Source organism: Bremerella sp. JC817 (genome assembly GCF_040718835.1).
Classification (GTDB): Bacteria; Planctomycetota; Planctomycetia; order Pirellulales; family Pirellulaceae; genus Bremerella.
The window spans coordinates 919,929-962,341 of sequence record NZ_JBFEFG010000274.1 but is presented as its reverse complement, the minus strand read 5'-3'; the positions used below and the strand labels follow the sequence as shown (position 1 = coordinate 962,341).

28 protein-coding genes and 4 pseudogenes (1 of these 32 only partly in view) are annotated in these 42,413 nt (G+C 56.2%); 13 read left to right on the top strand and 19 right to left on the bottom strand.

Annotated features, from left to right (window positions below; translation table 11 throughout):
• From AB1L30_RS18110 to AB1L30_RS18085, 6 genes and pseudogenes are all read left to right on the top strand, one after another.
• Positions 1 to 297 (top strand): hypothetical protein (locus AB1L30_RS18110; protein WP_367014807.1); only part of this gene is annotated, 297 nt, incomplete at its 5' end.
• Between the two features lie 74 nt (positions 298 to 371).
• On the top strand, positions 372 to 6,677 hold the full coding sequence (locus tag AB1L30_RS18105; RefSeq protein WP_367014817.1) for an RHS repeat-associated core domain-containing protein: 6,306 nt from the start codon (positions 372 to 374) through the stop codon (positions 6,675 to 6,677).
• Between the two features lie 55 nt (positions 6,678 to 6,732).
• The gene (locus tag AB1L30_RS18100; RefSeq protein ID WP_367014806.1) at positions 6,733 to 7,959 is read left to right on the top strand and encodes an ISL3 family transposase; all 1,227 of its coding nucleotides are present in this window, start codon (positions 6,733 to 6,735) and stop codon (positions 7,957 to 7,959) included.
• 288 nt (positions 7,960 to 8,247) lie between these two features.
• Positions 8,248 to 8,787 carry a hypothetical protein gene (locus AB1L30_RS18095; RefSeq protein ID WP_367014805.1) on the top strand — a complete coding sequence of 180 codons (540 nt, stop codon included), beginning with the start codon at positions 8,248 to 8,250 and terminating at the stop codon, positions 8,785 to 8,787.
• Positions 8,788 to 9,047: 260 nt separating this feature from the next.
• Positions 9,048 to 9,305: pseudogene (locus tag AB1L30_RS18090) on the top strand (transposase family protein); the annotation flags it as partial.
• Positions 9,306 to 9,592: 287 nt separating this feature from the next.
• A complete protein-coding gene (locus AB1L30_RS18085) occupies positions 9,593 to 9,913 on the top strand; it encodes a transposase (RefSeq protein WP_367014804.1) in 321 nt (106 codons plus the stop codon).
• A 149-nt stretch (positions 9,914 to 10,062) separates the two neighbouring features.
• Here the strand turns inward: AB1L30_RS18085 and AB1L30_RS18080 are convergent, their stop codons facing one another.
• Positions 10,063 to 11,478, bottom strand: a complete 1,416-nt coding sequence (locus AB1L30_RS18080; protein WP_367014803.1) for a recombinase family protein — start codon at positions 11,476 to 11,478, stop codon at positions 10,063 to 10,065.
• Between the two features lie 166 nt (positions 11,479 to 11,644).
• A pseudogene (locus AB1L30_RS18075) lies at positions 11,645 to 12,109 on the bottom strand (transposase); the annotation flags it as partial.
• 64 nt (positions 12,110 to 12,173) lie between these two features.
• Here AB1L30_RS18075 and AB1L30_RS18070 point away from each other — a divergent pair.
• Positions 12,174 to 12,861 (top strand): annotated as a pseudogene (locus tag AB1L30_RS18070) (integrase core domain-containing protein); the annotation flags it as partial.
• A gap of 96 nt (positions 12,862 to 12,957) precedes the next feature.
• On the opposite strand, the gene AB1L30_RS18065 reads toward AB1L30_RS18070, so the two are convergent.
• From AB1L30_RS18065 to AB1L30_RS18050, 4 genes and pseudogenes are all read right to left on the bottom strand, one after another.
• Entirely contained in the window at positions 12,958 to 13,338 is a 381-nt protein-coding gene (locus AB1L30_RS18065; protein WP_367014802.1) for a hypothetical protein, read from the bottom strand.
• A 788-nt stretch (positions 13,339 to 14,126) separates the two neighbouring features.
• Positions 14,127 to 14,387 (bottom strand): SMI1/KNR4 family protein, encoded by a 261-nt coding sequence (locus AB1L30_RS18060; RefSeq protein ID WP_367014801.1) that lies wholly within the window; start codon positions 14,385 to 14,387, stop codon positions 14,127 to 14,129.
• A gap of 165 nt (positions 14,388 to 14,552) precedes the next feature.
• Positions 14,553 to 15,680: pseudogene (locus tag AB1L30_RS18055) on the bottom strand (ISAs1 family transposase).
• Between the two features lie 173 nt (positions 15,681 to 15,853).
• The gene (locus AB1L30_RS18050) at positions 15,854 to 16,906 is read right to left on the bottom strand and encodes a Hint domain-containing protein (protein WP_367014800.1); all 1,053 of its coding nucleotides are present in this window, start codon (positions 16,904 to 16,906) and stop codon (positions 15,854 to 15,856) included.
• A 774-nt stretch (positions 16,907 to 17,680) separates the two neighbouring features.
• On the opposite strand from AB1L30_RS18050, the gene hsdR reads away from it, so the two are divergent.
• The 6 genes from hsdR (at position 17,681) to AB1L30_RS18020 (ending at position 28,612) form a co-directional block, all read left to right on the top strand.
• Positions 17,681 to 21,106 carry a type I restriction-modification system endonuclease gene (gene hsdR / locus AB1L30_RS18045; protein ID WP_367014799.1) on the top strand — a complete coding sequence of 1,142 codons (3,426 nt, stop codon included), beginning with the start codon at positions 17,681 to 17,683 and terminating at the stop codon, positions 21,104 to 21,106.
• 21 nt (positions 21,107 to 21,127) lie between these two features.
• Positions 21,128 to 22,180 (top strand): tetratricopeptide repeat protein, encoded by a 1,053-nt coding sequence (locus AB1L30_RS18040; RefSeq protein ID WP_367014798.1) that lies wholly within the window; start codon positions 21,128 to 21,130, stop codon positions 22,178 to 22,180.
• A gap of 16 nt (positions 22,181 to 22,196) precedes the next feature.
• A complete protein-coding gene (locus AB1L30_RS18035) occupies positions 22,197 to 23,627 on the top strand; it encodes an N-6 DNA methylase (protein ID WP_367014797.1) in 1,431 nt (476 codons plus the stop codon).
• Positions 23,624 to 25,168: a restriction endonuclease subunit S gene (locus AB1L30_RS18030; RefSeq protein WP_367014796.1), complete on the top strand. Its 1,545-nt coding sequence runs from the start codon at positions 23,624 to 23,626 to the stop codon at positions 25,166 to 25,168. Before AB1L30_RS18035 ends, AB1L30_RS18030 begins: the two co-directional genes overlap by 4 nt.
• Before the next feature lie 76 nt (positions 25,169 to 25,244).
• Positions 25,245 to 27,356: an AAA family ATPase gene (locus tag AB1L30_RS18025; protein WP_367014795.1), complete on the top strand. Its 2,112-nt coding sequence runs from the start codon at positions 25,245 to 25,247 to the stop codon at positions 27,354 to 27,356.
• 8 nt (positions 27,357 to 27,364) lie between these two features.
• A complete protein-coding gene (locus AB1L30_RS18020) occupies positions 27,365 to 28,612 on the top strand; it encodes a hypothetical protein (protein ID WP_367014794.1) in 1,248 nt (415 codons plus the stop codon).
• A gap of 370 nt (positions 28,613 to 28,982) precedes the next feature.
• On the opposite strand, the gene AB1L30_RS18015 is transcribed toward AB1L30_RS18020, so the two are convergent.
• The 13 genes from AB1L30_RS18015 to AB1L30_RS17955 form a co-directional block, all read right to left on the bottom strand.
• On the bottom strand, positions 28,983 to 30,104 hold the full coding sequence (locus tag AB1L30_RS18015; protein WP_367014793.1) for a phage portal protein: 1,122 nt from the start codon (positions 30,102 to 30,104) through the stop codon (positions 28,983 to 28,985).
• A gap of 28 nt (positions 30,105 to 30,132) precedes the next feature.
• Positions 30,133 to 30,339, bottom strand: a complete 207-nt coding sequence (locus AB1L30_RS18010; RefSeq protein ID WP_367014792.1) for a hypothetical protein — start codon at positions 30,337 to 30,339, stop codon at positions 30,133 to 30,135.
• Between the two features lie 189 nt (positions 30,340 to 30,528).
• Positions 30,529 to 30,720, bottom strand: a complete 192-nt coding sequence (locus tag AB1L30_RS18005; RefSeq protein WP_367014791.1) for a hypothetical protein — start codon at positions 30,718 to 30,720, stop codon at positions 30,529 to 30,531.
• Positions 30,721 to 30,724: 4 nt separating this feature from the next.
• Positions 30,725 to 33,019 carry a terminase gpA endonuclease subunit gene (locus AB1L30_RS18000; RefSeq protein ID WP_367014790.1) on the bottom strand — a complete coding sequence of 765 codons (2,295 nt, stop codon included), beginning with the start codon at positions 33,017 to 33,019 and terminating at the stop codon, positions 30,725 to 30,727.
• On the bottom strand, positions 33,012 to 33,194 hold the full coding sequence (locus AB1L30_RS17995; protein WP_367014789.1) for a hypothetical protein: 183 nt from the start codon (positions 33,192 to 33,194) through the stop codon (positions 33,012 to 33,014). The genes AB1L30_RS18000 and AB1L30_RS17995 overlap by 8 nt, the downstream gene beginning before the upstream one ends.
• An 85-nt stretch (positions 33,195 to 33,279) precedes the next feature.
• Positions 33,280 to 33,753 carry a hypothetical protein gene (locus tag AB1L30_RS17990; protein ID WP_367014788.1) on the bottom strand — a complete coding sequence of 158 codons (474 nt, stop codon included), beginning with the start codon at positions 33,751 to 33,753 and terminating at the stop codon, positions 33,280 to 33,282.
• Positions 33,754 to 33,795: 42 nt separating this feature from the next.
• The gene (locus tag AB1L30_RS17985; RefSeq protein ID WP_367014787.1) at positions 33,796 to 34,563 is read right to left on the bottom strand and encodes a hypothetical protein; all 768 of its coding nucleotides are present in this window, start codon (positions 34,561 to 34,563) and stop codon (positions 33,796 to 33,798) included.
• 41 nt (positions 34,564 to 34,604) lie between these two features.
• Positions 34,605 to 34,889: a hypothetical protein gene (locus tag AB1L30_RS17980; protein ID WP_367014786.1), complete on the bottom strand. Its 285-nt coding sequence runs from the start codon at positions 34,887 to 34,889 to the stop codon at positions 34,605 to 34,607.
• Positions 34,886 to 35,518: a hypothetical protein gene (locus tag AB1L30_RS17975; RefSeq protein ID WP_367014785.1), complete on the bottom strand. Its 633-nt coding sequence runs from the start codon at positions 35,516 to 35,518 to the stop codon at positions 34,886 to 34,888. The genes AB1L30_RS17980 and AB1L30_RS17975 overlap by 4 nt, the downstream gene beginning before the upstream one ends.
• Positions 35,519 to 35,520: 2 nt before the next feature.
• Entirely contained in the window at positions 35,521 to 35,973 is a 453-nt protein-coding gene (locus AB1L30_RS17970) for a hypothetical protein (RefSeq protein ID WP_367014784.1), read from the bottom strand.
• 335 nt (positions 35,974 to 36,308) lie between these two features.
• Positions 36,309 to 36,497: a hypothetical protein gene (locus AB1L30_RS17965; protein WP_367014783.1), complete on the bottom strand. Its 189-nt coding sequence runs from the start codon at positions 36,495 to 36,497 to the stop codon at positions 36,309 to 36,311.
• A 346-nt stretch (positions 36,498 to 36,843) separates the two neighbouring features.
• Positions 36,844 to 37,884 carry a hypothetical protein gene (locus AB1L30_RS17960; protein ID WP_367014782.1) on the bottom strand — a complete coding sequence of 347 codons (1,041 nt, stop codon included), beginning with the start codon at positions 37,882 to 37,884 and terminating at the stop codon, positions 36,844 to 36,846.
• On the bottom strand, positions 37,878 to 42,413 hold the 3' portion of the coding sequence (locus tag AB1L30_RS17955; protein WP_367014781.1) for an RHS repeat-associated core domain-containing protein. Its footprint extends 846 nt past the window's final position; the window shows 4,536 of its 5,382 coding nt (coding positions 847-5,382); its start codon lies off the right edge, out of view; its stop codon occupies positions 37,878 to 37,880. Before AB1L30_RS17955 ends, AB1L30_RS17960 begins: the two co-directional genes overlap by 7 nt.

The following is a 42,413-nucleotide window of genomic DNA, read 5'->3' as shown; positions in this document are numbered from 1 at the left end:
AAGGTTCCGGTGAAGGTTCCGGTGAAGGTTCCGGTGAAGGTTCCGGTGAAGGTTCCGGTGAAGGTTCCGGTGAAGGTTCCGGTGAAGGTTCCGGTGAAGGTTCCGGTGAAGGTTCCGGTGAAGGTTCCGGTGAAGGGTCCGGTGAAGGGTCCGGTGAAGGTTCCGGTGAAGGTTCCGGTGAAGGTTCCGGTGAAGGTTCCGGTGAAGGGTCCGGTGAAGGTTCCGGTGAAGGTTCCGGTGAAGGTTCCGGTTCAGGAGAAGATGAAATTCCCGAGGTTGGCATCTCGGGACACTTAGACTGGCTATCTGGTAGCGGCCAGGCGTCAGGGTATTTTGCGAACTATGAGGGTGACGAGCGAGTTATTGTGGATATGGAGGAATGGGAGCCAGGTGCTCCCCTTGGTTCCCCCATCATCATCACCCTTTCAGGTATGGATGAAAGCGACATTCAAAGCATTACCTGGGTTTCAGGGGGCTCGGGGCAAATCTCATTCTCCGGCAATCAAATATCCCTATACACCACCGGAGAATTCGACATCAACTTTGCACAAGATGCCAAAGTTGAGGGTACGGAGACGTTGTCTCTGATGGTCGTCGACACGGGCTACTACGATGTGGGTGACTATGGATCCATGGATATCGTTGTTGCTGACGGTAGTTTCTATGCCACTTCCAATCGCGCGACGACGAACGCGAACAATGGCAATACGATCAACGAAGGGTGTGGTTGCGGTCACGATGTGGAGATCAACCAATCTGGAGATATCGTCATTGCCTACGACGTTCAAATCGATACGTTGTGGGTTAATTACGACTGGATTTTGTCCGAAGCCGAATTGACGATGAAAATCGAATTCACAGGCTCGAACGAATCCATCTCGCCTCAATCAAAGCAGAATTGGTTCACCGTCGATGTCATCAATGACGAGCAGTCCGCGGTAAGCCGGTTTCGATTTGTATTTTCGAGGAGTCTCTTTCCGGCCAACGCGGAAAGTGCGGAATTTCGAGTCACGCTTTCTAACAATGAGAATCGCCTGGATGGCGATGGCGACTCAAGCCAGATGGTGTTTACCGATATCGTGAACTTCGCGAAGTCGGATTCGACCGTAAGCAACATTCCCAAGGCACAGGTTCACGAAGAAGGGGTTGTTGTTAACGGAAACTACTATAAAAACGATGGTTCCGGCGGGTATCTTGCTAGCGGAGAAAGTCACGGCACGCTGACGGCAACTGCCTCTGGTTTCACATTCGTCGACGACAGCAATACCGAATTTCTCTTCAACGCTACGGGCGAGATCATCAGTAAGACAGACTCCCGCGGTAGAGAAACTCACTACTACTTCACAACAATCAATAGCCTGCGGAAGATCACTTCCGTGGTGGCTCCGACAATCACGTATAACTTTAGTTACGATACCTTTGGCAAAATTTTGCAGGCCTCCAATACCTCGGGGGAGTTCGTCTCCTTCGGTTATAGTGGCGGCCTGCTGACGACCGCGACTCGCAACGACCCTGATGGAAGTGGCCCCCTGTCGGCACTCGTGACTACCTACGCTTACAACTCTAATAGCCAATTAACCTCTCGCACTTTGCCCGATGGTAGCGTCACTACGTGGACTTACGATTCCCTTGGATATCTTGCTTCGGAAACGGCCAGTAATGGTGGGGCAACCACTTACACTTCTTCCCAGATTGCTTCCACCGCATCAGATTATAGTGGGGATGCCTTAGAGTCGGTTAGCTCAGACGGAGAGACGACACAATATGCGTACGACCGCTTTGGAAATGTCACGCGCGAAATCGATGCCGAGGGCAATGAAACACTCTATATCCGAGATTCCCATGGTCTCCTTCTCAAGAAAATCCTCCCAGACCCCGATGGCGAAGGTCCGTTGCAGTCGCCGGTTTACGAGTACACCTACGACTCGCGCGGCAATAAGCTGACCGAGACGCTGCCTGACGAGTCGGTACGGACTTGGGTTTATCATGCCACCTGGAATCAGCCGATCCAGTACACCGATGCGGAGGGGAACATCACGACTTGGACGTACGACTCGACGTACGAGTTGATGCTTACCGAGACAAAGGTGATCGGGCTGATTGATGATGGGATCAATCTGGAGACAGATGACCTTACCAACACGTACACCTACACCGATGCTCCGTTCTGGGTCACCGATCCGCCGCAGGGGATGGTCGAATCGGTGACAGCGGCGGATGGGATGGTGACCGAGTACGTTTACGACGTGAATGGTCGCCGCACTTCGACTACTTACGCGGTGGGCACGGCGGATGAAGCTTCGACTTCGACGACGTACGACTCAGACGGAAATATGCTTACCCAGACCGACGAACTGGGCAATACGACAACGTATACCTACGACGATCTCGGTCGGCAGTTGACGATCACTTCGGCTGATCCCGACGGAGCCGGCCCACTGTCTGCGACGGTGACCACGTACACCTACAACGCCCAGGGCAAGAAGGCGACCGAGTCGATCAACGGCCGCACGACCACCTATGCCTACGACGCGTACGGGCGACTCAGCTCTGTCACCGAGGAAGATCCGGATGACACCGGCCCGCTCAGCGCCCCGGTCACCTCGTACACCTACGATTCCGATGGGAATCAACTGACGGTGACCGATCCCCTAGGCAACGTCACTACCAATGCCTACACCGATGGCAAGTTGACTTCCGTCATCCAGGCCGATCCTGACGGGGCTGGCCCGCTGTCGGCTCCCGTTACTTCGTACACCTACGACGACGCCGGGCGTGTACTGACCGTCACTGATCCGCTCGGTCGTGTCACGACCTATGCGTACGATAGCCTGGGTCGGCAAATCTCGGTCACTATGCCAGACCCCGATGGTGTCGGAGCACTGGAGTCGCTGACCAGCACCACCACGTACGACCTGTTCGGACGCGTAGCCAGCAAGACGAACTTCGACGGCACGACGGTCAGTTACACCTACGATTCCGAAGGGAATAAGCTGACTGAAACGACCGAACTCGGCACCACCACCTATACCTACGACGAGCTCAATCGCCTCGAAACAATCACCACGGCCGATCCCGATGGCGTGGGTTCGCTGATCGCGTTGGTGACGACCTACTCCTACACTGCCTCCGGCCAGGTCGGTTCGATCACCACTCCGAAGGGAACCACCTCGTACACCTACGACAACCGTCGCCGCCGCACGAGTACCACCCTGCCTGATCCGGATGGAGTGGGCGGAGCAAGTGCCCCGGTAAGCAGCGTCACCTACGACGACGCTGGCAACGTCCTGACTGAGACCGATGCCCTCGGCAACGTGACCGCCTATGAATACGATGCATTGAATCGTGTCGTGAAAATCACTTCGCCTGATCCGGACGGAGCCGGTGCGCTCACTTCGCCGGAAACGTTGTACGCTTACGACGAATTCGGTCAGCAGGTCAGCATGACTGATCCTAACGGCGGCGTGACGACCTACGAATACGACGACCTGGGCCGTCAAACGAAGGTCCGTTATGCCGATCCGGACGGTGCCGGGGCGTTGACTTCGCCCGAGGTTTCGTACGAGTACGACGCCGCGGGTCAGCTAATCAGTATGACCGACGAACTGGGGAACGAGACGACGTACGAGTACGACAACCTCGGTCGGCAGATAAAGGTGACTCTGCCTGATCCCGACGGCGCGGGAGCGTTGACCGCCCCTGAGACCACCTACAGCTACGACGCCGCAGGCCAACTGCTCAGCACGACCGATCCGCTTGGCCGCACGACCAGTTACACCTACGACAACATGGGGCGTCAACTGACGGTGACCCTGCCCGATCCGGATGGGGCTGGGGCACTCACCGCGCCGATGACCAGTTACACCTACAATGCCGACGGGCAACTGGCCAGCGTGACCGATGCTGCTTCGCAGACGGTCAGCTACACATACAACGCCGCTGGCCAGGTCGCCACGATGACCGATCCAAACGGCACCACGACTTACACGTATGATGCCCTGGGACGTCAGATATCGATCACCGAACCAGATCCCGATGGGGCCGGACCTCTTTCGGCACCGACCACTACCTACGCCTACGACAACGAGGGAGACATGGTCAGCATGACCACCCTCGATGGTACTACTTCGTATGAGTACGACGATCTGGGCCGCCTCACCAAGATGACGATGCCAGATCCCGATGGCGTGGGCAGTGGGTTGGCAGCCTGGACCGTTTATACGTACGATGCCGTCGGTCGCATGTTGACGGAAACGAATCGTCTCGGCAATTCGACCAGCTACGCATACGACAACCTCGGCCGGTTGATCAAGAAGACTGATGCCGAAGGTGGCGAGACCGAGTACACCTACGACGCCAACGGCAATCGTCTGACACTGACCGATCCGGAAGAGAACACGACGACCTGGACGTACGACAAGCTCAACCGGATGCTCACCAACACGAACGAGTTGAACGACACGCGAAGCTACAAGTACGATGCTGCTGGGAATGTGGTCGAATACACCGACCGTAACGGCCGAGTCACTGCCTACGAGTACGACAACCTGCAGCGCCGGACCACCGAAAAGTGGATGGACGGAGCGACCGTTGTCGAAACGCTCAGCTACGCGTACGACGCCGCGTCGCAGTTGACCGAAGCCAGCGATTCGCAGGCAACCTACACGTTCACCTACGATAACCTTGGCCGCAATACGAGCACCGAGCACGACCTGGCCGCCCTGGGCTTCGACGTCGTGATCGACGAAGCGTACGACGCCCTCGGCCGCCGCACGAGCCTTACCGCCGAGATCGACGGCACCGACGATCTGGTGAACAACTACGCCTACGATTACTACAACCGCATGACCCAGGTCACTCAAAGTGGTCAGGTCGGCGGCAATGCGGTCGCCGAGAAGCGTGTCGACTTCGCCTACGATGCCGAAGATAAGGGGCAGTTTACCTCGATCACTCGCTACGCCAACCTGGCTGGGAGTGACCTGGTCGCCACGACCACCTACGGCTACGACTATGCCGATCAAATCACCAGCATCACCCACACCGACGGCAGTTCCAGCACGCTGGCCGGGTACACCTACGCCTACGACGAAGGCAACCGCTTGACCGCGTTCTCGGTCTACGGTTACTCCGCTGAAGATGCGGACTACAGCTACGACGACACCGACCAACTGACCGGAGCCGATCGCACCGGCACGACCGGCGACGAGTCGTACACCTACGACGAAAACGGCAACCGAACCGGCGGCGGGTATTCGACTGGTGACAACAATCAGCTTCTGTCGGACGGAACGTTCAACTATACGTACGATGACGAAGGAAACCGCCTCACCAAGACGAACATCAGCACCGGTGAAGTGATCGAATACACGTGGGACTACCGTAACCGCCTGGTGAACATCACCACGAAAACCAGCGGCGGCACGGTCACCCACGAGGTCGACTACACCTACGACATCTTCAATCGCCGCATCGTGAAAACAGTCGACGCCGACGGAGCCGGCAGCGGCACCGCCACCGAAGAAATCTACATCTACGATGGTCTACGAGAAGAACGAGGCGCCGCCGGAGATCACATGCTCCTCCGCTTCGACGAAGCTGAAGACCTGACCGACCGCTACCTCTACGGAGCCAACGTCGACCAGATCCTGGCCAGCGAAGAAGTCACCAGCACGGCTTCTGCGGGAGATGCCCTCTGGGCACTAACCGACCACCTGGGCACGGTACGCGATGTGGTCGACTACGACAGCGGCACGAATACCACCACGGCCCAGAACCACCTGGCCTACGATGCCTATGGCAACATCACGTCGGAAACGAACTCGTCGGTGGACTTCCTGTTTGCGTTTACTGGGCGGGAACGGGATGAAGAGAGTGGTCTGCAGTACAACCGAGCGAGGTACTATGATGCTTTGACTGGCCGATGGACTGGCGAAGATCCGCTTGGGTTTGAGGCGGGGGATGCGAATCTTCTTCGGTATGTTCATAACTCATCGCTGAGGCACCTAGATCCATCTGGAAATCAAATTGTAGAGGGATATACAGCATGGCAAGCGATTTCAGATGCGGGAACTGTGTTGACGTTTTTGGATTTAGGAATATCTGCCGTAACTTCGACCATCAGCTATCAGAATGCCTCGGGATACGTTGACACCATCAGGGTAGGCCTGAAGGGGTCGATTACTAAAGACCAATTCCCGGAAACAAAATACAGACCATGGCTGTACAAGACGCGGTATGATCTGGAGCGGTTTAGGATAGAGGCAAAGTTGGATATATACGAGTCGGACATGCTGTGGAGTCATCCATTGACCTCAAAGACGGAAACTAAGGAAATCGACGCCCCAAGACCATCACAATGGCCAACGAACTTTAATTTCCAGCAAATTATTGTGGGAGCGGCTATGGATGTAAGCATTCAGGTTAAGGAGGGATGGTTTGGATATGGATTGGTCACTGCAAGTATAGATGGCAATCCGCAAGGTGATTGGGGCGGGGAATGGGGCCCAATTGGCAGGCGGAACATTGAAGTAGGAGCATCCATGAGTATTACGGTAACTCCGATTTATGTGGAATGTGGTAGACACTGGAATACTTGGGAGCCGTATTCAGAAGTTGTATCAGAGCGATGGCACCAGACAATTGCTTTGGTTCAGGTGGGTGCGATAAAGAAATATTAGGTCCATCCGGCTTTTTCATGGGTCTGCTAGAATTCTCCGAGAAGGAGAAGCATTCATGCAAGACAAAGAACTTTACCAGCACCTTTTGGGCCTGAAGTCGCCGTGGTTTGTGTCGCAGGTGGCGCTTGATGTGGATCGGCAGCAGATTGATGTGCATGTCGAACACCCGCCCGGCACCAAGTTTTGTTGCCCTGAGTGCGATGCCAAGCTGGCCTGTTACGATCACGCTCCGCAGCGGAGTTGGCGGCATTTGGACAGTTGCCAGTTTAAGACCATTTTGCATGCTGCCGTGCCGCGGGTGAATTGTCCGCAGCATGGCGTCAAGCAGGCAGACGTGTCGTGGGCCGAGAAGGGTAGCCGCTTCACAATTCTCTTCGAGCGGCTGGCGATCGACGTGCTGCTGGCCACGCAAACGGTGACCGGAGCGATGCAGATTCTGCGAACCAACTGGGACCAAACTTGGAACGTCATTCAACGTGCCGTCGCACGCGGCAAGCTGCGCAAGCAGGCCCAGCCGAAGCCGCGAATCGGCATCGACGAAAAGGCGTTCGCCAAGGGGCACAACTACATCACGTTGCTGTACGATCTCGATGCCAGCACGGTCGAAGCGATCGCCGACGGGCACGACACCGAGAGCGGAATTGCCTGTCTTTCGCAGCTTTCTGATGAACAAATTGCCTCGGTTGAAGCGATTGCGATGGACATGTGCCAGGCCTATGTCCACGCGGCTCAGCAAACCATTCCCCTGGCCGAAGCGAAGATCGTGCACGACCGTTTTCATGTGATGCAGTTAGCGACTAAGGCGGTCGATCAGGTTCGCAAAGGCGAACATCGCCAGCTGCAGCAAGCAGACGATCATCGTTTGGCAAAAACAAAATACGTGTGGCTAAAGAGCCAAGAGAACCTCACCGAAAAGCAGCAGTCGCAACTCGATCAGGCGTTCACCTTGCAGCTAGAAACCGGCAAGGCGTGGGCCTACAAAGAAATGCTTCGTGATCTGTGGGAGCATGCCGATGCATCGTCGGCGCCCACTTATTTCAAAGACTGGTATCGCCGCGTAATCCACACCAAGCTGGCGCCGATGAAGAAGGTCGCTCGAACGATCAAAGAACGCCTGGCGAATGTCGTCAGCTACTGCACGCATGGAATTACCAACGCAGTAGCGGAAGGCATCAACAGCAAAATCATGGCCATCAAACGCCGAGTCGGAGGCTACCGCAACCGAGAAAACTTCAAAACGGCCATCTTCTTCCACTGCGGAGGATTGAATTTGTACCCATGAAAAAGCCGGATGGACCAACACTTTGAGAAAGTAAGATGGAGGGCGTAGCATAAGACACTTTCCTAAAACCGAATGGCCTCAACTTGCAGTACCCTTCCGTTTCGGTTCGCTGCGCTCACCTACACTCCGTTGCACGCAAAGATGTTTCCTCATAAGGTAACAGTGGTGTCAGGTGAAGTCTCGACTACTGCAAATTAACGGGACAGGACACTGGCAACAACAACCTCCGTCTACTACAGTATTTTTATCTATCCTCCAGTCTTCTCATTCCCCTTGGAGCGCCCGATAATGATCTCGTTACCGCGACGCTTTTCGCTCCGGGCACTTGTCGTCGCGGTCACGCTCGTATCTGTCTTCGCCGCTTATTGTGTATGGCAGGAGCCCAAGTCGTATACTCGTTACGCAGCTCCTGGTTACGTTATTGAGATGATGGACGAGGTCAAGGTCGAATGGGACCTCGACGCCCCCGGGCTCTGCGCGGGAAAAATGGTTATCGATTACCCGCGAGATCCGGACCATAACTATTTCATGGTGATGACCTTCAAGTCTCCCCGTCACGCAATCTTAGGATCAGCAGGCCCGGTGAGTCCGTTCCGATATCCACCAAAAGCGATCGGGCACGCCACCATAGGAATTTCGCAAGCTCAGTTCGATCAACTCGACTTCAACAAAGACCACACGACAATCTGGGGTGAGATCATTATCGAAGACCAATTCGGCAAAGTTATCTTCCACGGTGTAAAAGAATCAATCCCGTACGAAGAAGCACTCGCAGAACTGATGCGAAACGGCGGGCCGAAGAAACAACGTTTTCAATGGGCACAATAGCGGAGAAAAGAAAAAACGGAGAAGATAAGGAGCGTGGATGATTTAGCGATTCGGCAGTTTCTGCCCGCGATATAGTGGGGCAACTTAGGCTCACCATTTGTCTTTCATTGAAACCATTGACATGATTGTGAATCGAGTTGCTTCAGTCTGTAAGCGATCACGCTATGATGGGTCATCTGCGATACTGAGGCAATGGCAGTCAGGCGTTTTTGTGACGGAGGTCGTTGCGGCCTGATCGGGTGTTCTCAGACGCCTTTCTCATGTCGTCACTTTCGCCCATTTCTCTGCAAGAGTACTTTGCCGATTTGACCGATCCGCGGACTCGCAACGTGATTTATCCGTTAACCAACATCGTGACTATCGCGCTGTGTGCGGTGATGAGTGGTGCGGATGATTTCGTGGCCATTGCTGACTGGGCCGAGATGAAGAAGGAGTGGCGGGGAAAGTCTCTCGATTTGAGTTCCGGCATCCCTTCGCACGATCGTTTCAACGCCATTTTTGCTTCGCTGAATCCGGCTTAGCGTGAGAAGTGGGTACCGTCCGTCAAGTTGCGCACATTCGATTTCCAGCCTGGCTCTGGAATCTTTTTTGCCGCGCGCGGCAAAAAAGATTTTCACTTTAAATCTTCTCCTGCCTCCTCTGGTTCGTCGAGCCGGTCCATATCCATGTAACGCCGCGTGCCTCACATTGTGCCGGCGATGTGTCGTAACCGGGCCGCGACCAGCATCAGGGCGTGGCGTGCTCCCCAAAAACTGGTCCATGTGTTATGAGAGTCTAGAGGCCAATTCAGGCCAAGGAGACTCTGATGAACAAGATGCGTAAACGACGTAGTCCTGAGCAGATCGTGAAGGCCCTGCAAGAGGGCGAAGCCATGCTGGCGGCCGGTAAGTCTTCGGCCGAAGTGTATCAGGCCCTCGCGATCAGCGAGGCGACCTGGATGCGGTGGAAGAAGCAGTTCGGCGGGATGAAGTCGGACGAAGCGAAGCGGCTGCGTGAGCTGCAAGTAGAGAACCAGCGACTGAAGGAGTTGCTGGCTGAAGCGGCAGCCTTTCCGCGACGACGGCGGGGCACTCGTAACTCGGTATGGATTCCTCCGACCCAGTGGATCGTCAGCACGACTTCGTGAGAGTCCGTATCGATGTCGACGATTATGTCCTCGATTAACGTACGTAGGATACGTTTTTTCACGCGGATATCAGCCTCGGGATTGTTCCAAACGGTGTCGATATCGGCAGTCAGCTGAGCGAATTCGTCGGCGTTTACCTCTTCGCTTGCTTAGTGTTGTTGATGATGCTGGCGGATGCGAATTGCGATATCGCCTATCCGAGTAAGCGCCGCGTTCCAACGCCGTTCTAATTCTTCGGCAACCAAGCGATTGTCAGGATCAACCGCATCAAATTGACGTTGAGCCCGTGTGGCTTCGTAGCGTGCTGACTCCAGGTCACGTTCTAGGGCACGCAGCACTTCGTCACGTTGTTCGGACTGTTGTTGATGGGCGAGCACGGAAGCCTCAATTGCGGCAGGTGCCAGGACATGGCAAATCTGTTGTAATACGGCGCGATCCACGGGCACGCCGCCAAGTGAAATGCATTTCTTCTCCCCATTATCCAAGTGGCCACGGTAACAGCAATAACGCGGCGCGTCGTGATAGGTTCCCGTGTAGGTGACCACGAGTTTACGGGCACAGCAACGACGATGCAGCAAGCCAGCCAGGAGTGCCGATCCGCCACGGGCAGCCCCTTTCCCTTGGTGCAGGTTGTTCGATTTGATGATCTCTTGCAGGCGTTGAAAGTCATCCCAGGCAAGATAACCTTCGTGATGATCGGGAATCAAAGCGATCCACTCATCTAGCGGTTTTCGCCGCGACTTGCGCGACAAGCTACCGTCTCGATAGTGAGGCTTGTGATTCGTGCGACCGTAGGCATACGCCCCGCCGTATGCCGGATGAGTCACCAGGTGATAAAACATCGAATAAGTCGGACGTTTCCAGGCCAACTCTCCCTGATCATTGCGTACTGGGAACTGTAAGCCTTGCTCGATCCACCACATCAAAGCCTGCCGCACACTGCCTAGCTCGAAACATTTGGAAAATACCAGTTCGATCGCTTCACGGACTCGGGCGTTGGGATCTTTTTCCAATCGCACGCCACCGGCCCGTACCGTTCCCGTCTTTAAGTAACCCACTGGAGCCGATACGATCAACTCACCACGTTTTGCCTTTTCATAGCGAGCTTCAACCGACCGCTGACGCAACAGATCGAGTTCGTATTCGTTCAAGCTCCCTTTGAAGCCGAAGAGCAGGCAGTCGTTGCTTTGTCTCGGCGCGTAAACGGTCTCTTGATCAATTAATAGCGTATCGACGACGCGACAGAACTCAACCAACTTCTGCCATTTGCGACTGTTCCGGGCAAATCGCGACACTTCTCGCGCTGCCACGGCTCCGACATTGCCCAAGCACACGTCTGCGACCATTCGTTCAAAACCACTGCGGACCACGCCACCAGCGGCGCTGCGTCCCAGGTCTTCGTCGATGACCTCGACCTGCTCCCAGCCCAATTCATATAATCGCTGCTGCATGGCATACTGAAGCTTGCGGCTCTCTTCATTGTGCTGTACCTGAAAGCTGGACGATTGCCGCACGTAGAGAATCGCCTTGCGTTGACGATGTCGGGATTCGATTTTATCGCTCATCGTGGGCTTACTTTCCATTTTTGATGCGAGTTGCATGCTGGCGCAGCAAGGCAGCAAGATGATTCTTGATCGTCTGGCGCGATGGCCGAGGAAGATGGCTCCACAAGGTACCCGTCCGGCCAACCGCACGTTGTGGCGGGTTTGACTTGGCTCATCGGGCCGGGGCTTAGGGGTTTTGCTGACGCAGTTGTTGAATGTGCCAGGCGTGGTTCGGGTTGGCTTTTAGCCAACGGTGGGGCAGAAACTGGTCGAGGTTTTCGCTGGTCGGGGCGTCGCCCAGTTTGGGCAGACGCGCGAAGGCGTCGCGCAGGTAGGCCCACGGTTCGACATGATTCCGTTTGCAACTTTGCACGACGCTCATCAAGACCGCGGCCCGCTCGCCGCCGGTTCGGCTGGCGACGAACAGCCAGTTCTTTCTGCCGATCGCCACCGGACGCATGATCCGCTCGGCGGCGTTGTTGTCGATTTTTAGTTCGCCTGAATCGCAGTAACGCTGCAAGGCGTTCCATTGATTGAACGTGTAGGCGGCCGCTTGGCCGATCGGGCTTTTCGGCAACACCTTCTCGCGCTGCTCGGCGAGCCACGTTTTGAATTCTTGCAGAACCGGCAGCGATTGTTCCTGTTGGAGTGCTCCCCAAATCCTGATCCATTCGTTATGAAAGATCCAGAGCCAAAATTCTGGCGAAGGATTTTTCATGAGCAAGAAGCGACGTCGGCATTCGGCCGAGCAGATCATCAAGAAGTTGCGGGACGCGGACGCCATGTTGGCGGCGGGCAAGAGCGTCGGCGAAGTGTTGCAGGCGTTGGAGGTGAGCGAGGCGACGCTCAGCCGCTGGCGAACGCAGTACGGCGGCATGAAGAGCGAAGAGGCGAAACGCCTCAAGTCGCTCGAAGAAGAGAACAACCGGCTGAAGCGGATTATCGCCGACCAGGCGCTCGACATCTCGATGCTGAAGGAGATCGCCAAGGGAAACTGACCACCCCTCAGTCACGCCGCGATGCGGTCAAGCAGCTTCAGGAGAACTATTCGGTCTCCGAGCGGCGGGCCTGTCGCGTGCTTGATCAGCCCCGATCGAGCCAGCGGTTTGAGGGGAAGCCGAAGGACGAAGACGCTCGTCTCACCAAACGAATTTTGAAGTTGGTGCGCGATCAAGACCTGGCTGCTCCTGATCGGTGTGGAAGTGCTCTACATCGAACCCGGCTCGCCCTGGCAAAACGGCTTGTGCGAAAGTTTCAACAGCCGCCTTCGCGACGAGTACCTGCACCAGACCGATCTGCTGAACGAGGAGGACGCCAGGATCAAGGCTCGGGCGTGGGCGAGAAGATTTCAACGAGCGACGCCCGCACAGCAGTCTGGGCTACCTGACCCCGGCCGAGTTCGCGCGTCGCTGTGCCGCTTCCACTTCAGTCGCTGCGCTCCCTGCGTTCCAGCGGCACAGCGATCCCATTGAATCGTTACCTGTTTCCCAGTCCGATCTTTCATAACGCCTGGTACAGAAAATTGGGGCAGGCCACCCGGCCATGCACTACGAACCGATTCGGCTCATCGATCTCCGTATCGAGGTATTCGACAAAAGACTTCGGACCGGTCTGCCGTTCCTTCACCTCCGCCAAATCGAAATGCCCGTTGGCGATGATGAGTTGGAATTGCTGGCCGCTGACAATTTCCAGGTCGGCTTGACCAGGCACGCGAAACTCAGAATTCTTGGGTAAATCCATCAGTAATGGCAAGCCATGCGAACTTAAATCCGTCGTTTCCTCCGGCTTCGTCATTTTGGCAACTCCCTGTGGTTCCATGTTCGCTTGGTAGTGACAGCCGACCGAGATGATAACGGCAAGATAAAAAGCCAGCTGTCGCATTATTTCACTCCTTCGCCGATTAATGTTTCGACCTACTATCTGTAATGCGGCCATCCATCCCGCCACCAAAGACAAAGCATAGCGAGCTGCATCTTGCTTAATGGATCTTTCGCAAGATCTGGTAGCGACAGTCTTGCGAGTCGGGCCGTCGTTGGCCTTTTAGCCCAATTCCTTCTTTTGCCGTGATACAAGCCAGCTATCGCATCCAAGCGACGAGAGCAACTAATCTGCAGTTGCCCTCGGCGACTTGGCGGTTGTCATACGTTTTGATTCTGGGGTTCCGTCGGGCCGCGGTCATCGTTGGCAATAGATTGCGTCGTCCGCGATACGTGTCGGCAATGCGCCGCGACTTCTTCACCTGCAGTGAGCGCTTTATTAATTGATACGCTGAAGTGCCCCAGCAACTTTAACGAACTTCGTTCCTAGCCAAGGCGATAAGCGACCCGATTTTAGAAAGCCTAGGAATAATACTCATGACATAGCCTAAGTCAAGCAAGTATTAGCGTAATCACTCACCCGACCATGGCTTGAAAATGCAGGGAGGATCGAAGTTCTCAATATTGCAAAATCGATCGCCAAATGGATTATCCTTTTGCACCAGCTTTGGCAGGCATTTTACCATCCCGACTTGTTTCGCGTACAGAATTGATCCGGATGTAAAGTCATATGCGGCCACTCCCCAGTTGTCGGCATAGCCATCCATTTTCCAAAACAGGTAATTGCCATCATCGGTGCTCGCAAACGGAAATAGCCCTCCCTTGTCAGGATAGGCATTGAAGTCATCGCACTTATCCGCCTCTTGGTACCGATTTAAGTTGCGAAAAGATCGTGTCCGTGATTTGTTGGGCCGGTATCCGTGGATCCGAATAGTTCAGAATATGCAGAAACGACTGCAACGTACCTGAGCCATAGACAGAAATGAATTGCTTGTAGTCCTTCGGCAGTTCAATTCCCAAGCTGCGCTCCACCTGCTGCCAGTCTTCGTTTGTATACATTGGCTCGCTAGGAGGAACCACGAGCTTCGAAAAAGATTTTAGCTCAGCAGTCATATTACGGATTCTTCGTTAAGGGGCACTTTGATAGATCAAAGATCTGATTAATCAGAACGGGCGAAGAAGGCAAATCCCAGCAATTATTGATCCCACACTTCCAACCCTTGGCCGAAATGGTAATTTGCTGCGGAATGTGAGGGTTCACGGCGATTGCACCATAACTCACCGTCCCATCAGGACTTCCATGCGGTAGTCATCGCCCCAGCCGCATTTTAGTCGTTTGTTCTTCACCCCGACCTTTGCGGTTTTGTTGTTCTTCAGCAGGCTCAGGCTCGTTCTTCTCAGCAGGCTGAAATTGGTGTTGGCGTGACCTTTGCGGCTGCGAGATTGGTCTTCACCGAACGTCACATCCAGTTGCCAGTGCAGGCTGTTTTCAATGCCCCAATGACCGCGAACGGCCTCGGCGAAACGCTTGCCTGAGAGGTACTTGCTCAGGATGTAATATCGCACCTCGCTCGTCTCTTTGCAATTCTGCCGGACGATATTGATCGTCATCCCGATTGCCCTCAAGTTTGACCAACGATCTCGCGCGATGATCTCGTCGTTCACTGGGCAGATGTAATAAGATCGCAACTCCTCGCGGCCATGTCCTTTCTCGTGCGTTTCATGTCGATGCACTTAGGCTCGCTTGAAATTGTTCTCTTGCTGCGTGACGAAAAATGCTTCGATCGAATCATGCAGCGTCGGCTGATTGCGCTTCACGGCCAGGCAATAATCGGCCCCCTGGTCGACAATCTTCTGAGCGATGTCCTGTTGGCAACCTTGAGCGTCAATCGTCACCAAACTGCCGGAAATCTCGACAATTTCGAGCAGTTTGGGAATCGCGGTGATCTCGTTGCTCTTCGCGTCGGTTACTACCTGGCCGAGACTCACGTGGTTGGCAGTTGCCCAGGCACTGACCATGTGAATGGCCGCCTTGCTGCTGGCCTTGTCGAAGCTTCGCCGCAGCGTCTTGCCGTCAATCGCGATGATCTGCCCGTTGGTGATTTCGTGCAAGGCGGTGATCCAAGTCAGCAAACACTTCTCAAACTCAGCCGGATTCAGCGAAGCAAAGATGGCGTTAAAGCGATCGTGCGAAGGGATGCCGGAACTCAAATCGAGAAACTTCCCCAGCCACTCTCTCTTCATCTCGGCCCAGTCGGCGATGGCCACAAAATCATCCGCCCCAGTCATCACCGCACACAGCGCGATAGTCACGATGTTGGTTAACGGATAAGTCACCTTACGAGTCCGCGGATCGGTCAAATTGGCAAAGCACTCTTGCAGAGAAATGGGCGAACGTGACGACATGAGAAAGGCACCTGAGAATACCCAATCAGGCCGCAACAACCTCCGTCACGAAATCACCTGACCGCCATTGCCTCAGTATCGCAGACAACCCATCATGGCGCAATCGCCGTGTGTGAGGGTTCGCTTTCAAATAGGTGAGCTGCACTTCATAATCTACGGTATATCCGTCGTCTCTAACTCTGTCTCTTACCAATTTTTCCGCTTTGTTCCACATGTCTAAATTGGTTGTCACTTGACAAATCGGAACAAGGTTTCGGGCATCTCCCTTTGCCGCCTAGATTGTTAACAAGTATGTGCCCTCGCGCAATTCTCGTCAAACCCGGAAGATTGATACCATCAGGCCAGCCAGGTGGATAAACCTTCGGTTCCTCGCCGTTCTTGATTCGATCCTTAGTTAGTCTGGCTTGCATTAGCGTCGTTCGACTTTTGCCAGAATTGCCAGCTGCTTCGGTCGTATATTTCGGTACTGCTCCAAAACGTTCCCCAAAGAGGCCACACTCCTTTGATGACGCATTGTGCACCAGCACGCCGCTGTCGCCTATTCGGTAAACATGGTCCCCCTCGACCTCAATATTGTAAACCGGTTCAGCGGCTTCCCTTTCGCTAATTGTTTCGACTTTAGACGTGCCGGTCAAGGTTTTGACGGTTTCGCCTGGTTTTAGGTCGGCGGCGTTGATCCAGTCTTGTTGGTCGACCGACCAGATGGGGTGGGAGGGGGTGACGCCGATTGGGGCTGGTTCGCTCGTTAGTTTGAGATCAAGCGTTTCGCCTGATTCATGTTGAATCGTGCCGGTGACAAGGCGGTACTGACTGGGGTTGCAATCGGCCGGCAGCGTTTCCAGCGGCGGGCAAGGTTCGATCGCCAGCACGTCGGCGATTCCTTCCGCCCCCAATTCCGGCATGTTGAGGAAGATTGTCTCGCCGACGACGCAGCCTGCGGCTTCTACCCAAGCGACGTCGCGGAGCAACTGAATCTGAACCCGACCGCCGCCGGACTTTTCCAGCTGCAAGCGGACGGTGCGGTGATCTTCCGCGTCAATCCCAGAGACCCAACTGGCGTCGAAGCCGAACTCGGTGCGTTCTGCGGCGGTGAGGGAGTGGACATACACGCCGAGCGGGATTTGCTCAATCGGCTGCTTGGTCGCCGGTCTTGCTACCAGGGTTCCGGCGAGGAAAAAATGATCTCGAGTTACTTGCCGTCGCCAGAACGCGTGTACCGCTTTCAAGCCGTGATTTCCGACGTTGACTAGAGTGGGAACTTGATTCGGAATCTATTCGGCCTGAGGGGTATAGTTTCGTCGACGCTACATCAATCCATCTTATGGTCCGAATGTGTGCGGCCCTGCCATTTCGCCTTTCTTAATTACGCCTGGGGGCAGTGGACTAGATTCTTCTAGAATCGAAATCACGAACTCCACGATCCCCATTCCTTTGATTTCGTGCGCACCTGTCTCCACGTCAACGTAAACGATACTCCTGCGATAGCCCACGACTTTCGGACAGTGGCCAGGGCCGGGATAATGTTTCCTGAAGGAGGTCCGAACAGTGGAAGAACAAGCGAAGAGAAAACTCCCCACCTACAGCGATGAGTTCAAACAAAACGCATGATAATCCGGATCGCTAGGCAAGGTTTGGCTGCATGGTGCTATGGATCGATAAATGGAGCTATGCTCAATAGGCTGAAACTGAGTGAGTGACTGAACTGCGAATGCAAGTTTTTGTTGCCACTGGATCGCTCCGCTACCGCGAACTTTGGTGACAAGCTCGGTGGCGAACACTTTCAGTTCGTCGATCCCCATCACCTCGATCGGGCTGTTGTTCTGGCCCAGGGCATCGATGTCGCTCGTGAATCTCCCGACATTCGATTTACTTACCTGCCCATTCTTGTCAATTCTTGAGCGGCACTGTCCCGTCTGCTAATCTAGATAGGCCTGCTATCGAGGGGGACGGGTTGGCCCGGGCTGTTTCTCTCGATCTGCTCGGACTTCTTTTCATTCGAAATGCCCGTCTTTAGCCTTGGAATGAACCCACCTCTCTCGCATTCACCCAACTTTGCCTTCCTTGCAGAGCACGATTCGATGCTGGTTCGGACCGCAGCTTTTGCGGAGAGGTACGTCTTTGACGATGCCAATGCGGCCTTGTTCAAGCTGCGGTTGTTCGGCGAGAACCTGGCCAGGCAAGCCGCGGCCTATTCTGCTTTCGCTGTGACCGAGCGGGACCCTTTCTCGCAAATCGTCGGAATGCTTCGCGATGGTCGGGTGATTACCAGTGAGGTCAAGCAGCTATTCGACGGCCTTCGGCTCGCTGGCAACTCGGCCGCCCATACTCCTGCCGGCGATCGGCGCGAGGCCCTCCATCAGCTACGGATGGCTCACAAACTGGCCGTATGGTTTCAGGCCAGTTTCGGTCGCGATCGCAATTTCAAGCGTCCCGCGTTTGTGCCTCCTCCGGATCCGGTCCTGGCCGAGCAGGAACTCACGCAGGAACTGGCTCGCCTGCGCGAAATGCTCGTCCAATCGCAGGAGCAGTCCCAAGGGGCGATCGCCACGGCCGAGGAGCACGCCAAACGGCTCCAGGAAGCAGAGCTTCGCGTGGAGCAGGCATACCAGCAGCAGGCCGCCGCTCTGGAACTGGCCGCAGAGACCGAGCAACTTCTTGTCGAGCAGGAAAAGGCGTTTCAAAAGAAGCTGGAAGCGATTCAGGTCGCCGCTGCCGCCAAGCCGCCTGCCGAACAGGAAGCGGTCGTTCAGGCTGCCCATCAACAGGCCGAACAAGTCGATCTGGACGAAGTCACCACGCGTCGCCTCATCGATTCACAGCTTCGTGCCGCAGGCTGGGAAGCCGATACCGATTCCCTTCGCCACTCCGCCGGTGCCCGGCCTGTCAAAGGCCGCAACCTGGCAATCGCCGAGTGGCCCACCCAGAATGGTCCGGCCGACTACTGCCTGTTCGCTGGCTTGAAGCCAGTGGCGGTGATCGAAGCCAAGCGTTCCAATAAAAACTGCGCCAGTGCGATCGTCCAGGCGAAGCGTTACAGCCAAGGCTTTCGCGGCGAACCATCGCAAGAGCCCAACGGCGGCCCCTGGGAAACATGCCAGGTCCCGTTCCTTTTCTCGACGAACGGACGCCCGTACCTTCGGCAGATTCAAGAGCTGAGCGGCATCTGGTTTCAGGACGCCCGCAAGACCTATAACCATCCGCGTGCCTTGGAGGCCTGGTACACGCCCGAAGGCCTCACGCAGATGCTCGCCCAGGATATCGAATCCGCCGAGCATCGCCTGGAGACGGAGTCGATCGATTACCTTCCCCTGCGTGACTACCAGGCCGAAGCCATCCGTGCCGTCGAAAAACGCATACGGGAAGGGGGACGCGAGATGCTCGTCGCTATGGCGACCGGCACCGGCAAGACGCGGACCTGCATCGGCCTCATCTACCGGTTGATCAAGGCAGGCCGTTTCCGCCGTGTGCTGTTCCTGGTCGATCGGAGTGCCCTGGGGCACCAGACCGGCGATGCCCTGCAAGACCTGCGGCTGGAAAACTATCAGTCGTTCTCCGATATCTACGACGTGAAGCAACTGGGCGACCTGCGGCCCGATACCGAGACCAAGCTGCACATTGCCACCGTCCAGGGCATGGTCAAGCGGCTGCTCTATCCCGATGAAAACTCCCCGCCGGTGCCGGTCGACTGGTACGACTGCATCGTCATCGATGAATGTCACCGCGGCTACAATCTCGATCAGGAAATGAGCGATTCCGAGCTTGAGTTTCGCAGCGAAGCGGAATACATCTCGAAGTATCGCCGCGTGATCGATCATTTCGACGCCGTCCGCATCGGCCTGACCGCCACCCCGGCCCTGCACACCACCGAGATCTTCGGCCCTCCCATCTATCAATACTCGTACCGCCAGGCCGTGATCGATGGCTGGCTGGTCGATCACGAGCCCCCTTACCAGATTCGCACGAAGCTTTCCCAAGACGGCATCCTCTGGAACAAAGGCGAGGAGATGAAGATCATCGACTCGCAGACCAACCAGTTGGAACTGTTCAACACGCCTGACGAGGTCAACTTCGAGGTCGACGCCTTCAATCGGCAGGTCCTTACCGAGAACTTCAACCGCGAAGTTTGCAAAGCCCTGACCGACCACATCGATCCCACGCTTCCCGGCAAGACGCTTGTCTTCTGCGTCAACGACCTGCATGCCGATATGGTCGTTCGAATCTTGAAGGAAACGTTCGCCGAGGCCTACGGGCCGATTTACGATGACACCATCATGAAAATCACCGGCAGCTCCGACAAACCACTGCAGCTCATTCGCCGGTACAAGAACGAGCAGCGGCCCAATATCGTTGTCACGGTCGACCTGCTCACCACCGGGATCGATGTCCCGGCGATCTGCAACCTAGTGTTCCTCCGTCGCGTTAAGAGCCGCATCCTGTTCGAGCAGATGCTCGGCCGGGCCACCCGGCTTTGCGCCGACCTGTACGCCCCCGGCGATGACAAACAGCGGTTCCAGATTTTCGATGCGGTCGATCTCTACTCGGGCCTTCAGCAGGTCAGCCAGATGAAGCCGGTCGTCACCCAGCCCAGCATCTCGTTCGAGCAGTTGGTGGAAGAACTGTGCACGATCGACGATGAGGCGTACCAGGCCCAGGTCAAAGACCAGCTCATCGCCAAGCTGCAGCGTAAGAAGCTCTCCGACAGCCAAAAGGAACGCCTGGAAGCGGCCACCGGGATGAGCCAGCGCGAACTGATCGACCACCTGAAAAATTCATCCCCCAAATCGCTGGCCGACTGGTTCCGCGAACGCAAAAGCACCGGTACCATTTTGGACGACGTTCGCCGGGGCGGGACCCGGTTCGTGGTTTCCGATCACGAAGACGAACTCCGCAGCGTTGAACGGGGCTATGGCACGGCGAAGAAGCCGGAAGACTACCTCGAAGCGTTCCGCGACTACGTCACCCAGCACCTCGACGACCTGCCGGCGCTGCTGATCGTGACGCAGCGTCCCCGCGACCTGACCCGAACTCAGCTTCGTGAACTTCGCCTGGCCCTCGACGAGGCAGGCTTCACCGAAGCCAACCTCCGCACAGCCTGGCGCGAAACCACCAACCAGGACATCGCCGCCACCATCATCGGCTACATCCGCCACGTCGCCTGCGGCCAGCCCCTGGTGGCCCACAAAGAACGCGTTCAAGCCGCTATGAAACAAATCATGGAAAGCCAGCCCTGGACGCCACCTCAGCGGAAGTGGCTTGAGCGAATTGGAAAGCAACTCGAACAGGAAGTGATCGTCGACCGCGAGGCCCTGGATGCCGGGCAGTTTAAGCAGCAGGGTGGGCTTGAGAGGTTGAATAAAATCTTTAATGGTGCGTTGCAAAACGTACTTCGGCAGATTGCGGATAAGATATGGGAGTCGGCAACGTGACGCATCAAGAGGAGAGCAGTAATGGCTCGCATTAGTTCATATGCAGAGAAAGAGTACAAGATTTTTCTAGTGCGTCCTTGGCATAGTCCGTCCGCATCGCTATATCCACCGATCATGGATGGCGTTGAATACATCAATGACGTCATCCGAATCATGGAACGAGTACTTGGCGACGAGGGATTTGAGGTAAGAGTCGACGAGAAGGTATTTACGCCAGGGCTGACACTTCGTGAAAACCTTCATCGTGAGATTTTTGACGCGGATTTAGTGCTTTGCTTGCTGGATGGATTGCGGCCAAACGTAATCTATGAACTTGGATTCGCGTATGGCTGGCACCAATTCAAACAAAAAAATAAGAGTGCGACAGAGGATGGCAAGGAAGCCGACGCTCCATCGATTGTTTGTTTCGCAGAAAAGAATGCAACCGTTCTCGTCCGCAACCTCTACCCCGAACCATTGGCGGTTCCCACGGTCGACGGACAACGAGCTAGGATTCTCAATCCGAAGCTTGAGGTATGCAAGATGTTTTCAGACAACGCTGACTTGTTGATTTCCAACTACGATCGCTTGGATCTTTCGGGAAGTCTAGAGCGAGAACTAAGAAAGTTGGTCAAGGCATTTCGCGGAGCGAAGTCGAAACAGACGATCGTTCGTGACGCGACGAAGTCGGAGACAATTGATCCTTCGGATTCGAGCCTTCAATCACAAGATTGGTGGCAACTCTACCAAGAAGGCAAATACGTGAAGGTTGTCAATCGCCTTCAAAAGCCAAAAGATTTCGGCGAACGCAAGGTCCTGGCACTTTCGCTAATGAAGCTTGGTAAGTTGTACGAATCCATCAGTATTTGGAATCTCCTGCTGGAAGAAGCGGACGACGATAAATCAGGAGGAATCCTTTTTCATCTGGGTATTTGCTATTATGCCGTCGGAGAGTATTCGACCGCCGAAAGCTATTTTCGGCAAGCCCTTGAAGCAAACGACAATCGTGCACAGGAATACCTCGACCGGATCGGAAGACGCACTCAGCGACGTGGCCCGATATACGGAGAAACCGGAACGGGAACAGGCACCTAATTGTTATTGAGTATTGATGAACACCCAAGACATCGTCGCCAAGCTCTGGAACCTCTGCCACGTCCTCCGCGACGACGGCATCACCTATCACGAGTACGTCACCGAGCTCACCTACCTCCTCTTTCTCAAGATGATGAAAGAGACCAGCCAGGAGTCGATGCTGCCTAAGGGGTACCGCTGGGACGACCTAGTGAAGCTCGATGGGGTTGATCAGCTGGCGTTTTACCGGGCCCTGCTCGTGCATTTGGGGAATGAAGGTTCCGGCCGCGTGCAGGCCGTGTTTCATGACGCCAATACGGCCCTGCGTCAGCCGAAAAACCTGGCCCGCATCGTGACTGATATCGATAAACTCGATTGGTACTCGGCTCGGGAAGAAGGGCTGGGTGATCTTTACGAAGGGCTGCTCGAGCGTAACGCCAGCGAGAAGAAGTCGGGGGCCGGGCAGTACTTCACGCCCCGGCCGCTGATCGAGTGCATGGTCAACTGTCTCAAGCCTCAGGCTGGCGAGATCGTTCAGGACCCCGCCGCCGGGACCGGGGGCTTTCTCGTTCAGGCCGATCGCTATATCAAGGCCCAGACCGACGACCTGTTCGACCTGCCGCAGAAGCTGCAAGACTTTCAGCGTCGCCAGGCGTTTGTCGGGGTCGAGCTGGTGCCTGATACCCACCGCCTGCTGCTGATGAACGCCATGCTACACGGGATCGATAGCGACCTGGTGCTGGGGGATACCCTTTCGCCGCAAGGGGCCGGCCTGCCCAAGGCGGATGTCGTGCTCACCAATCCTCCCTTCGGTACCAAGCGGGGTGGCGGAAAGCCGACGCGGGACGATTTCACCTTCGTCACCGGCAACAAGCAGCTTGCCTTCCTGCAGCATATCTACCGCACGCTCAAGCCCGGCGGCCGGGCCGCGGTGGTCCTGCCGGATAACGTGCTGTTCGAGGAAGGAACCGGCACCCGGATCCGGGCCGACCTGATGGAGAAGTGCCACCTGCACACCATCCTGCGGCTCCCCACCGGCATCTTCTACGCCCAGGGAGTCAAGACAAACGTCCTCTTCTTCACCCGCGGCAAGACCGACGACGGCAACACCAAGCAGGTCTGGGTCTACGACCTGCGAGCCAACATGCCTGCCTTCGGCAAACGAACTCCCCTCACGCACGCCCACTTCGTCGAGTTCGAGAAGTGCTACGGCAAAAAGCCCGACGGCACCAGCAAACGAACCGACCAAGGCGAAGAAGGCCGCTTCCGCTGCTTCACCCGCGAGCAGATTGCCAAGCGAGGCGATAACCTCGACATTAACTGGTTGAAAGACGAGGACGCCGGAAACCATGAGGAATTGCCGGGACCGGAAGAGATTGCGGCAATGATTCGCGAACGACTGCAGACGGCGATGGAAGAGATGGATGCGCTCACCGCGATTCTTGAAGGTGGAGAGATAAGCGAATGATTCGCTGGGATATTCCGGATAGCTGGAAGTGGACGAATGCTGGTGAGATTGCGGAAGTCGTTGGCGGTGGAACACCACCATCAAAAGACGATAACAACTTCACCTCCCAAGGGACCCCTTGGATCACTCCGGCCGATCTAACCGGATATCAGGATGCCTATATTGCGAGGGGAAAGCGAAGCCTATCCGAGGTTGGCCTAGCGAAATCTAGCGCTAAGGTCCTACCCAAGGGAACCGTCTTGTATACTTCGCGTGCCCCAATTGGCTATTGCGCAATCGCTGAAAACCCAATTGCGACCAACCAAGGTTTCAAGAATTTGGTATTGGGAGATGACTTAATTCCAGAGTTTGTCAGGCATTATCTGCTTGCTTCGAAGGAGTATGCCGAGTCTATATCTAGCGGGACAACCTTTAAAGAATTGTCCGCTTCTCGTATGAAGGGATTTGAAATCCCAATAGCGCCAACAAAAGAACAACGTCGCATCGTCGCCAAGATCGAAGCCCTGCAGGAGCGGAGCCGGAAGGCTCGGGAGGCGCTTTCGGAGGTGGGACCGCTGCTGGAGCAGTTCCGCCAAAGCCTGCTGGCCGCGGCGTTCCGCGGTGACCTGACCGCCGACTGGCGAGCCGAAAACCCCGACGTTGAACCCGCCAGCCAGCTTCTGGCCCGCATCCGCCAAGAACGCCGCGAGCGATGGGAACAAGCCGAACTGGCCAAGTACGAAGCCAAAGGCAAAAAGCCGCCCAAGGGTTGGAAGGAGAAGTATCAAGAGCCGGAACCGGTGGATGATTCGGAGTTGCCGGAACTGCCTGAGGGTTGGTGCTGGGGAGCCATGGAAGAACTGTGTACGAATATCGTCGATTGTCCTCACTCAACTCCCAAGTGGACGGATTCTGGCAAGCTGTGTGTTCGTACCACAGAGTTTCGACCAGGAAGACTCGATCTGACCAACGCGCGTTTTGTATCCGAGAAAACCTTTGAAGAGCGAGTAGCTAGGCTTACGCCTGAGCCTGGCGATATTCTTTACAGCCGAGAAGGCGGAATCTTAGGCATTGCTTGTCAAATACCTGATGACACCCAGCTTTGCTTAGGACAAAGAATGATGGTGATGCGACCAACATTGGAAATCACAGCGTCATTCGTCATGAATTGGCTTAATAGCCCATACGTCTTTCTAGACCGAGTCAAAAGTAAGATACAAGGGGCCGCCTCACCGCATATCAATGTTGGTGAAGTCAAGCGATTTCCTGTTCCAGTACCGTCGAGCCTAGAACAAGCGAGAATCGCTATCGCTATTCAGGAAGGCATGGAACTGATAGACAACGTTGAGCAGCATCAAAGCTTCTCTGAGAAGGAACTGGTCCGTCTAGATCAATCCATCCTAGCCAAGGCCTTCCGCGGTGAACTCGTCCCGCAAGACCCCAACGACGAACCTGCCTCAGTATTGCTAGACCGCATTCGCGAGCAGCGGGAAGCTGCCGGCAAGAAAGCCAAGAAGCCTGTGCGGCGAAAACGGAAACAACCGGAAGGGCAATCGTCGTGACCCTGTTCACTCTGCAGGCACGGGCCCCAGCTTTCCAGCGATAGACCACTGAACCTTCCCTTGGGAGTTCCTCACCATGGACCCGGCAAAACTTCAGGCGGCCCGGCAGTTGTTTCTGGGCTATGTTCCCGACTTCCAAAGCTTCGACCACCCGCCAGAAGATTTTGCCCGGGAAGAGATTCAATACAAGCGAGAAGCCGCGCGGAAGTTGCGGGAGGTGTGGGGGCCGTACGTCCAGGGCGAAGCCAAGGTAACGACCGACGCCGAGGCGAAGCAGAAGCTGTTTGAGGCGTATGCGTGGACGCAGTTTCTCGACTGGCGCGGCAAACAGTACATCGAAGAGAAGCTGCTGGTCGAGCCAGGCGACTTTTTTATGCTGCTGGAACTGATTCTGGAGACCTTGCGGGGGAGCGACGCGGGCGACTGGCAGACCCCACTGGGCACGCTGCTCGACTGGCTTCAGCAAAGGCCTTGCCCGGCGGCGCATACGAAACTGATCTCGACCTATTTTCTCTTCCTGTGGAATCCCGGCGAGCATTACTACATCAAGACGCAGGAGTTCGATCGTTTCCTGGGGTTGATCGGCGAGAAAAAGCTGGGGACCGGCAAACCGCTGACGGTCGAAACCTACGCACGGGTCTTGGACATCTGCCAACAGCTTCGGCACGAACTTGCCGACTGGAACGTGACGGACAACATCGACCTCCAAAGCTTCGCCTTCGTCGTGGCCAGTCAAAGCCGCAAGGCTCCGGTCACGCCGGCAGCCTCGGATAAGAAGCCGCAGGCCGACCCGGCGACCGGCGAAACGCCAGAGGAACTGCCGCTGAACCTGATCCTGGCAGGCCCGCCAGGTACCGGGAAGACGTACCGCATATTGAAAGAGCTGATTCCACGCTTCCAGGACGAGCAGGTCGAACTGACGAAAGAAGCGTTTATTGAGGAGCAATGTGGCAAGCTGACCTGGCATGAGGCGATCGCCTTGGCGCTTCTGCTGCATGGTGGCACGGCCAAGGTAGCCGAGATTGCCAGGATGGACCCGGTAGTTGCCCGAGCAGGGGCAAATGACGGAAAGACGTCGATCACGCAGAAGGTTGGGAATGTACTCCGCAGGTACAGTCACCCCGATTGCGAACTGGTCCAGGCTCAAAAATACAGTGAACCTCCCTTGTTCTGGAAGGAGAAGCAAACCCGCTGGCGGCTTCATGATGAGGCGGACGACTGCCTGGAGGAGCTTAAGGAGTTGGCGGCCAGAATTCGAGACTACACCCCGCAGCCAAGCGTTGTCCGGCGATACGATTTCGTCACCTTCCACCAGTCGTATAGTTACGAAGACTTTGTCGAGGGGATCAAGCCGGTGGTGATGGACGAGACCGAAAGCGATGCCGCTGGCGAGGTTGCTTACTGCGTCCAGCCAGGCATCTTCCGGCGAATGGTCAAGCGGGCGATGGACGACCCAGGCAACAGCTATGCCTTGTTCATCGACGAAATTAACCGGACGAATATCTCGAACGTGTTTGGTGAGTTGATCACGCTGATTGAGCCTGACAAGCGAATGCGGTTTGATGAGAAGACTAGCGAATGGATCGACGGGGTGCGTGTCAAGCTTCCTTACACCCATACGATGCTGCCCAGCGAACCCCTGTTCGGCGTGCCGGATAATCTGTACCTGATTGGCACGATGAACACCGCCGACCGCAGCATCGCCTTGCTGGATTTAGCATTGCGTCGCCGGTTTTCGTTTGAAGAGGTCATGCCCGACCCGAGCCTGCTCACGCGTGTCGCGCCGATAGAAACGGAGGATGGTCCGATTCATCTCGACCTGATGCTCGACCGGATGAATCAGCGCATCGAGTTTCTTTATGACCGCGACCATACGATCGGGCACTCTTACTTGATGAAAGTACGAACGTTCGACGAACTGCAGACCGTCTTTCTGGAGAAGATCGTTCCGCTGCTGCACGAGTATTTCTACGGCGATTGGGAGAAAGTGCAGTTAGTGCTAGGGGACCTGGTGGATGGCAACGAACAAGATGGCCGCGCCAAGTGCCATCCGGCCGCGATCGTCGGGCACCAAGTCCAGGTCGCCAGCAAGGTACTGGGGGTGACCAGCGATAACTATCAGGATCAGCGTTCTTACGCGATAGCCGAAGAACTATCGCCAGAGAGCTTCCGCAAGATCTATCGCTGAGGTTTGCTGTGAAGGTTGCGAATGTACTGACGCTGCGAGAGCACGAGACTGCCCGGATCGGTCCGGAGTGGAACCCTGCGGCCAAAATGGTCACCGGTCGCGACGCTGCCAAGCTTGAGCATCTGCAGCGACAGACCGGGCAGAAGGTGTTTGAGATTGGCCGACACGCCATCAAGGCGAGTAATTTTGCGGGCACGATATCACTCGGCAACCGAGCCATCGAGGTACTGCCAAAAACGGACCTGAGCAACGACCAGACTCGGCGGCGGCTGATTGAAATGCTGACTGTCGCCCAGATGATTCCATTTCGGGAAGTCGACATCGCCCCGCAAGCCAGTCGGGCAGGCACACTGTTAGATATATTCATGTTGGTCTATCTAAGGCACCTGACGACCGAGTGGCGAAGAGGCCGGGTGGCCAACTATCGGAAAGTCGATGCTAACCGAAGCTGTCTCAAGGGCAAGTTGCTCTTCGCAGAACATGTGCGCCGGAACGTAGCCCACGCCGAGCGTTTCTATACGCGGTGCGACTCCTTCACGGTCGATGTGCCCCTTTCCCAGACGTTGAAACTGGCGACCAACGTGTGTCGTCGCTATGCGATGCAGCACTCGATCGGGCAAGAGGCTCTTTCACTGCTGATGGAGTTTGACGAAGTGAGCGATGTTCGCTTCAGCCCGCAACAACTGGCGTTGATCAATACGGATCGGCAAAACGAGCGATTTTCATCGATACTGAGCCTGGGCAAGAGCCTGATTCTGGGAGAGTCGCCAGATCGCACCGCGGCGACGTCGACTTTCAGCCTGATGTTTGACATGAACGCTGTCTTCGAGCGATATATCGCCGGCCTGATGAAACGTGCGATTGGCTCAGACTTGTGCCGAGTCACTGCTCAGATGGGCGGAGAGCATCTGCTGCAGCGGGAGGGTAAAGGTCAATTTAGTTTGAGGCCTGACATCGGCGTTCACGAGAAAGGGAGACTTATTTGCCTGGTAGATACCAAGTGGAAGCTGCTCGATCCGTCCAAACCGCACGACAAGGTATCGCAGGCGGATATGTACCAAATGTATGCCTACGCGAAAGAGTTTGCCTGTCCGCGAGTGATCCTGCTGTATCCTTGTGCGATGATGCCGCCAGGCCACTTGGCGACCTATCACATTGAGAATATGGATGGTCCACGCATCGAAGTCCGGACGGTCGATATCGCCGAACCACCGACCAAGGTTGTCACACAACTGCAATCGTTCTTTGCGACCTGATCGGTCGCCACAAACTCGATCCAGGCCCCCCGGGGTTAGGTTCTTCCGGGGCTGATATTTTGGCAACCCCGACGGGAACGGTCGAAAATCGGGACTTTGTTTCTTTCTGTGTCTGGCCGTTTCGGGTTGAAAACCAGGCTAAGGAAGGTCAATATTACCCGGCCTTTTTAAGCTTCGAGGCCAACTTGTCCCCCTGGTCCTGGCCATCAGATTTCCGGACACCACGGTGGAATAAATCCAGTACAACATTCGCCCAAGCTGCCGCCACTTCCTGGGGAAAGTCAGAAACATCGACATCGGCGTCGTCTTGGGGCACTGGTGAGTTAGTTGCTTGATGGTTGGGCATTGGCTTTGTTTCTCCCTTGGCTTTCTAGTTCGCTATTGGACTTGCTTGGCGCAAATTGAACGTAGACTCGTTCGAATGCGTTGTTTCATAAAAAAAGGCCTCTTGATCGCCATTGTTGAACGGCATATTGAGACAGCGGGCGATTTCGCAAAGCACCGCGTCGCGGAACATCTTGTATGTGGTGGTTGGCTGGGTGGCTTCCAACTGCTTCAGTTCCCAGCCTTGTGGCAAGGTGACCATCATCCGCATGGTCAACTCGATCAGGTCCCCAGCTTCCACTTCCTCGGGGCCATCGACAGCGTCCGGCTTGGAGAACATGACGCCCGCGAAGTTCGAGGCCGTTTCGGCTGCATGGCAAGTTGCCAGCGTGTAGCGTCGCAAAAGAGCGAACAAAGGCAACGCGGAAACAATCCAGGAAATCCCCCGGCGTTGGCCTGGGCGGTCTTTCCGGAAGTAGTGCATCACCTGGTCGGCTTCCAGACGCTTGGTCTTGAAGAGCTGGCCGTTGGGATACGTGTCGCCTGGGTGGTGTTCCAGGAAGTGGTATGCCACCGGGTAGCCTGCTGCGTCGTATTCGATCCCGTCTTCGCGGCGATCGGTCTGCCAGAACTCGGTATCGGTGCAGTAATCCGCCTCCAGCAGCTTCACGTCCAGCTGGACGTTGTTGCGAACATTGGGATTCGTAGCCGCGACGCCGTAGATCTCGCCATCGACTACCGTGCTGCTGATCGCAGTTCGAAGAGTAGAGGCCAGTTGTACGCGACGCATCCAGCGGCGAAAGTTCGCTTCCAGCTTCTGCGCGGCTGGGCGGTTAGAATGTTCGACGCGAAGATTCGGGCCGGTGCCGACCACGTCGTTGGACATCGTGAGAATCATGCCTCGGGCGAAGCTGTTGTTCTCGAGACATTCATACCGAGCTCGAGAACGTACCCGACGACGAACATTTGGATTCGTCGCGGCCCGGGCCGAAAGCAGATCGGCGTTGGCCCAATGGTTCCTGTTCAGATTGTCGGTTACGGCCGCATCGTAACGGGCACGCAGCTGACGATACTGAGAAGCCAGGCGGTCACGCTGCATCTCTCGGCGGATCGGATTGCCGTCCGCTCCTAAGATCTCAACTCGCGATTTGTCGTTGGTGACTACCACGGGAAGCTGCCCCTAGCTTTCGTGATGATTAACCGGCCGTACCAGGTGGAACCATTTGACGTGCCGAAAAGAATCCCCGTTTCTTGATGGCCTTCTTCTGGCTCAGGTACTTGTCTGCCGCGACCAGATCAGGAATCGAATGTCCTTGCACCGTCACGCCGTCAACCGTCACCTGCCGCGGCTTGTTGGCCGCGTCGGCGATTTCGTTCGTCAGATCCTGCTGTTCGTCTGCCATAGGTGTCCCCAGCTATTGGCGTTTCGTTCTGCATGCGAATTTGTGAGACAGGCTGTCGAACCAGCTTGCCGCATCTTGTCAGATGGTGTTCTTACGACGAGAACGACCGACGCGGGAGATCGAATCGGGGGCCTGCAGTGAGATTGGCAGAGCAAGTTCCATATATGGAACTAGGCCCGGAAATTATCTTCAGGCGACTCTCTCGACAGTCGAAAATCGACGGCCACAATGCTGGCATTCGCGGACACGAACCGTCTTGCCCATCTGCTGCCGCGTGTAGTACACCGGCGCGTAACCGCTTCCACACTGCGGACAGGCGACACCGGCAGGCTGAGGAGGTGGCGATTTTGTTGCGGGGGCCTTCTTTTGCCGAGGGGCCATGGTGCTACCTCCATCCTTGTTCAGCACGTTTGCGGGCCATCACTTCGCTGAACTTCATTTTTGCCTTCTTCTTCTCACGGCGTGGGCGAGCTCGCAGAAGACTTGCATCAGGTACCGCACAACCTCTTCGGCTGCCGGCCACCAGGCAGCCCACCACGCAGTCCAACAGATGGTTGTCGCGGCCTGGTCGATTCTCCCAGACATCGACCACATTCCCCTTGGCCGAAACACGATTGGCGTATTCTGCGGCGCAGTGTTCCGAAATCATTCGATGCTCAATGGGCTTACCATCGTAGAGAGTCCAACAGCCAGGCTGCCCGATGGGGGCCTTCCAGCGTTTTTGCAGTTCTGATTTCCAGTGATGCGTATCGTGCAAGAGATACCGTACCGGGTTTTTGCGCGTAGCCAGGGGAATTATCCATTCTTCACCGATCTCGACGCCTGGCGTGGGTTTCGTTTCGCTAATCCGCTTTTCGGTTGGCTTACGGCTATCCCCCTTGGCGGGAATCATTCGCGCCCGATGGGGCGATTCGGCAATGAACTGCTTAATGACAGGCGTCCAACTCCCCATATCGATCATCAGAAGGTCCAGCTGGAATTCCGCCCCATCTTCTCGTTCCCACTTTCGCAGCATCAAGTCTTCATTTACCAAACGTTCTAAGGCTTGGCGAATCTGGGCGTCTTCCAATAGTTTTCCCATCAGGACACCCTCGTCCGTTTTCTGGCGACTGATAGGGTTGGCGATTCGGTTGCTGTAGGCGAAGTATTTTGTCGGCTGCTTGGGCCAGGTACCATAGTCGGGGATGTGTCCGCTGAAGTCGGTCTTCAGGGCTGCCAGGACGTAATAGAGACAATGCAACTGAACATCGACAAAGCCGACCATCAGCTCGGTATCGTTGGGAATGTCGCCCCGTTTATAGTTGCGGACCTTCGCGGCGATCTCGTCCGCCGTCAGGATTACCAGGTCGGTCGATTCCGGATTAATCGGATCATTCTGGTATTCAGCCGCAAAGATGACCGGGTCTCGGTCTCGCAAATGCATGGCGTGCTGAATGGCCGAAATTTCGCCAGGGTCAAACCGACTGGTCCAGTAAGGGACCGCACCGCGATCCATCTCCTTGCGGTTCTTCCGATAGAAGGCATTGGCCCGGTCGGGGCCGAGGCCTGCTTCTAGATCGGCCCGCCGAATGGCGAAATATTCTTCCCAGATCTCTTCGTTGGCAGGCATCGACTTCATCATCTGGATGCGAATCCCCTGCCACTCGGGATTCTTTTTGCGGTCCAGATAGCGGGCTGCCAGGTCGTCTTGGCAGATCACCGTGCAAGGCATGATGGCGGTCAGAGATTTCCCTGGGCCAGCCATCCCGAGAATTGTGCCATTGATCACCTTTTCACGCTTGCGAACCTGCGTCGGGTTCTCGGCCGATTCGTCGTCTTGCGGATCGTCTAGCAGCACCAGGTCCGGCCGAAATGTGTCTCCGTTGGCGTTGGTATATTTCTGCCCGCGGATACCTTTCGAGGTGATGCCGAACGTGCGAATGATCGAACCGCTGCAGCTGCTACCCTCGACCGTGGGAAACACCAGCTCGTTGTCATGCCAGCTGATCTGCGTTCTAGCTCCATCGATGTGTTGACCCCGGCAGCGATTGGGCTGCCCTTCCAATCGCATGACCGGAATGCAAACTTCCGGGAAGTCTTCAACCAGCAGATCCTTCGCAACCAGATAGGTTTTGATCGTTTCGAGCAGTTCCTGGCCTTTCTCGGCCGTGGCCCCTACGATCACGCAGAAGTTGCAGTGCCCAAACAGAATTGCCCAGAGAGCCGCGGCTTCAGTGATGGTCGTTTTGCCGGAACCTCGGGGCATAGCCAACGCAAAGTTGCCACCGGTCAAGATGGCATTTTGCATCGTCTCGAAGATCTTCAGATGATCGTCCGACCAGGCGAAGAATCCCTCGGGCTTGATGTAGGTATCAAAGAAGAGCAGAAGGCTATAGCGACAGGCCTCGCGTCGCTCAGGATCGACGATCGAAGGTAAAGGACCAATGTCCTGTCCCTTCTTCGTCGACTCGGCGCTGCGCTCCCGTGCCTTCTCTTTTTTGTCCTCGTAGGTGACCGCTCCCGTCTGCCTGGCCTGGTACCGATCGACCAGGCTACCGACGTACGCTCCCACGTCGACCGCTTTGCCGAGGCCCAGCTCGGACCGATGCCGGCGAAGCGTCCGTTCGTCGATCACCTTGCCGAGGCCGGCGTTGTTGATCTCTTCCAGCAGCTCGGTCGCGTCGATCTGGATACTAACCAAGTGAGGCCCCCTTCGTGCGCACCAGTAGCCAGGCGGTCAGCTTGTAGATGTTGATCGTGCCGTTGCTGTTGCGTGGGCAACCATCCTTCACCAGCTCGGCAATCACAGCTCGATCGACGTTCAGCAGATCCGCGGTTTTCTTCAGTGACAGTCGCGAAAGTTCACCAGGCTTCACGCTTTCTCCCCTCGATACAGCAACAAGCCCGCGGCCACTCCGAAGAACGGCCGCGGGCTCAACTCACAAAAGGTTTCTGCGTTAGCTAGACCCCTTGGGCCTTCAGGTCGTTGTTGGAAGTCAGACGCGTTGTGGCGTCCTGCAGATCTTTCTTCCGGTCGTTGACCTCGGCCGCGATCGCCGCGAACTCGCTGGCGTCATTCTTGGCGAAGTCGGCGATCAGCGTCCGGACCAACTTCCCCAACATGAAACGCCGCCCCTCGACCGACTGCAGGTTGTCGGCCATCTGCTCGGCAACATTGGTCAGGCCGACGCCATCCCCCAACGAGATCGCCGACAACAGGTTGGCAATAAGGGGAAGTTTGGCTTCGGCCGCGGCGTGCTGGGCACGCTGCAGGATCTTCCGTTCGGCGATGCCGATCACGGTCCCCAGCAGGCCTTTCGACTCGGCCGGCGTTGCGGCCTGGTTGGTTTCTTCGTCCTTTGGCTTCTGGACGAAAAGGATATAAACGGCCCCAGCCAGGCCCCAGAACAGCGGATTGCTCAACAGTGCGAACATGCAACGATTCCTTTCATTGCGGTGTAATGTGTGTGGGATGGGTTACTTGGCCGACTTGCGGGATCGCCGGCGCTTCCACAGCCAGGCACCACCCACAATTCCAGCCGCGATGGCCGATTGCCCCAGATTGAAACCATTCGCCCAGGGTGCCACTTGCGGACCGAAGATCGATATCAACGCATCGGCCAGCGGTGTCTTCTTGTCGGCCGGTGGTGAGCTTGCCTGGTTGGTTTCCGGGGGAGCCACTGGTTGCCCTTCGATCGGTGCCGGTGGCAAGTCTGGGTTGCAGTTCGGCCCAGGGCAGACGTTCGGGCCAGGTCGTCGGTTGAAGATCCAGCCGCCCACCTTCTTGGCGCGTAGTTGCTGGTCCTCGATCGGCCGCAGCGTCTGGGCTGCAAGATCCAACGCCGCGACCAGTTCGTCGGGGCTGGTGACCGATTTGAGAATCGTCCCGCCCAGCTGGGCACGCATCGCCCCGTCCACGTCTTGGATCACCAGAATCGGGTAATCGTTGCCGTAGGTCGGCTTCAGGTGGTGCGTGAAAAGCTCGCTTTCGCTGGTGTAGTGCCGCCACTCGGTTCGGCTTCGCAGCTCGGCCAGGCGGGGATCAGAATCGAACCAACTGGTAATCGGCGTGGCTTGCCCTTTGGACGTTACGAGAACCGTATACCAGCGTTGATTCTCGGGCAGGTTGACCCCTTCGATCTGCTCGACGAAGCCCATCTTCGGCGGCTCGGGTGGCGATGTCTCGCCGATACTGGCGATCAGTGACACAGCCACGATCAGGCCGGCCAGTAGTTTGCGGTTCATGTTGGTTCCCCCAGTGTGAAGTGTGAAAGGTAACCGGCCGACTAGATAGCCGGTGGTTGAATTGGTGTCAGCGGAATTTGCGGGGGTGATATTCGCGGCATCGGTGCCGGCGTGATCTTCTGGCGCTCGACTGCTTCGCATCGCTCGCAGTGACATTGCCGCGCCGCTGCCAACCAGGCATTGAAGGCCGGCATCATGTCGGTGCAAAACTCGAAGGTCGAGACCAGCGTGCAAAACAGCAACGCCAACAGAACCGCCAGGTCGCCTAGCACGTTGGTCGCGTTGGCTTTCTCCGTGGGCTTCGTGCTGTTATCGCTTTGGCTCATGGCTCGGGATTCTCCAAGTAGTCGTTCGGATCGTAGGGAACTGGTGGTGGTGCCTCGACCAGCGGCACGATCGCCCCACCCCCGTAGCCACGCCAGCGCCGTAGAAACTCGGCCTTCTCGATGAAGATGAAGTTCTTGGTGCGGTTGTTGTCCAACAGGCAGGCCATCTCGCGGCCGTCTTTTCGGACCCAGCCCAGGAAGCTGATCGCGTGGTAATGAAAGAAGTGGATCGCAGCAACCAGGCGATGATCGTGGGCATAGTTCAGGATCGACACGTCGGCCGATTCCTGCCCGTTGCCGACCAGCCTGGTCGCTTTGTAGGGGATCCCGTAACGCTTCAGTACCTTGGCGATGTCGCTGGTGGAAGCCGCGCCCCCGTAGTTGTTCCGCCAGTTGGTCGCGATCTCGGCCTTGTCGGCCCATCGCAACGCCACCTGGGTTGACGCGTGATAACACGAACCGCCCCAGTAGTTCTGAACACGCAGCGGAAACGGCACGTCAGCCGGTGGCCGGCTCGGGTCGATCGACTTCCGATGGAAGTAGCGGACCGCCAGGTGTATGGCCGTCTCGCCAGCTCCGAAGCTTGCCGACAGAAGCAGGATCGCCGCGGCCGCGCGTCGTCGATCCATCGCTATGCCGCGGCTTTCTTCGCAACAGCGAATGAGACCGAACCCTTGCTAATCTTGGTTTCGACCTGGTTGAAAAGACCTAGAAGTTGCTTGGCCTGGGCTTCCTGATCGGCCGTGATGTTGTCGCCCAGTGTTTCGCCTTCCTTGGTGGCCTTCGCGAACGCTCGTAGCTGTTCGGCACACTTGCCAGGTTCCGGCGTTTGCGTGATCAGCCAGGCGATCACCTTTGTCGGTGCGATGCCGTTGTTGCTGTTTTTGGCGAAGTCGTGCCCGATGGATAGGTTGCCGCTGATCGACTCCTCGACCTTCAGCTTGCCGACCGTTCCGGAGATCTTCAGATCGACCGGGAACGCATCGCCACCGACTAGTTGTGTGCGATCGCCTTGCTTCTTGGCGTAGCTCTGCACCGCGTGCAGGGCTGCAGCTCGTGCCCGGATCTTAGTTAGCCTTGGCATCCTTGCCCCCTTTTACTGAGTCGATTCCTCGCCTGCCTTGCCCCCAACGTCTGCCATTACTTCGACGCGGCAGCGTTGCATGAAAAAACGGAAGGGGTGCATCCATGCACCTAGCGCCATCCTGGCTTCCTTCCGGACCTGGGCCTGGTACTGCCCCCAATACCAGGCTTCAGGCTTTGGCGATTCCTTCGCCGCTCTGCTTGGGCGATCCTTCACCCGGGTGAATCAACAAAAAAAGCCGGCCGCATCTTCCATCGTTGGAAGTCGCGGCCGGCGTTGTGTGGTTACGGTGCCAGCTTGCGGCCGAGGCCGCTGGTGTGGTTGTCCGGATCTGCTTAGATCGCGGTGGGCTTCGGTACGTGAACCGGTGCCCGTTGGTTCTTTTTCGGAAATGGATTGCGGTCGACTTGGACCTTATCCCCTGGTTCGTCCAGGATGACCAGGGCAATCTTTCGCCCCGTGTCATTCACAATTCGCTTGCCGAGAACCACGACCGATTCCCGCAAGCCCAGCTCGATTTTCATAGGCTGCCCCTATCAATGACGCCCACTAAGATAGGCACCAAACTGTAGATGCGTCCAGATGTTTCCTGGTGAAAAGTGCGATGAATTCTGTAATTCGCTGGCTCGGATGTTGCCCAGAACTACGCGGCTTGCCTCGCTTGCCGCCAGGTCGGCCGGACACAGAAAGAAACAAAGTGCCAATTTTCGACCGTTCCCGTCGGGGCATAAGCAAATAGATCGCAGGAAGAACCTAACCCCGGGGAGGAGATAGTTGCAACTCTACGGTAAAATCCACTACTGAACTGTCATGACCTGCTTTTCACTTGGCAATTTAACCTGAGCGAAGTCGGTGCCACTCGCGCGATCTTTACCGCTGCAGCCGTTCCTCGATCTCTGCTTCAACGCTGCGCTGGCCCTCTTCGTCGCCCATTTCTTTCAGGGCGGTTTGGTATTCGCGTAGATGTTCAATGAGCGCATTTTTGGGGTAAGTTGGATAAGACTTCGCAATGCGTAGCATCTCTTGGTATGCCTCGGGAACACGCTCGAAGTCGCCAAGGGCGCGTTTGGCGCGGGCATATTCTCGAAGCAGCCGCAGGTAGTACTTCACGTCGGATCCGTCAGGTATGTATCCTGTGTTGAGCCCTGTCTGGGCATGAACCAACGCAAGGTCCGGTCGCTGATCTTGATTCAACACGGCAGCCATTGATCCTTGGATCGTGAGATAGCGTGTGCTCTTCTTCGAGTGAACGGCTTCGAGCTCGCGAAGCGCGATGTTGCCGTAGGGCATCGCTTTATGGAATGCTTTGGTTTCGACGTACAAAGCGTAGAGGGTCTGGTTAATCTGGCAGAAGACAAAGCACTTTTGCTGCTGGTCTTCTTCGAGCGTGTCGCGTACCTGGTGGGCGAGTTGAATTGCCTCTTCCAATTTGGAACCGTGAAGCAGCATCTCATTCGCCAGGGAAGACTGCAATTCGATGGTGTGATAAGAACGTTCTCCGAAGACACGCGTAGAGTAGTCGATAGCTTCCAGGAACTTCCGCTGCCCTTCCTCAGGCTGTCTCTGCCGAAAAAATTGAAATGCCGCCATCCTGGCTGCCTGGCGTGCGCGGGCAAGTTCCATCTCTTCTTCGGAGAAGCTAACCGCCTTCTGCAGATCACTCAAAACAAAGGCAATATGCTCGTCGGAGATCGTTGAAAGCTCTGCTGGCAGCCGATTGTTCAATTCTCGGAGCGTCAGGATCAGTTCTAACTCGGCTTTGAAATCACAACGATTTGCGGCTTCCTCAGCCGTCGCGACAACTCCTTCCAACTGCGATTGAAGCGTCTGAGCCCTGCCCTCGCTGGCCAGCGACCACAGCAGCGTTGGAATTGTGAGCAAGATCAAGGAAGTGAGGGAATTAGTTACCATTTGACTTCTCCGGTGGCTTGCAGTTGACTTGTTGAGGTTAGACTAAAATTGAAATTAGAGCCGCCTGCAGTTGCTCCACCAATCACTACTAGCATTTCGCCGCCGTCGTTCAACAATCCCCCGGCAACTCCAGCGCTGACCGTCCAGTTGTTGTAATTAGTTCGCACGAAGCCACCGCCTCCAACTTTGAACTTTCCGCCAATTCGGTAGTCGCCGGAAATTTTCATAGCGAAGTTAGAGGCCGTATAATTACCTCCCGCAGTAGCTAAACTTCCTTTTGCCCCTGCAGCATCCACCTCCAAACTGCTGGCAATTACAGTAGTGCCAACCACACTGTCGAACTTCGCGTTGATTTTCCAATCTTTATTCAAGTTGCCATCTCTGCCACTAAACGTGGCATTGACCGTGCCCTCACAGAGGCCATTCTTAATCTGGTAACTAATGTCGGCTTCCCACGTCAACCCAAAATCGTTCAATTGCCCACTGAGATCAAGACCACCTCCTGGCCAAGGGAGGCTGCCCTTGAGAGGAATTTGTGGGTTGATGAGTTTCTCCCAATCATCTTTTATGGATTGCTCTAGGTTTGCGAATCGGGTTTCAATAGCCGTCGTAATTCTCTTGCGATGAGTTTCAAATTCATTTGAAATGGTCTGAAGTGGATTTAGTAGCTTGCCTTTCCCTTCCGAGATGGCCGCCTTGAATCCATCTATATCGAATCCCTTTCCAGCAAGCGTGCCGAAGTTCTCAGCAGCAATTGCTCGAAAAGCCTTTTCGGCGTAAGACGCAATCGATTCTCCACTCGGAATCTGATGATACAAGTTGATTGGAAGGCCTATGGCAGAAGGCAGGAGTCCCGGGTTTACCTGCACAGGTTGAACTGGAGGAAGTCTTTTCGGACGATCCGTAGGCTCCTCTGGCGGCATAGGAAGACGCACTAGATCATCTTGAAGACCACTCGGATCGATCCGCAGAGTTGCGTCATTTCCAACATACCGATAAAGATTCTCATCTCCCGCCTCAAACTCAATTGGGTCCTGACTCATCCACCTGCCAAGCTCGGCGATGTACCAGCGGTTGGTGTTGTACTGCAGGCCGGTGGCTTCGTCGAAGTAGCGGGCGGTGTAGCCGAGGCCTAGGTCGTCGAGCGAACTGTTGGTTTCGCTCAATACGTTTCCAAAGCTGTCGTAGGCGATGTGGTTGACGACGCTGGTGGTGTCGGTTGCGTCGTTGTATTCGATCCAGTCGTGGACCGTGTTCAGGTGATCGGTCAGCGCCCACAGCGTGTCACCGCTGGAGTTCTCATCGGCCAGAAACTGATCGACACTTGGTCCCCATAGCACGCGGTGCTCGACATCGCCACTATCGTCCAGTTGCAGTAGGATCTGGTTGCTGTCGTAGATGAAGGTGCCGGACTCGTCGACAGTGCCGTCGCCGTTGGAGTCAAGCTCACGCCCGATCAGGCGGTTCGCGAAGTCGTAGGCATACTCCATCTTCTGCTGCTTGACGTCAGAAGCGTTGTAGTCGGTCACACTGACCAGGCGGTTGCGGTAGTCGTACTCGTAAACGGTGTAACTGCCGTCGGCGATGCTGGTCCGTTGGGTCAGGTTTCCTTCGTCGTCGTACGTGAAGTTGAACGTCCCGTCCGACAGAAGCTGATTGTTGTCGCCGGTGCTGTACCCGCCGCCGGTCCGGTTGCCGTTTTCGTCGTAGGTGTACAACTCGTCGTCGGTCGTGCCGGTGCGGTCGGCTCCGGTCAGCTGGTCGGTGTCGTCGTAGCCGTAGTCGGCATCTTCGGCGGAGTAGCCATAGACCGAGAACGCGGTCAGGCGATTGCCTTCGTCGTAGGCGTAGGTGTACCCGGCCAGCGTGCTGGAACTGCCGTCGGTGTGGGTGATGCTGGTAATCTGATCGGCGTTGTCGTAGCCGTAGGTGGTTGTGGCGACCAAGTCCATCCCGGCTAGGTCGGCGTAGCGAGCGATCGAGGTGAACAGTCCCTCGTCTTCGGCATCGTAGGCGAAGTCGACTCGCTTCTCGGCGACTGCGTTTCCGCCGACCTGAGCACTTTGGGTGACCTGGGTCATGCGGTTGTAGTAATCGTAAGCGTAGTTGTTTATCAGGTCGTCGGTGCCGTCGATCTCGGCGGCAAGGCTCGTGCGGCGGCCGAGGGCGTCGTACGCTTCGTCGATCATCACATCGAAGCCAAGAGCGGCCAGGTCGTGCTTGGTGCTCGTGTTGCGACCAAGATTATCGTAGGTAAACGTGTAAGTTGCCTGCGAATCGCTCGCTTCGGTTAGTTGCGATGCGGCGTCGTACGAGTAGCTGAGCGTTTCGACAACGGTTGCCCCGTCCATCCATTTTTCGGCAGTGCGACGCTGCAGGTGGTCGTATTCATAAGCGGTCACGCGGCCGTTGCGATCGGTGTACTCTGCCACGTTCCCAGCAGCATCATACTCGTAACTCCGCGTATCATTCAGCTCGTTCGTGTTGGTGAGCATCCGGTTGAGTTTGTCATACGTCCAGGTCGTCGTGTTCTCTTCGGGATCGGTCAACGTCAGGCGGTTACCATTCGCGTCATAGGTGTACTCCGTTTCACCGCCTTCGGCATCGGTCTTTTTAATCAGACGACCGAGGTTGTCGTACGCATAGCTGGTCGAATTGCCGAGACGATTCGTTTCCGTCAACGTGCGACCGACAGCGTCGTACGTATAAACAGTCCAGGCTGCCAACCCACTGCCCACACTGTCGGGATCAGGCATCGTCATCTTGGTGAGGCGACCCAGATCGTCGTACTCATACGAAGCAGTACCATCGAGGGTGGTCATGCTGACCATGTCTCCCTCATTGTCGTAGGCGTAGGTGGTGGTCGGTGCCGAGAGAGGCCCGGCCCCGTCGGGATCAGGTTCGGTGATCGATACCTGGCGTCCGAGGGCGTCGTACGTGTAGATGGTGGTGCCCGTCGGATCGGTCATCGTGGCGACTTGGCCAGCGGCATTATAGGTGTAGCTGACCACCTGCGAAGCGGCATCGGTCACACTCGCCAGTTGCCCGTCGGCATTGTAGGTATAAGTGGTCACCGGCGCGGTGAGTGCCCCGGCACCGTCGGGATCGGGCAGGGGCACTGTCAGCTGACGCCCCATATTGTCGTAAGTGTAACTGGTCGTGCGGCCGAGCGGATCGGTCGTACTGAGCAGTTGGCCTGCGGCATCGTAGATGTAGGTGGTCTCAGGGGCGGTCAACGCTCCCACGCCGTCGGGATCAGGCAGCGTCACCTTCACCTGGCGACCGAGGTTGTCGTACTGGTACGTCGTCTCGTTCCCCAGTTCGTCGGTCATGCTGACTAGCTGACTCGCGGCGTCGTACTCGTACGACACCTCTGGCGACGTCAACGCCCCGGCACCGTCCGGATCGGCATAAATGACCTTCGTTTGACGGCCCAGGTCGTCGTATTCGTAGGTCGTCACGCCGCCGTTAGGATCAGTCATGCTGACCTGCTGACCGAATTCGTCGTAAGCGTACAACGTCTCCGGCGAAGTGAGTGCACCGACTCCGTCCGGATCAGGCGAAGTGATCTTTACGACTCGGTTCAATGCGTCGTACTCATAGGCGGTCACGTTGCCGAGGGCATCGGTTTCAGTCAGCACGTTACCAGCATCGTCATAGGTGGTGCTGCTAACCGGGGCACTCGCTCCACCGGCTCCATCTGGATCTGGCAAGGTAGTACTCGTCCGGCGACGACGGTTGTCGTAGGTATACGACGTGGTCCCCTTCGGCGTTGTGATCGAAGCGACTTGGCCGGAAGCTGTGTACGAATAGGTCGTCACCAACGCGATGAGGGCACCCGCACCATCCGGGTCGGCCGTCGTGATAGTTTCGACGCGATTGAGTTCGTCGTAGGTATAGGTGGTCGTGCCAAGCTCGGTCGTTTCGGTCAGCTTGTTCCCTTCGGAGTCGTAGGTGTAACTGACGATTGTGCCATCGAAGTTCGTCCTGCTGGCTACTCGTCCGAAGAGGTCGTACGTGATGGTGCTGACCAGCGACTCCAGTGCTCCGACACCGTCGGGGTCTGGCATGGTGACCGAGATCTGCCGCCCCAGATTATCGTACGTATAGGTCGTAACGCGACCGAGCGGATCAGTCACCGTCAGAACGCGGCCTGCGTCGTCGTAGGTGTAAGACGTAACGGGAGCGGACAGCGGGCCAGCCCCGTCAGGGTCGGCCTGGGTGACGGAAGTCAACTTGCCACTGGTGTAGGTGTTGGTGGTGACGTTGCCCAGGGGATCGGTCACCGTTAGTTGATTCCCATCGGAATCGTAGGTGTACGAGGTGACCGGGGCGCTGAGCGGGCCGGTGTCATCCGGATCTTCCTCGGTGACAGAGCTGAGTCGCCCGTACGCATCGTAGGCATAGGTAGTCGTGCGGCCGTTGATCGACTCGGTCGCCTTCTTGCCCAGGCTGTTGTAGGTGTACGTAGTCACCGTCGCCGACAGCGGACCGGCTCCGTCGGGATCGGCCGAAGTGATTGTCAGCTG

Excerpts from the sequence above, each read along its gene's own strand:
- AB1L30_RS18105 (WP_367014817.1), top strand. The coding sequence starts at position 372 with ATGGAGGAATGGGAGCCAGGTGCTCCCCTTGGTTCCCCCATCATCATC.
- AB1L30_RS18100 (WP_367014806.1), top strand. The coding sequence starts at position 6,733 with ATGCAAGACAAAGAACTTTACCAGCACCTTTTGGGCCTGAAGTCGCCG.
- AB1L30_RS18095 (WP_367014805.1), top strand. The coding sequence starts at position 8,248 with ATGATCTCGTTACCGCGACGCTTTTCGCTCCGGGCACTTGTCGTCGCG.
- AB1L30_RS18085 (WP_367014804.1), top strand. The coding sequence starts at position 9,593 with ATGAACAAGATGCGTAAACGACGTAGTCCTGAGCAGATCGTGAAGGCC.
- AB1L30_RS18080 (WP_367014803.1), bottom strand. The coding sequence starts at position 11,478 with ATGAGCGATAAAATCGAATCCCGACATCGTCAACGCAAGGCGATTCTC.
- AB1L30_RS18065 (WP_367014802.1), bottom strand. The coding sequence starts at position 13,338 with ATGCGACAGCTGGCTTTTTATCTTGCCGTTATCATCTCGGTCGGCTGT.
- AB1L30_RS18060 (WP_367014801.1), bottom strand. The coding sequence starts at position 14,387 with ATGACTGCTGAGCTAAAATCTTTTTCGAAGCTCGTGGTTCCTCCTAGC.
- hsdR (WP_367014799.1), top strand. The coding sequence starts at position 17,681 with ATGCCCGTCTTTAGCCTTGGAATGAACCCACCTCTCTCGCATTCACCC.
- AB1L30_RS18040 (WP_367014798.1), top strand. The coding sequence starts at position 21,128 with ATGGCTCGCATTAGTTCATATGCAGAGAAAGAGTACAAGATTTTTCTA.
- AB1L30_RS18035 (WP_367014797.1), top strand. The coding sequence starts at position 22,197 with ATGAACACCCAAGACATCGTCGCCAAGCTCTGGAACCTCTGCCACGTC.
- AB1L30_RS18030 (WP_367014796.1), top strand. The coding sequence starts at position 23,624 with ATGATTCGCTGGGATATTCCGGATAGCTGGAAGTGGACGAATGCTGGT.
- AB1L30_RS18025 (WP_367014795.1), top strand. The coding sequence starts at position 25,245 with ATGGACCCGGCAAAACTTCAGGCGGCCCGGCAGTTGTTTCTGGGCTAT.
- AB1L30_RS18010 (WP_367014792.1), bottom strand. The coding sequence starts at position 30,339 with ATGGCAGACGAACAGCAGGATCTGACGAACGAAATCGCCGACGCGGCC.
- AB1L30_RS18005 (WP_367014791.1), bottom strand. The coding sequence starts at position 30,720 with ATGGCCCCTCGGCAAAAGAAGGCCCCCGCAACAAAATCGCCACCTCCT.
- AB1L30_RS17990 (WP_367014788.1), bottom strand. The coding sequence starts at position 33,753 with ATGTTCGCACTGTTGAGCAATCCGCTGTTCTGGGGCCTGGCTGGGGCC.
- AB1L30_RS17985 (WP_367014787.1), bottom strand. The coding sequence starts at position 34,563 with ATGAACCGCAAACTACTGGCCGGCCTGATCGTGGCTGTGTCACTGATC.
- AB1L30_RS17980 (WP_367014786.1), bottom strand. The coding sequence starts at position 34,889 with ATGAGCCAAAGCGATAACAGCACGAAGCCCACGGAGAAAGCCAACGCG.
- AB1L30_RS17975 (WP_367014785.1), bottom strand. The coding sequence starts at position 35,518 with ATGGATCGACGACGCGCGGCCGCGGCGATCCTGCTTCTGTCGGCAAGC.
- AB1L30_RS17970 (WP_367014784.1), bottom strand. The coding sequence starts at position 35,973 with ATGCCAAGGCTAACTAAGATCCGGGCACGAGCTGCAGCCCTGCACGCG.
- AB1L30_RS17965 (WP_367014783.1), bottom strand. The coding sequence starts at position 36,497 with ATGAAAATCGAGCTGGGCTTGCGGGAATCGGTCGTGGTTCTCGGCAAG.
- AB1L30_RS17960 (WP_367014782.1), bottom strand. The coding sequence starts at position 37,884 with ATGGTAACTAATTCCCTCACTTCCTTGATCTTGCTCACAATTCCAACG.